Raw genomic sequence first — 57,671 nt, forward strand, 5'->3', positions numbered from 1 at the left:
TCTGTAATTAATATAAATGAAAAATAATATCCTATTTTTTTTAGATTTTTTTCCGCAAAAAACAGAAACTTTTATTCACAATGAGCTAATCGAGTTACGGAAAAATAACATTCAGTTTTGTGTTGTCGCATTAAAGACCATTCGTGGAACCACACGTCCAGAACTGAAAGCAATCTTAGAACAAAGCTATTATTGCACCAAATACAGCATCTGGTTAAAAGGCTTTTTTATTGGATTGCAGCACCCCGTGACATTTTTTAAAAATATAGCCTGGGTCTGGAAACTGAAGCACAAGAATATCTTGTATCGTTTCCGTGTAATTACAGCATTGCTGGTTGCTTACGGTATCAAAAACTATGTTTTAGAAAAAAATATCGACTACCTTCACGCGCATTTTGCCTCTTATCCTACAGAGGTTGTGATGTGTTTATCACGAATAACAGGAATTCCTTTCGGAGCAACCTGGCACGCATATGACATTTATAGAGATGGGAATATCATCCCGGAAAAAATTTTATATGCAGAGCAAATTTTGACGTGCACCCAATTTAATCTGGATCACATTAAAATGCTTTCTAAGGAGCAGCCTCAATATCATAACCGGCTTAAACGGGTTTACCATGGGGTGAATATTGAGAATCTACCACCATCACAGCTCATTCAAGAGGACGCTCCTTTTTTAGCGGTGGGTCGTTTGATTCCCAAAAAAGGGTTTCGCTATTTAATCGATGCAATTGGGCTTTTAAAATCTCAAGGGTTGATTATTCATTTGAATATAGTCGGCTTTACCCCTTTTCTTGATCGAATTTTATGTCTTGAAGATAATGAAACCAAGGTTCTATTAAAGAAAATCAAATTTTATGGGTTGGAGGACCAAGTAAAACTTTTAGGATACTTGCCTCATAGTGAAGTATTCACATTAATGAATAAATCGTACGCATTAATTATGCCCTCCATTCAAGATAAAAAACGTAATATGGATGGCATTCCCAATGTTATTTTAGAAGCTATGGCTACCGGCCGCCCAATTATAGCCAGCCAAATTTCGGGGATTCCCGAGGTTGTCATACCGAAGCAAACGGGTATTCTTGTGGAACCGAAAAATATTACTGAATTGGCGCAAGCGATAGCAACATTAAAAAATGATTTAGTTTTGACGCGAGAGATGGGCGATAAGGCGCAAGATTTTATTATGACTCATTTTAAATTAGAAAAAACAATGCAGGAATGTCTTTCTTGTTTTGCCCCACAAGAAATAGCCTAATAATCTGCTTATTCTCCAGAGCCTACGTACCGACACCTTAAGTACCGCGCTTTATGCGCGGTACGTAGAAAGTTGAATCTGTTCAGTGAATAGGCGTCAACGCTTACCAATTTGTTTTTCACTATAGCTAGAATTTCAGCTCAAGATTAAACGACTGTTTTTAAGTGGCCGCTATGGTTGCTGCATATAAAAATGGATTTAGTGGCGCTGTAGCCGTAGCCAACACCCCCAAGAATTTTTGCAGTTCTGCCATTGGAGCATTTGATACATATAGAATGTCATGATCCTTAATCGCGAAGCTTTGAGCCACAAAAAAACTACGTGGATTTTTTAAATCCAGCCTATAAATAACAGGCACTTTACCCTCTGCGGTGATAAATCTAGGGGGTCGTGGCCAATGAATCGCCGTAGCCTGTTCAAAACGAAAAACAAACACGCCGCTGATGTTCGCGCGGTGATCTTGAAGACCACCTGAGCGTCCCAAAGCTTGCGCTAAATTAATTCCTTGGGCCTCAAAATTAATTTCTTCACTTTTTCCAGTTGCGCCCAATACCGTAAAACTTTTAGATTGAAATAAAGCCGTAATTACATCACCCGCCTGCAATACAATATTTTGTTTGGGATCACGAATGATGATATCCAGAGGTAAAGAATGTACTCTTTCTCCCCGTGTTACTTGAATCATGGTTTTATTCACTGGGGTTTTTACCCCTTTTGCAGCCGCTAATGCATCCAGCAATCGCTCTTTACTGGGCGTTAATGGTAAACGCCTACTCGAAACAACTTCCCCCACAATGGTCACCGCCGAAGTAGTATTTTTAGCAAGACGGACTAACACTTGCGGCTTATTGGCCTTTCCTTTTAATGCGCGTGTTATTTTATTTTGAATTTGTTGTACATTAAGCCCTGCAACATGGATGGTACCGGCAAAAGGAAAACTAATCGTGCCCTCTTGGCTAATCACTTGAGACGGCAATGAGTTCATAGGATTTGAACTCTTCCCAGCAACCCCAACCAGGGTAGGCGTAGTAAACAATGTGGCAGGAGGTATTTCCCAGATTGAAAAATCAAGCACATCTCCAGGCCCCACACTATAACGATTGGAGCGATTCTGTCTTAATGCATCAGAAAATAAATAATTCTTATGGCTTCGAGCTAATTGATGAGCAATGTCTGGGGTGATATCAATCAATTGAACATCGCTATTTACAGGTTCAGCAGCTTGTTTTACTACCCGTGCACTCGGTCCACTCGACATCATGGTACAACCTGAAGAGATGATTGAGAGAATAACCAACGCCAAGTGAGACGGTTTCATCTTAAATTTATTAATACGGCAATGCATAAACTCATAATCCTAACAATTAATTTATTCCAAATGCTCTTTCACATTTGCAATCAGAAGGGATATAACCCCCCAAGAAATAAGACCCAAAATGAATATCGAAAAAATATTCCTACTACGATACGGTTCAAATGAATTATCAGGCTCATTAGGATGAGCGATCATCTCTAAATATAATTGTTTGCGTTGTGCTTCGATTTGCGCTTTTTTTAATGAAGACAACGCAAATACCAGCTGTTTATAGGCAAATTTTTTATCTAAAACCAATCGTTCATAGCGGCGTACTTTATTTGTGAGTGAGGTCAGATTTCCAGTCACCTTACTTTTTTCGGTATTGATTGATAATCGTAGCGTTTCAATATTTTTGCGCAGTGAAGAAAGGTGGGGATTATGCGGAGCCAAACTCTTAATTTGTGCTAACTGACCTTTTGCAGCAACCAATTCAGCCTCCATCTTTGATACATGCTGAAGTCTCATCGCAGATTCACGATTAGGATCAAAAACACCTTGAAAACCTCGATAATCCGACAAGGCAAGACTGGCTTCTTTGGCTTTTTGAATTGCTGAATCCACTTCCGCTTTTGCAAAATCAACATAATCTTTTCGCGATTGAATATTAAAACGATTAATAAATTGTTCGGCCAATTCCAGCAAATGTTGATTCATTTGATATGCATCCTTGGCGGTAAACGCGCGAACTTGTAGTGTTGAAATGGAGGAGGAGGAATCAATGACAATATTGATTCGATTTTTATAATAACGATAAAGTGATTCGAAACTTGAATCCAATCCCAGTAATGCAAAACGGTGAAACAAATCAATCTTGTGGTCACTATAAAGATTTTTCAAATTAAGCCGTTTGTTTAGTGCAGACAATGCATCTCGAGACAAAATATAATCATGAATACTATAATCAGCCTCTTCTGCCTTCGACAGAGGCGAAGAAGACAATAAAGCAGATAAACCGAGATTTACTGGGGGTTGCCCTGCTCTGCGCACAATAAATCGCGACTCGGACACATACACATCAGAAGCAAGAAAGCCAAAATAAAAAATAGCCAATAATGTAGGAATAATAACAGTGAGTACAAATAACTTATTTATTTTATTTAAAAAAAGAGAAGCACTTTGAAAAGATGATTTCCAGGGTAATGCTGTCACTGATAATAATCGACTAAATTGCTTCAAACTAACTCCTTTTAGTTTAGGATCAATTCTAAGGTATTTTCCTCTATTTCCTTCCTGCCTACGTTCTGCGCAGGTCCTGGGGAATAAGCTTACTTAGTGTCATCGAGGTATGCTGCGTTTGCTGATGCGCTTAAATTCAATTATTCAAGTCAACATAAGCATGCAAGACCCGCGCTATTATTTAAATTGTAATTTGGGACATTCTACTGTCCTTAACTAAAAATAACAATGACAGGTAAATGAAGTGCACACCGCACCAATCCTGTTTGTTATTAAACAAGGAATCGCTGAAGAAAAGTTACTCTTATCCTATACCGAAGCAAGCCTCGAAACTGTCTTAATATTTTAACAGTTGCTCTTACCAAAAGAACTTAAAAGAAACAAATAGGGTTCACTCTAAAATCGCCCTAAACGTGCAAATAAAATAAACAGACTATCCTTTTTTTAATAATCTCTTAAGAAATTAAGCGTATTATATGTAGTACTAAAAAGTTAAATCCCACATGTACCATAATGAGGATAATCTGTGTTTAGCAAGCTTCATACCAAAACCGATAAAGTCAATGAAAAAATCGCCCGCATTAAGAGTGCTACAGCAATAAAAGACGTACGATCCCTGGAGCATTTTGATGAGATTTTAAGTAAAAATCCACACCATGCACAAATTCAGGGTTATTATGTTGAAATTCCACTCTCTGAATATAAAACGTTTGTACCTAATGGCCCTCAATTTCCCGACCGATATGGTAAGTCTTATGAAGGGGGGCAGTTTGATGCGCCATTATTCACGTTAAAAGAATGGCGTGATAATTGGCAGAAAGGCCATCCAAATACAGACAAACCGGATTTATTAGTTAATGCAAACTGGTTTAATGTATGGAACACGGGTATTCCAAATGTTGGAGAAAAAATTAATCCTAGAACACAACCACGTACTTATCTTGCTGGATTGTCATTAAGCAAGGGAGAACTGGTGTCTACCCATCATGTGCTTGATCAGAATAATATTGGACTTGATACAATCACCTTTGATAGCGTAGGCAAAAAAGCTACCATCCTTTCCCACAATAATATTGATTCCGAATTGGCAAAAGATCAGCATTTTTATGATAATAAAGATGCCGTTTCTGGGTTTGTTATTTTAAAAGACAAAACCCAATTAAAAACACCTGATTTAAATAACAACCATTCAAATCGCTTGCCCCGCACAGGAGTCGGCTACAAAAATAATGGCCAGACACTTGTTGTTATGGTTATTCATAATACCGATCGTAATTGTGGCGTCACAGCTGAGGAGTTTGCGAGTTTATTTGAAGCGCTCAATTGTAGCGATGCGATTAACTTGGATAATAGCGGCTCAGTAGAACTCTACTACAGCGGATTAAGTGAGTTCGGTGAAAAATCAGTCACCGTTCAAACGAAAACTTGCGATGCAGGAGCTGACTCTGAACGACCTAAGCCAAACTGTTTGGGCTTTAAAAATGTAAGTAGGCATACATTTTTTGCAAGAGATGACTCAGATATACCCCCAAGAAAGACAACACGTTCTGAGAATGAAAAAACATCAGCCAAAACAGATGATGATGTAACATACACCTATTACATTAAACGCTAGGCCGACGAAAATTGGTCATTGCAATCTGTATTTTCTCATCATCAGAAATTGCATCAGACGAAGAAACATTCGATGCAATTTCTGCTGCGAGCTCTAAAGGGAATTGAGTCGTGCTAAAAAAACAATTACCATCCCGATATGCTTGTGCCAGCATATAAGAGGCATATTGTATTTTATAATACTCAGAAAAATAGGGACAAAGTACTGCAAGGTGGAATTTTGAAGCAGTATCATGTATGCGTCGATCAGTGATATACAGGTTACAGTCCGTGGAATCAGATACGATAAGATGTGCTTTATCTAAATTAAGTAACCGAACAAAGTGTTCCTTTGATTTAACTGTGGTAAACCTAACACCGAGTAATTGACCTCCCGACAGAAAAGCGGGGAAATAAACCCTATTCTCATTAACCTCTATTGAATCAGTTTCTTTATTTATACCCGATTGATGCAAAAAGATATCGCGCATTTTCTGATTGGGAAACTCAACTACCAATGATTTTTTGTCATTCGTACTAAACTCCGATAATTTAATTACAGGACCAATCGCGTGTTGTACAAAAAGATTTAAGCGCTCTTTCAACTCATGATCTTCATCACAATAATGATCAACCATTTTTGTGAACCAGGTAGTATAGCGGTTCCTCTCCGTAAGTAAGGTGTAAAGTTGCCCATGAAGATTTTTAAGTAATTTTTTAGAGCACGCCGGATCCAATGCGGAGTTTTCTGACTGCGATGCATGCACGCACACCATTTCCTGCACAATATTAACCATCGCTTTAATACGAGGCTCATCTACAGATCGAGCCAATAAACGATTTGTCAAAATTAAGAAGTCATTTTCATATGTAGTTATTGAGTGTTGCGTATCGTTTTCCATGATACATTCGATCCGATTTAAAGGAATAAAACGCTACCAATAATAATGAGGAGGAGCGTACTTATAAACCCATCGTCATTTTGCTCTCTTCCTGACTGCTGTTTTTAAGCTTCGTAAATAAAAGCTCCGCCTTCTCATAGAGTTGTTTGTCTGCCTGTGAAGGAGCTTGCAAAGAAGACGTTTTCTTTTGAACCGCTGAAAGCACGGAGGTGAGCTTATCAACAACCACCGGATTGTTGCGAACGCCAATAGAAAAATGATCGTGTAAGGGGTGCTCTTCCAAAACATCGATGATTCGACTAATCGACGGGGCATCAAAATGTGGTCGTTCTAATAAGGCCTCAATTGCAAAGCTTAATGCTGTTGTTGAGTAAGAATAGCAATTGGACTGATACATATTACACATTTGCTCTTGATTAATGAGTTTATCTGCAGAATCTAGAAACTTATTAATTTCTGGTTGAGTGAAAGAAACTCCTGTTGGATACCCTATAAAGTTATATCCCTTACTTAAGTATTTTTTTTCATCATCTTTTTGGGTATGGAACGTTACCCCTTTTCGCAACCATTGTGAGAAATCCCACGGGCTTTGACGTCCATATACAGAAAAAGAACCATTCTTACTGTTTTTTAAAGCAATCGCAGAATGACTAATCGGCATGTAAGGAAGAGGAAGTCCGGCTTTGGTCGCAAACATTAATTCAAAAGTGTCTTCTTTAGCTGAATCATCCAAGGAGCGCATTTTCTCGGGATCTATGGGTTCTGGGCTTAATGAAATTGGCTGTTCTGCATGAATTTCTTCGTCCTGAGTCAATAATTTATGGGATTTACTTCTCACCTGAAACAAAGCATACCGGTTCAATGCAGTCGCTTTATTCGAATATGCTATAGGACTTATTATCTTTGTTAACTTTGTAAGCATAATACCAACTCCCTTTAATGCCAATTCAACAGAGTGTTCTTTATTTAGTTATCTTTAACACAGTAACCAGTTATCGTCAACTTCAATATAATGGAAAAATAAAGCGCACCATAGTCTATAATAATACAAAAAACAGGTTAAAAAATATTATTCCGGAGGTAACAATGTTTGCTTTAATCAGTCGACATTCTGGCAAATTAATAGGTACATCAGGGGCTGGCACTCTTCTCCTTGCATACGATGCATACAAATATAAACAACTACAGGATAAAATGGCAGAGCTGCAAATGACGCCTGAAGAAACTCAGACTATCGTAGACGCGGATCAAAAAAATTGGCTCATATTTGGCAGGCAAAGTCCCGGTTACGTACGAGATACTGATAAAACACCCAAACACCATCTTCAAAAGAAAATACATTCGAGCTCTATATATTTCAAGTCATTGGGAACTCAGTTAGATAACGAGAAACACTTTGATTTATTTTCAGGTAGTGATTTTGTGGTAGAGATGTTCTCAAAAAAAGGAAAAGCGCCAAAGGTACGTGTTCAACCAGAAAAGATGCTCAGTGATGACTTAGATACAATCAAAGATGATGACCTATTTGAAGTTGGTTTTGCTCGTAAACAGGGCTTTGCAGACATCACCCAAAAATCTCCTTTTTATCACTCATCCATCGCATTAAGAAGAATTAATAAAGAGGATGTTGCTAATTCAACATTTGTGGTTGTTAGGGGACAAGAAATAAAAGAGGTCATAGATAGAACGAATAAAGCGATTTGTGATGAACAATCGTGTAATCTTGTTCGATCTAATTGTTATTCAGCCTCGACCTATGCCAGTGGAGAGCTCGTCAGAGTAATCGATGGACGAAGTATAAATGCAGAAGAGAAAAAAGAAGACTTGGAAGCAATTGTTTCCGTAATGTCACAACGAGTATTCGATAATCATGCAGTAGGGATTACCAATAATTCACCGGTATTAGAACAGTGGACGACCCAGGTACCCCAAATATTGCAACCGTATGGACTAGTAAAGCCACCCCAATCCAAAACTCCAGATGGACCCACATTATAAAACATAAACAATATACCCATTAAAAATGCCCTTATAGGAGGTAGAAGAATGAAAGCCGCAAAGATGTTTACAGTAGATGAAAATATTTTGAAAAGCCTTGGCGCAAGTACTCTGAAAATAATTAGAACTAAAGGAATCCAAATGGAAGCAGAAATTGCCGCAAAATTGGAGGAATTAGAGTCATTGGTTGTTGAAGGAGTTTCTAGTGATGGACTTGCCAAAGCGAAGGTGGATGGAAAACATCAAATTATAGAGCTTTCCTTGGATCCCACCTATTCAGAATTGGATAATAAAACAAAAACATGTACGCTGATGACAGAAGCAATTAATGATGCAATCTATAAAGTGAATCTAACTATAGAAAATGAAATATCGAACATAAAATATAGATATACTGGGGAAGTTATCAAAAATTTATCTTAAAAATCGTTTACGATGCATTTTGATTGTGTTCCTTTGTTCTCTCCTTGTACTTGCAAATGTGGGTTGAGCCAAGCTTAACCTTCTTGCCAGTTCCTTCGCTTCTTTATGTCATACACGCTACTGCAATATTTAGTGCAATCTGATTTACTTCGGTTCTAAAGTACTCTTATTGTGCTGAACACTTGCTTGATTCTCCTCCCCTTCCTCTTTTTTTGTATTCCAAATAGATAAACCCTGTAAAGATGATGGCTCTTTTTTTTCCCTTGGAGCATCCTGCATGGTTAAACTGGATTTGAGTGCATGTTGATAAAGCTTATAACTTTTGAGTGCGTTATATAAATTAGCAACATGCCGATTAAACCCCGCACCACATTCTCCAGATAACAAATTATTGACATCCTCTACGAAATTACAGCGACGTCCTTTTACGTCTGAATAGCTACTGATGGGACCATCTTTTGAGGTAAGAAAAATAAGCGGATTCTTTTCTACTTTTTTTAATTGATCAAGATGTGTTTTAAATTCAGCGAGTGGCTCATGTAATTCTGCCGTAAGTTTATTCTGATCCGCACTCAGTAAGGCGTTTTCTAAAATTTGTGAGGCAATGACAATCTTACCTATCAGATTTAAAGTAACCTCATTTACACCATCAGCATAATCGTGTAGTCCCGAAAAAATAGGACTATTTTCGAATGCACTACGAACGACTGGATGCGTTAAAAGGTTAGTAATATCTTTTTCGCTGAATAAGTTTAATGCCAACCCCGGCTCCAAGACTTTTGCATTAGGCGTTTTCAGAGGCTCTTTATTTTTATAATCACGAAATATACCCGCTATTTCAGATGGATTTTGGAAGTCCGTAAATGCCCAATCTCCCGAAATAAACTCGACAATTTGATTAATATCGTACGCATAACCACTTTCAGAAACAAACAAGTTTTCTTCAGGGATATCAAGCAAATCCGCTTTATTTTTGACTGCAACCGTCTTTCCCATTTTCTCATCACCTTAGCTCGCAAATGAGACAAATTAAATCTTATTGATTAATAATTATACGCCGACAAAGAGAATATAACAATTTTACATTGAGTATTTTAGCGGGTATGTTCAAATGATTTTGGGCTACTGCAGATTGTTTTCCCTTGGCAATAACATAGATAAATATCAATAAATATCTTCTAAATGTAAACTCTCTTGATCTTGGAGCCTTTAATTTGCTGTCTGGAGGCTATAATTAAATCATATGAACTGCAACAAGGATGTTTTTATGTATGACGACCTCAGCACTCCTTATCAAGCATCTAAAAATATTGCATCCCTACAACTGGGAGGCATTCTTATTCAAGATAAGGTATTAAAAAATGCTCCCGTTAATCTGGTGCTCAAATCGTTTAACCGCCATGGCTTAATTGCCGGAGCTACAGGCAGTGGGAAAACAAAAACCATGCAAGTGCTTTCTGAACAATTGTCTTTGGCTGGAGTTCCTTGTCTGGTCATGGATATTAAAGGGGATATTTCCGGCTTGGCAATGCCTGGTGAGGCCAATTCAGGCATTGAAAAGCGCTGTAAATCCCTCCAATTATCGTTTACTCCTCGGGGATGCCCCGTAGAATTATTTACGCTTAGCAGTGTCCCAGGAATTCCTTTACGAGCAATTGTTTCTGATTTTGGTGCACTCCTTTTTTCAAGGATGTTAGGAATCAATGAAACCCAGGCGGGAGTTGTCACCATTCTTTTTGAATATGCGAAAGACAAGGGCATGCCACTCGTTGACCTGCAAGATTTTAAAGCCTTACTTCAATATGTACAAAGCAAAGAAGGCAATGTAGAAATAGAGTCGCAATATGGCAGTGTCGCTACGGCTTCCATTGGCTCAATCATGCGTAAAATTGTTGAATTGGAATCCCAGGGTGGCGAGGACTTCTTTGGTGAACCGGCGTTTAAAATTGATGATTTATTACAATGTAACCAACAGGGTCAGGGAGTTATCTCCATTGTTCGTTTAATGGACATGCAAGATAGGCCACAACTGTTTTCAACATTTATGCTCAAATTACTTACTGATATTTATCGTCAGCTACCCGAATTAGGTGATCCTGATAAGCCAAAATTAGTTTTATTCATTGACGAGGCACATCTAATTTTCAAAAATGCCAGTAAAGCCTTGTTAAATACCTTAGACACTATTGTTAAACTGATTCGTTCCAAAGGTGTAGGCTTAATTTTTTGCACGCAAACGCCCAACGATATCCCCGAGGCCATTTTGGGGCAGCTCGGTTTAAAAATTCAACATGCACTACGCGCATTTACTGCAAAAGATCGACAAGCAATGAAATTAGTTGCACAAAACTTTCCGCCTTCAACGCATTATGATACCGAGAACATATTAACTTCTCTGAGTATTGGGGAGGCTCTTTTGAGTGCCCTTGATGCAGAGGGTCAGCCAACCCCATTAATTCAATGTTTGATTAGACCCCCAGAATCAAGAATGGGGGTCTTAACTGAGAACGAAGCCCAGCAAATCCTAAGCAAATCTCATTTATATCAACGCTATTCCCGTCCAGAAAATCCGCATTCGGCAGCAGAAATTCTTGCGGAGAAGAAACAAAGTACCGCAATGGATACCTCGTCTCCACCTGCCCAAGAAAAAACAACGACATCAGAATCTTCGTTATTGGTAACAATCAGTAAAAATACTCTAGTTAGACAAGTCATTCGCGATTTTTTTCGTTGGGTATTAAAAAATTTAACTAAGAGTGGACGCTAATATAAGCATTTTTCCTGTAATGAAAAAAGATTCATTTCTACAATGCTATTGAAATGAGAACACCTTATATGTTCATATCAGCGATACACATTACTGAATGAATTAGATATTGCTTTTTTAATTGAGTAGGTTGTAGCGATCATCTTGCTCATAGGATGAAGGGTTCCATGGTAGGAGAATAATATGGCAAGACCCAAAATAGGACTCGTTTTGGGAAGTGGCTCTGCGCGCGGCTGGGCACATATAGGCGTTATCCGCGAACTGGAAAATATCGGTATAAAACCAGATCTTGTTACCGGCTCCTCTGTGGGCGCCTTAGTTGGTGGGGCGTACGCATCCAATAATCTTAACGAATTTGAACTATGGATTAACACTCTTAGCCGTGTAGACATCATAAAATTATTCGACATGCGCATGACCGGTGGGGGCTTTCTCCAGGGCAAATTACTAATGAATGCCATTAAAAAATACATTGGCGACCCTAATATTGAAGAACTTAAGCTTCCATTCGCTTGCGTTGCAACCTCTCTCTTGAATGGTAAAGAGCACTGGATGCGCGAAGGTTCCTTACTCGACGCAGTCCGAGCCTCCATCGCCCTACCCGGAATTTTCTCACCGTTCCCTTTAAAACACGATTTTATGGTAGATGGCGGCTTAGTTAATCCTGTACCCATCTCGCTAGCACGTGCTATGGGCGCTGATTACATTATCGCCGTAAATCTAAATAGTGATCTTGTAGGTCGACATTTCGCGCCACATCATGAGGATACCATAACTGATAATGACAAATGCCCCCAAAAATCGGAGGATGCTGAACGCGATCCGACCATTACTATGTGGGCATCAAAATTGAAAACCGGCTTTGATATTAAACTGGACTCCTTCATTTCCTCTCTGCGTAAAAAGAAACCTATCGAACCTGGTCTCTTCGATGTATTAGCGAGTTCCATTAATATAATGCAAGATCGCATCACTTGTTCACGTATTGCAGAAGACCCGCCGGACGTCCTGATTACACCTAAACTTCATCACATTGGTTTGATGGAATTTGATCGAGCCCATGAATCCATTTATGAAGGACGCAAAGCAACGCATCGTGTTATAGAAGAACTCAAACGGCTGACGTATGACATCTAACCATTTCACAATTGGAATTTAAATATGCGCCATAACTTTTTAACAGAATCCCTAATTTCTTATTATTTAAAGCATATCGGGGGTCTCTTACTTACTTTACTTGGTATCTTCGGACTCATATTAACCTCCCCTCTTTCTCTTTTAGGAGGAACCTTCGGCTGGTTAAGAGGAATGAGGAATAGAACAGATCCATGGGAGTCAGGATTTAAAGGAATAAGAATTGCCTCTTTAGGCTCCATAGATGCAATTATTTTTGGAATAAAATTGGTACATCCAACAACACCTGTTCTGAAATCTAACGAACCCAAAGCACCTTTGATAACAAGCAACCCCATTGAGTTACATGTTGAGGAGCAAGTTCCAATTGTCGCCCCCACAACCGCGAAAGACATCGAAGACACATCGCCAACACTCAAACCAAGCACGGTTTCTGATACATTTTTTTCCAGGACCGAGTTAAAAACAGATATACCCCAAGCTACTTCCCCTCCTGAAGTCAATGACGCCACCGAAACTCAGGTATTTCTAGTTAAAGTAAATCAAGCGATTGCTCAAGATGAAGCGCAAGCTACCATTAAAATAGAAGATGATGTATCGAACGTAGAAGAACTCTATATCGACAAATTAATTACCCTAATCAAAGTACCTACCACCTCAAAAAATGATTTTTGGGATAGATTAGAGCAAATGAGTAACAAGGATATTAAATTATTTGTTAGTAAATTAAGTGTCCATAAAGAAAAAGGCAGATTTAGCGCTACCGAACTGGATTATTTATGGCGTCAATTTATCGGTTTTGAATTTGAAGTCTCAAAAAGGGAATATCAAGCAAGAAAATTGACAGTGATGCTCGAAGCCATTTCTGACGAACAATTGAAAGCCTCGGTTGCTTCGGCCGATTTCTTAAACGTTTTAAATAAGGATGCGTTTGCAGCCAGTGCAGTGAACACATTCACTCGTAAACAATTGGAATTATTTGCCGCCGATAACAAACTCCATGAAACGCTAAACTCCATGATTAAAAAACTCCAACCAGGTCCTTACTTATTAGGTAAACTCGTTTCTATAATGCCTTATGCTAGTTGGAAATTAAGGATAGCGCTTACCGATCAAATAAGCCATATGGCGCATCCAGCTTCGTTCAAAATTGAACTGACCAAATTAGTCGATCATTACATTCATGTTAATTTTCAAAAATATAAAAATCAGCTTGAAGCCTCACAATCAAACAACCCACAACCTCATCCCCCAACATCTCTTCCTACAAAAAAATGGGCCTCCGTGCAGGTTGTTACCCAACCAGTTTATATAGATAACTCGGTGCCCAAAACAGAATGGAGCGATGAGGCTTTTGATGCATTCATTAGCGATTTAAATTCCCCAACATTTATTACAAATGATAGAAAAATAAGTGCTGATTTAGACAGCCTGCCTGATTATCGAATTAAAATGCTCGTAGAGCGAGCAGCATCCGCAGCAGGCCCTAGAAATTTACTAAGCCACATTTGGATACTCGATTCGAAAACAAGAAACCATAAATCGTACATCGATTGTCGAGAAAATAGACTAAAAGTTATTTTGGAACATATGACTCCCGAGCAACTCGAGTGCGCGCTGAAAGACAACAAATTTTGGGAAATTTTTAGAAATACTCAAGAACCGTTTTGCGAAATGGCTGCCCGTGTATTAACCCCCGAACAATGTGCAACGATTATTATCCATGCTCCGCTTGAACGACATGCAGATTTTGCCATAATCATCACTCAGATTAGAAAAGATAGTCCTATCGAAAAAGAAAGACTGCAAAAAATCTTGGAACTAATTACACCCCATGCCACTCCTTGGGTTGCTTTGGCACTGGAGCGACAAATTAAAAATTTATTAACATACGACCAACGTCTATTTGAGCGTTTGCACAATATGTTAAAAGTCTCCCTTACGCAATCTTTAGAGAGACCGGAGGTAAGTTATAAATATAAACGAGATCGAAGTTTAAATAGGCAAGCAATTTCTTATCTAATGGAGTCTCATCCACATATCTCTAGTGCCACAGTGAGGTTTTAAGAAAAACGTTACCTGAGTGAAACGCTGCATACCCCGGGTTACGACGTGCGCTTTCACCCAGGCTACATTGGTTAATCAAATTAATTATTTCCAGGTAACCATCGACGCCCAGATAATCTGATGTCTTCCATAACTTCCGCATGATTTTCCACCCAGCTATCCTGTGCTTCCTGTTTATATTGCTCGATTAGTCGCCCTTCAGAAGCTGTTGCAAAAAACCTGCTTCTATCGTCAGCAAAGAAACCAACGATGCTTAACTTCGTTGAAATTGGGCAACTTATCCGCAAAGCAAGTTGATGCTTTGCGTCATTTTTATCTTTTTCAGTCGTAGGTAAAATGGCTGCCTCTGGTAGATTTTTTTTTATTTTTTCCTTTACCGATGCAATGTGCTTGCGGTGTTCTAAATGAATATCATCGATAAATTTTTTTTTCTCTGGCCGTACCCACTTCTTCATCAAATCACTCCTAATGTTCAAAGAAAAAGCATTTTAGCCATAAAGCAAATGTTCTGTCGATAGATTGGAAACTTAATCTAAACCCAGGTGATAGTTCCGTAAGATAATATTTATCTTTTTATTAATTAAATATAATCTAGATAATACATACCCTTGTATGTACATCTCACTATAGAGCGGTGAATGATAAAAGGAATTAAAAATAATGTACATTAAAGCAATATTGTTAGCCCTAGGATTCCTCCTCTCGTCAATGGGTTATGCCACGATTAATATCGGTACTCTTATATTTAAACCACCTTATATTTTCTCTCCAAAAAATGGATTTGATATTGATTTGGCACAATTACTATGTCAGCGCTTAAAAGAACAATGTAACTTTATTCCAATGGGGATGGATGAACTTTACAAAAAGCTAAAAGAGGGAAAAGTTGACCTGGCAATGGGAGGTATTCCGATTTCTCATGACCTTAAAACCAATTTCATTTACAGCCTACCCTATATGTTAAGTAAGGGACAGTTTCTCGTTTTAAAAAATAGTGAGATTAATTCAATTAATGAATTACAAGGGAAAAAAGTGGGTGTTCTGCGAAACCCGCTCAATGGTGGGCTGTTTTATGAATATTTATCAACCCATTATGCAAAATTATTTGAAGTAAAACTTTATGATGACGTTGAGGATGTTTTAGCAGATTTACATAATAAAAATATATCTGCTATTTTTCTCAACCGCTCATCAGTAAATTATTGGACTCAGGAAGGTGGCGATCAATTTCAGCCTTTAGGTGAGGTACACATCATTGGAGACGGTGTAGTAATCTTGGCGCCCCCCAAAAATCAAGCATTAATCGATCGTATTAACAATATATTAAAAGCAATAGAAAAAGATAATACATACATAAAATTATATAATACTTATTTTGCGGATGAATAAATTTCTCAATTGAAGTAATGGTTTGGAGAAATACCGTCTGTGAGTTTGCTTACAATGTTCTCAAGCTGTGCTTTTTGAGCAGACGTGGAGTGTTCACTTTTTAGTTTGCTTTCTAATTTAGATAAAGGAGTATCGAAATAATGAGTGCTTTTGCTTATCGCGTGACTATTAAACACCGCTGTAAGTTCGTTGCCATTGGACTCAATTACCTCCAGCAGTAAGTTCGTAATCGCAGTGGTATCAATATTTCGTTCCATTGAAATAATTAAGGCGTGCACAAGATGCATGATTCCATTTTCGCCTTCTCGCTCCCCAGTGTGTATTGGTTGAGTTAAAGCAGCAATAACCTTATCATGAGATTTCTTTAAAAGCTCATGAATAAGCACCACAAGTAAATTGACCATTTCTGTATTATTTTCAATATAGGTAGCAGAGACTAATGTTGTTAATAAAATATGGAACGAATTCATTCCTTGGTTGTAACCGCTTTGGGTAATTTTAGTTAGCGATGACATTAACGGATGGGGATGGTTCTGATTGATTAATATAAACATTTTGCAAAGCGTTTTTACGGCATCGATATTGTCTTTAGAACACTGTGCGAGCGCAGCGACTACAAAATCAATAAGACTTGTTCCAGAAAAGATGCCTTTACTCACCTCTTGAGTTATAGCAAACCCTAATTGCTCAGGAGAGCGAGTAATAAATTGAGTCAACAATTCTGCAATTAAATTGGTTGTCGATTGATTGTAGTCATACTCAGATGCGTTTTTTAATGCATAAATAAGATTTAATAAGGCATTTGTTCCGCTTGTAAAACCACTTTCAATGGGTTTCGCCATCATTAAAGAAAGTGCTTTACTATCATATTCAAGTAAGGTGGAAAAAATTAAATTCATCACTACTATAACAGGTGAAAAAATAGTATTAAACGTTGCTCCATAGAATCGATCCGTCCAAACAAATACTCCAGTTTGACCTTTAAACTCACCCGCCTCAATTGTTTTTCCAAACATAGATATTACAGTATGAGGATGTTTTTCACTTATTTTATGAAATAGAGTGGCGATATGGACCGAAGAGGAAAATCGATTATTTTTCATCGCATTAGACAAGCCATATGTTAACCAATATAAAAAATTGCTTTGTTCGAGTTCTGAGGAACTTGCTGTATTTAAGTAAGATTCCATTTTATTGATAAGCGCTGACAATTCCTCATCTGAGAGATTAGGTGCAAGATCCCCCGAGTATTCTTTAATTGGAGTTGTAAGGAAATCTTCTTGAATTTCTTTTCCAGGCATATGCTATTTGGCTGATTAGGTACGTTTCTAATTATAACCAGCCCTACTTCGATATTCAAAAAATTTTTCATTTAGACAGATTTTTTTACAAATACAACTTTAACAAACCTAATCTTCAGAATCTCCGTTCAATATATTGAGAGAAGTTAAAACCTCTAGTTGGCTCATTGATGCTCTATAATAAATCATAGTGATCATTTAACAGTTTGTATGAGCTTGTTATGGACGAGAAAAGAGATGCATCTCCTGTACCATTTTTTATAATGTTAAAGAAAACCCAAAAAACCACACTCTATACTTCGTATAAGGGAGACGAAGAACACTATAAAAACAATGATGGTATCCTCCAACAACTGCAATACTATGTTAAAGCGAGTAATGAAGAAGAATACAATAAGTTGGTAAAGAAGTTTCCAAACCGCATGTTTCGTCGAACAAAAGGCGAAGTGTATGAGATGTTCGATGAAGGTAATGAAATTGACCTACACATTGCGTTACAGGTCAAAGGGCATAGTTTGACATGGTATTTTTGGAAGCCTAATGTAATGGATCAATACCCACAACAATTCAGAGACGTACTTTATAATGCAGCGGCCCAAGCACATAAGCACGTTAGTAATGGTTGTGATTTGTATTATCGTGGCAGTAATTCAGTGCATATAAAATTAATGCATCATTTAGAGAGTGAAGCAGGTCATAATCATAATCATTATCGTTTAAAAGATAATCAACCTTATACACCCGAAGATTTTAAACAACATATGAATGCGTTAAAAGATACTGAAGCTTTTAGCCAATTTTTTGAAGAACATGAAATCGAAGAGATTATAGAGAAATTTGAACAGTTTCATGCACATTGGCATGAAAAACCAAAAGCTGGTGGCTGTTCTCGACACGAAGAATATATGAGACACCCCTCCCAACAACTAAATGCCGGAGATGTAATCGAGATAATGCTCTTTGGCTATCAACAAGAACCCTGTAGGATTAACGTAAGCGAATTAAGAATAGATTATGAGGCCGCAAGAAAAAAAATTGAAAAGGTCCTCGAGAAAGGAGGATCTGAGGAATCACAAAATAAATTAATTAAAAAACTCAAAGTTATAGAACAACAATATACTGAGCTCTTAAGGTATAGGGAAAAAGGTGGCAGCCGGGGGTTACTTTCCGAAATTGGTCCTACTCGCCAAACATATCATTCAGAATCAAAACCAACTCCCTATGTAGGTGGTCAAGACAGCAGTCTTGGTATTCCCCCAGAAATCCCTTCATGGGCCAAAAAACTTAAAGCGCTAGTAGAAGAAGGCAAACAAGCCATGATTAAAACCCGAGCCGAACAAAAGGTTATCGACGAAGCAAAAACAGAATCGGCCATAAATGATTTTGAGCGCGAAATTCCTGAACATGTTCGTAAGGCAAATATGCAAAAGAAACTTGTTTTTTTCCAAGAGAAGGACGGTGGGAAAGATGAGAGTGACCCAGAATCCAGTATTAAAAAAGATTTCCCAACGCTATAAACCCGATAGAAACCATATTATTAAAAGGAAAAAATATGCAAACCAATAAATCATTTAATGATAGAGAGTACCAACAAAAAGCACAATTGATCCTTAAAAATCTTGATAATGTTCAATCAGACATAGAACAATTTAATAAAAAATTGGGGCTTCTTGGTGAAAGATTAGATAATGCCAATTCATTTCCTGAGTTTTTTGAAGTCGTTAATGAAATTATCAAAGCAGAAGCCACGCTTAATACATTTCTTCGCAAAGAAATGAAGGATTTAAATAAAGATGTAAAAGAAATTATCGTAAGAGATTTAAAAGATAAAAGTGAATTTAGATCTTTTACTAACATTTTGAATTTTAATCAAATTATTACTGATAAGATTTTAAAAAATAAAGAACGCCTCAGCATGGCTCAGTTAGAAGAGCAATTGCCAAAAGAGCAATATAATCGCGCAAAAAAATTTATTCACTCCATTACCGATTTAAAATCCATGTCATTGCTTATTGAAAAACAAAAATCTCATTTTAAATCGCTACTCGATTCAGCAGACTCAATGAAAAAAATTCATGACATTGAACATCAAATTGATGCTCAGAACAGTGATTTTCAACAAACCTATCAAAAGTCGATGAACTTTCCAGAAGATGAAGAAACGGCTGGAGCTGTTATTAAATTTTTAGAGACCAATGAGCATCTTAAATCCATAATGGAATCTTTTGATTTTGCCGAATCCTTAGTCGATGATGTATTAAACGCAAAAATAAGAGTTTCTCTTCCTCCAAGTCCTGGGCTGAAGTAACGCTGTTATTAGCTGTTAGGTCTAGCCATCCTCGTCTTTTCCAGCTTTAGGCGCGCTATGCAGAACTTCGTGTGACTCAATAAAAATCCTCTGGATCCCGCGAACAAGTCATGGGGACGGGACGTAGAGCGCTCCTCCTTTAATACGCACTCTTTGTCCTTGAGGGGCACAGAGAATTTAATACCCTACGTACCGCGCTTTATGCGCGGTATCCAGTTTCTTTCGGGGCTCAGAATTTCACCGGTGTTAGGATCTACCCTCAAAACGGGATAAGATATACTGTGCACCACCGGATTAGTGTAATTATTAAACAGCTTTCTAATCCGATAAATAATGGAATTCTGATTAATTAAACAAAGGAGTTTGTTATGAAAAAGAGCTGTTTACTGAGTTTTTTACTTCTATCGCCGCTTCTGGCTTTTGCTAATTCTGATAATAATAGTGCAGAGCATCTTATTTTTTCCCCATTGCCGAACACTAAAAATACGGTAGTCAGGCACTATAGTAATGAACAAGAGCGTCCTGATCTGAAGCAAATGGTTCAACGAACTATTGATTTTCCAACTCAAATCGTTCGCGTTCGCGGTGATGTTACCGGATTGAAACTCAGTTGCGAGGAGGTGGAAAATGAAATAGACCAGGTTTTTTCCAAAAAAATCTCTGCCAATCTTTTTATCTATAACACATACATCAACTGCAGCTATGATCAGGATAGCCCAGAAGAATACGCGTTAAGTTTTTCGATTCAGAGTTATTTTGATCCATTAACAGATAAGGCCATTGATTATTTAAAATCCTATCTGGAACAATATAATGGATACAATTTATTCAATACTACAACATTACAAATTGAAAATGCCAAAGGTGTTATTACATCGATGAATCTTAATGCCGGTTTAAAAAGCAATCCCAATAAAGCTCCCTTTATGCTTTATCATCAAGATCGGAGCAATTTCTATTTTAAAAGTAATTTCGAAATGAGAAAGGAATTAATTGCTGATATTTATCAACGATTTTATTCTAATGATCCCGAAATCATTCTGCCGTTTATAAAACAATGGATTTCCTCCTCGGCAGAAACAATTTATTACTCTATTTTAAAAGCATCCAATTATCTTGAATTACAACCCGAACGAATCTTTGTAATGGAACAAGAAGGAGATATCTTCGTATCCAATTTAAAATATTATTTCGCTAATCTGTGTATGCAAAGGAATCCTAATAAACATTGTCTGTAACTAATTAGGCAAAACCCCAAAAACAAGTCCAGGTGCTGTGATGCGCAAATCAGCTCATAATTGTCTTTGGGGTTTTAAATAAACAGCCGTTTTCACCAACATTTGATTTATTAAGGGGACACGGTTTTCTCAATTGAATTGTCCGTTTTACTATGAGTTTCTTTGGGCTTTCTAAAGAAATTATTGATGCCTCCAACAATTTTATTGCCTGCAGAAACTAATTTATCAATAAAATTAAAATCCATTTCCATTTCAAAAGTTCGCACCGTATTGATGTCATTAAAATCATTTACTACCATTTGTGAAAAACACATCAGCATGTAATTCAGCACAGCCTCGTCCTGTTCTTTCTGATTCATTTTTTTAAAATCAACATCGTTCTCTAATTTTTTCCAGGTGTAAAAATTAATACTCCGTCCATGATTAGGGTCAAAAAAATAAGCCGTTTTTTTCTTCGGATCAAAACGAAAATAAATAGCATGGCCCCAAGATGCTTGATTTGCGTCTATGGTTCCATCTTTTTTCATGGCATGATGTCCAATGGATATTTTTACAATTCCATAATTTTTTAATTTAGACTTCTGTTGTTGATTAACTGCTTGAGAAAGGAGTTGATAGATAGCATCAGAGTCATATGCAGCTTCATCTGCATAATGATAATCTCTACGCAGCACCTGGATTTTCTTAAGATGAAGACGTTTTAACACAGCTTGTGATAAGCCATTGTTTGCTTCCTCACCGACATTTACTTTATATAAGGCTTGATTATAACGATCCTGGGGAGAAATTTTCACTTCCGCTTGCCATTGAGAGTCGGAGAGTACTTGATTTCTACCTAAGCTGGTCATTTCTCGAGTAATAACCCTATAGGTGTTTGCTTGACACGCTCCTTCACCTAATATTTCGCCAGCCCCACCAATAAATCCTTGGATGTTTTCATACTGAATGGGATCTCCCCATTGATTAAAAAATTCAATGTCTTTTTGAACATCATTTAACAGTTGATTTCTCATTTTACTGTGCGATTGACCAGTAAGTGGAGAAAGAATCTCTTTCACTTTATCATATTGGTCGGTTAAACCAGCCAGGCTATCTTTATTTTCTTTTATTTTTTGATCTATAAAGCGATGGAGCGATCGTAGCAATTTATTTTTTGAAGCCTTTAAAGAACTATCAATGTGTTGCGAAATATTAGAGTTATTCAGTTCTTTTTTACATCGTTCATATTCTTGCTCTAACAAATGAGTTGCTGAGGCGATGAGTTCTTGTCTTGCTTTGGTGAGTATGTGAACCAAAGGAGTTAGAGACGGTTCACCACCAGCTGTAATAATTTTTTCCTTCAAAGCTAAAAGCTCTATCTGATCTTGCAGTTCTTTCAATGTAGGAATTTCATTTTCGGCTTGGCCATTAAGTACCAGGTTTTGTAATACATGTTTAATTTTCTGTTGGACAAGCTCTTTATTCACCTTTATTTTGCTAGGGTCTAAAGCAAGCGCTGAAAAAACTGCGGTTTCATGGGGATTTTGGAGAAATTTTTCAGGATGTGTGATTTGTTGATGGACAAATGCTCGCTTCAAGACAAGCGAAAAGTCCGCGAAATACTCTTTAGGTAATCGGGTTAGTGCTTGCTTAAGCTTGGGAAACATTTTAATCACCACCTCTTCTTGAGCGGTGACCTCGCCTCGTTCAAGCTTTACATTGAGTTTAGACATTTCCTCATCGTATTCTTCTTTTGTCTTTTTCCCTTGAGCATAAGCAAGAATCCTAAGTTTATCTGATTCCGTCATCATCCGCTCACTGTCACGAATGTCAGTTCCAATTACATCCCAGTTACCAATCATTTTTTCGGCTATTTTTTTGTTGGTGCTTTGCTCCAAACGATCATAAAGGTCTATCAGCGCCGCACGATTACACGCTGAGCGAACACTAACCACAAACTGGTCCAGTGCTAGCACATTCTTGGGGCAATCAGCTAAGGTGGGGTTATCTGGCATATGTTCGATCACATGCTGAATATCACGAACTACCAGAGGAGCTAAGGTGGCTACATTATCAACACGTTCATCATGCAGCATCTTTGTCACGACCTGAATTGGACTTGTATTAACCAATGAAAGCGACTCGAGAACCTCGTCTTCGACGGCAATTTTTTTCAACTGCTCGGAGAGTATCTGCATAAACTCCTCATCCGTTAGTTCCTTAGAGTCAGCTATAGATTGGGTTCTCTCCAGTGCAATCGCAAAGCCTGCTGGCGAACCGCACCATTCTTTCTTTTTCTCTTCAATCATCCTCTGTCGCTGTTGCTCAACAAAAACTATTTTTTCCATGAATTCATTTATTTCAGATAGTGAACGTAAGGGTGGGGTATTGTCTTCTAGTGATCTGGAGGTAGGCCAGTGCGTTTTATATAATTGTTCAAAGGGTATTTTAGAGCCTAACTCCACACATTTTCTTTTCAACTCATCGAGAATAGAACCATTGATTATAATGATGAGCTCTTGAGTTAATTGTTGGTGTACAAGTTGCCAATATTCCAAATCATTTGCATAAATGTTTCGTTGAGTGGGATCGGGAAGTAACTCTTTATCCTGGATCACTTCTATAATTGCAGAACAATTAAAAACATTGAATTTATTGGGGTTACTACTGGGATTAAAGCTGTCCCAAAGACTATGCAGATAACTATCAAGATCTGATTGAATTAAATTCAGCGCATCCAAAGCCAATAATTCCCGCTTCAATTGTTCCAGATTAATACTCATTTGTACTTTGTATTCTTCTGGAGTTGGAAGTTTATCTGGATTTTGAGCATAAAAATATTCCGCGGTTTTCTGAAAAAGCCATTTTTTTACAACCTCGATGTTAAATGCTCTTAAATGCTCCTCATTTACCTGTTGAGGCCAATCTCCATCCTTTTTCCAATAAGCGCTAGTATTCAAATATTCACATAATTGTCTCAGAGAAACCACATCCTCTAATGAATCCAGTGCATAAGGAACTGCACTCAGCATCCATACTATTTTATCGTCGCATTGAACTTTTATTTTACTTACATACTCTGAGAAACGAGTACTTTCAATGGAATATTCATCATCTTCTGAGGTAATCGTTGGAACTATCTTTTCAGGAGGAAGAGGAATAAAATCTACATCCAAGTGGGTTGGAAAATCATCAAAATAATAAACATATTGTCCACTATATATTGGCTTCGGCATCATACCCTCAACAAAATATAAACACTTTGTGCATTATATACAACATCATCCTTTATACCATGAGTAATGCGCAAATTTTTTGAAAAACGCTAATAAAACGATCCTTGCAGGAGGGAGTAAAAGATTTTTATCGCGCCTATTCTAATAAATTCTGGCTGCTTGCAACCAGGATCTCCCACTCATTTTAACTTCAAGAGCCCAAACTATTCTGCGTTTTACGTTCCTTAATTAACTTTTTGAGAATGGCTTCTTTTTCAGGCCAGTGTTGAATTAATGATTGATTCAATTGCGGACAATTTTCAGCAAACCAAGGACCAAATTGAAGAAGGAGCATAGGTATTCTAGGCTGGAGACATGCTTCGAACTCCTTCTGAGCTTTCTTGGTACATAGATCATTGCTTCCAAGACAGTTTTTTATAATATCATCAGTTACTTGCTGCCAATTTTCTGGTGGCGTCGCTCCTAGAAAGGATGCAGTCATAATTTGAGGCAAGATACTTTGACTTATAACCACCAGCTTTTTGGGATCCACTTGTTCTTCACAAAATTCATTGCGAAAGAACTCATTGATTTGTTTTCCAATACGTTGTACTTCACCCTTATTAAAACAGGGAATTAAATTAGCATCTGATGCCACCAAGGGTGTGGCCAAGAGTAAATGACTGCTAAAAAAAAGAGCTAAGCTCAATAGTATTCTTCCCATGCCTTCATCCTTAACTATTCGTAATGACCTACTTTCATAAATTATAGTGAACATTTATGTCTTGTTAGGTAATTCTTACTCTACGCTCACTGCTAAATGGAATTCGCGTTATTTTTTTGGTTCAAAACTAATCTATAATTGAACAGTGATTTAAAAGGAACATTTAATAATGAAAGTAGTTCTATTAATAGGCTCATCCAGTACAGGAAAATCAACGCTTTGTGATGCTTTAGTTAAGGAGCATGGTTGGTATACACATGGTATCGACCAAGCCAATGAACTACTTCAGAAAGAGCAAACCCCTATATTGGAAGGACAATTGTTAGAAAAACTGCAGGAACGAGGGCTAATTGAACAACTTTCCTCTTATATGACTGAGTCAGCAATCACAACGCTTGGCGCCACTGGGAAATTTGAGCTCGTTCATGGTGATATTTCTATTAATCATAGCTTTAATAGTCCCGAATATGAGGATCTTGAACAGGTATTAAATCGTGCTGGATTTGTAGATGAAGAGTTAGAGGATCTTACACATCTACTTCGTGAAGTGGGCGATATATTCAAAAATTTACCCAAGCCCGATATTCTTGATCGGATGCTCGATGATGTCTTTAAACTCCCAACAGACTCCTCAGTTATTCTTGATCTAGTACCCCCTGATGGTGATGTTAAAACCATGTTAAGCAATTTTAGAGATCAACTGCTTGAGCGTGCACAAGAGGATGGCCATACAATAGAATACGCTACTGTTTTGGCTTTTTGCCCACCCAAAGCTTTAAGTAATCGTATTCATCATCGAAATGAATCCGCCATTCTTTCTGGGGATTTAAGAAACAAAAGAGAGGGGGTCGAGCCATTTCTTCAACTGAGTCAATTAATATCTACCGCAGAAACTGATGGTGCGATTGATGAAGCGAGAACGCTTTCTAAAATGCAACTTCTACTTATTGCGCTAAAACACCTACGCCCAGAAGTTGGAGAAGGGGAAACCCACAGAGCAAAAGCAATCTTTAAGGCAGGTGCGCATGAGTACAGGGAACTAATGAAGCGATTTAAGCTAACAGAAGCAAGTAATATTACTGTCTCACCTAGAGAGGACTTAGACACTCATGCGGTGATAGATTTATCTCAAGATGCCTCACCAAACGACTTGGCAAAAGAACTTATTGCTAAAACCAAGGATTGTCCACCCTTATCGCCTATCTCCTCTGTTAAATCTATGTAGAGAGCAATATGCAATTTTTTTAGAAGGCAAATTACATTTCAGAGGTTTATAAATAAGCTTTTATAGTGTTCTTCGCTAAAACCCACCGCGACTGTTTTGTTATGTTCTTCCAAAATAGGTCTCTTAATAAGCGAAGGATTGGCGATAATAAACTCTACTTTTTCCGCGCTACTCAATGCTTCATAATGGTCTTTATATTTTCGGTACGTCGTTCCTTTTTTGTTGATTGGAAGCTCGCCTAAGTAATCACCCCAAGCTTTTATTTGTGCCGGAGTGGGTGGAACTTTTTTGAAGTCGATAAACTCATAATCAATCTTATTGTTCTCAAAAAAAGTACGTGCTTTTTTTACAGTATCACAATTAGGGATTGCAAACATTGAAATCATTTTTGTCCAGAATTCAGCGATTAACATCACTCCATTTTATAATGTTGCACTCATTTCTTCTAGGAAAATAGTGCAGCCAAACTGTATCCGTTAAATCAGGGAAATACTTAAACTAAATATAATTTTTTTGTTATATATTAAACAATCATGAATTAAATAGAATCGAAATACAAAAAAACAACTTCAAAGCACAAGGACTCTAAGACAGTAATTGGGTAAATAACCTGCTGAGGATATGATTTATGTCGAAATTAAGTATGATTCGTAATTATTATGAGCCCCTTAAATTTATTAAATCCCACACTCAAGAAAGGCCAATTAATGAAAAGGAATTAATTGAATATTTAAACAAAACATATCGTCAGGCCCTAAGAAAAATATTACTCGCCTACCCTGCATCTTTTGCAGACGAATCCCCCATATTCGATCTTTGTATCGATGTCATCTTAAGTAGCGATGATATAACTCAAATAACCGTGAAATGGATTGAAAATCAAATTAATAAAAATAAAGATCTCGCTAAACTAAAAAATATAAAGTCAGGCGACCCCGATATAAAAAAACTCCAATTAATCAAAACAGTCACCAAGGCACATCAAGACAATTTGGCTCTTGATGAGTCCGTTCTTTCTTTTGTAAATAGTGCGCTCCTTTTTGAGGATATCTTAAGTCAAGACTATAAATATGGAGTCTTTGCTTTTTCTGAACAGAGCGATTCAGATAAGAAAGTAGCTGTTTTGGCGCTTAAAGAAGCACTACACCAGCAAGTTAACGCTAATTCGTCGCTCACTGCCAGCATGTGTTAATGAACACACCATGAGTATTAATTAAATGAGATCAAATGGATTAGAACAAACAGGGCTCGCTGCAGGTTTAGAGACATCCAGTTGTGGCCTTTTACTCAGATATTCTTCAGTCTTAAAAAAATCAAAATGAGCAGCATTTGATTTTTCCGATTGGTTTTGCTCATATTGATGCAGTAAATTGCTTATTTCGGTATGCCCCAACGCGACTGCAAGTTCATGCAGTGACAAAGAAACTATTGTGGTTGCATCAATGGGTTGCTCTGAGTTAATTTTTTTATTAACTAGTTTGCTCACCAATCCTTCATCTATTTGTGCAGCACGCCCAAATTGATACAGCGAATTGACTTGAATATTCAAGATCATATCTGTTGTTAACGGGCACGTAAGCAATTCTTTTATAACATCGATGTGGTTACAGCAAATGGCGATTAACATCGGGGTAATTCCTTTTTCATCCGCTACAAGATTAGGATTAACGCCCTCTTTTATAAGAGTTTTAGCCATGAATGGATCATTATCTAAGGCACTAAGAAGCAGTAAATGTGCGCCTGATTGTTTCGCTTTTTTTGCATCAATTTGATGTATCTCTTGAAATTTAGGACACTTTTCCCATAGCTCCATGCGTTTTTTAAACTCTTCCTCATTAGATTTATTACAATAAATATTGGTTACAAAAGCACATTGATTACCAGACGAGAGCTCATTAAAAACGCTTTGCGCGATTTCTTGAACATGCTCCCCCGGGATGTGTGCGGGCTCACAGCTGCCATTAACGAATAGCCATTGATCCAGTGCCGGATCATATCCAACTGTAAGAGCATGATCGCCACTGCCAAGAATTAAGGCTATCGGTTTTTTGATCGCGGTTAATTCATTTTTGAGCGTTAAAAAGTATTGAAATAACTCATCAGAGTTATAACCTCCCATGAAGCAGCTTATCCTGCTAATTCCGCCACTTTGTTCCAGTTTTTTGGAAAGAACACGAGGAGCACTAAGCAGCGTATCTTGTTTGAATGGTGCTCCTTTTTCAAATAAAGGACTGTGTAATCCAGGTCGCTGATATAGTTCTACCCCTTCAAAAAAAGCCATATACTCATTTTCCGGATCAGCAAACTCTGTTTCCAGTGAGCCTAATTTATTTTTGCAATTCTCTAATTGCTGCTCTATAAAAACACGGTATAAAAATTCATTTTCTTTCTTGTTGAGTTCCTTTTTCAACTGGCCAAAATCAATCTTCTCTACATGGAGCAAATGAGCAGACCATATTTTTCTCATCTCGCGAAGTTTATCGTCAAGATTTAACGTACTTATTAACGATTTTTTGGCATCTTCTTGTAATTGCTGGCTAGGATTTACAATCTCTTCTTTCAGCATGTCGATAATTCGGTGAATATCATCACGTTCATTGTACATATTGATAAGCTCAAGAAAGCGCCTCTCAAATGGATTGAATTCCTCAGCGAGAATGGCTTGCATTCCCATATTGGCAACACCAAAACACATTCCTCCAGGATCAGGGTGATATCCTGATTCATTCATTAACTCAATGAGCCAATCTTTATTCTCTTTATCTCTCACTTGCGGCACATTTGCCTACTTTTTTATCACATTAGAAGATATGGAAGCATAAAGCGTAATCTGAGGACTTGCAACTACGATTTTTTGAAGAGAAGCACTGAAATTCTGTTACTTCTTTACAGGAACAGTTTTTAACATCTCGCTCGATTCGTCTAACGCCTCATTAATTTTTGAGACCACATCGTATTTAGAATGAAAAAACCTATCTCGCCCAGTCCTTGCAACTGGTTTAGCTAAAGCAATCGCTTCTTCTTGTGTTATATCTGCTGCTTTAGCATAAGCTTTAATTGATTGCCGCAAAGTTTTATCTAATTTAGATATGATTTCATAATAATTCTTTGATTCATCAACAGGCCTAGCAAAATCTCTAGTGAGTTGTTCAGTAACACTCTGGATCTGGTTTATTTTGTTTTGGATAATCTGGTATTTTTCATTACTTACGCCATATTTTTTTTCTAATTTATTGCGTATATCTACAAGAGCTTTCTCTAAATTTACGGCTGCCCCAACCAGCATTTGCTGTTTTTTCTGAAAAAGATCGTAAACCTCACTAAGATGTTCTTGAGTATTATATTTTCGGATGTAGTCCGTATTATAATTTCTTATCAACCCAAAAGTGTGTTTGGAAGGATTAAAATCCTCTATATGGTTCGTATAGGTATCTGAAGCCTCATCATAGGTCTGATAGTAATTTTTAGTTCGTGAAAGATATTTGGAAGCAGAATATACATCATCGGACCAAGGATCGCAGATATAAGCATCCTTCCCCCAAGTTTCAGGCTTTCGTGGGTCGCTACCTTTTTGTCTTCCAACAACAAGTACCACATGATTTCCGCCTACTACTTGAAAAACTTCTGCATTTACATGTGGCGCATAATGAGCAATATAATCCAAAGCCAATTCGGAAAGCTCATTACAATTTCCTATTGAGTATTTTTTACTGCATTCAATCGATTGGTAAAACTCATAAATATAATAGTCAAACTCCAACCATGAGCTTGCAGTTTTTTGAGATTGCTCTCTTACATCTTTTACCGCTTCACTAAGACTTTTTTTCTTATCAATAGGATAAGAATTATTAATAAGTTGAGTTCCCCCTTCTACTATAAATTCTCTTGCGTATTTATTGGCAAGAAGAGCAGCATCCTTATTGGAGTAAGGAACAATAGCTTTTGGCAATTTCATAACAAACCAAATTGACTCACTTTAAATCAAATTATAGCCCACCTATCTTCTTTTCACTGGGAGATATTAATTAATTCGACGCACAAACGAGTATAAGAAACTTAGCTTTGGTTGCTTGCAAGCAGGGAAAATCAGTGAAAGGAGCGATCAGATTGCTCCCCAGCCACAACATCCAAATAAATTAAGTATGCTTTGTTTTTCCATGAAGGAACGCCGTAATTCTAATACTTAGCACATCCGGAATTACTTTAGCAGAATAAGCAAGAATCTTATTCATGAGCCCGGGAATAATAAATAATTTATTTTTTTCAAAACCTCGATAAGCCACTTTGGCGACTTGCTCAGTAGACTGTACCCCAATAAGACCTCGAGCTAAAAAGCTATTTTCCATTCCAGCTTTTTTAAAAAAATCGGACTGAGTAGGACCTGGACAAAGAATTGAAATCGTAACTCCCGTTCCTTTTAATTCATACGCCAGTGCTCGTGAAAAAGAGACAACATAACTTTTGGAGGCGTAATACACTGCCATAAAAGGGCCGGGTTGAAAAGCCGCAGTAGAGGCGACCTGAAGTATCTGACCTCGACCTTTATGGATAAATTTTTTGACAAAATAATAAGTTAATGCAGTTAATGTCGCCATATTGAGTTGCACCAACTCATTTAAATAGTCCACATCCATAGAGGCGAAATCACCTAAGTAACCAATACCCGCATTATTAACTAAACAATCAATTTCTAGATTAAGAGCCTCAATTTGCTTAACTAAATCAGACGCAGATGTGCATCCGCTTAGATCCAATGGAATGAGATTTACTTCGACTGGATGCTTTTCTTTGATTTGAAAAGCAAGCTCCTCCAGCAAACTCTGATTGCGCGCGGTTAAAATCAAATCATGACCTTGACTTGCAAACTCAAATGCTAAAGCTCGGCCAATTCCTCTTGAGGCACCAGTGATGAGAGTAATCATTTTAAAAGTGGATTAAATCACCTTGTCTATATTATAGATGATTGCTGAGCAACATAAGAAAGCATGTGCGAATCACTTGCTCGTCACCTAAACTTAAAAGACTTGAGATCTTTTTCTTCAACATCGTCCAAAAAGATAGCCGGTTGGATACCAATAGTGTCATCGGGAGTATTAATGATCGTACCTATCTCCGTTTGATTTGCATTTTTCTCAACCTTAATAAAAAGTGTCCCTGGTCGGGCCACTGGATTATGCTTTTCAGCACCATCAGCGATAATCAGTTGAACATCTAAAGGCATATTGGTTTCATTAACAAAATTAGATAAAGCGCTTTGCACGCTGTCATAACAAATTTCAATACCCAACTTCATTCCAGAAAAATCCTTAACCAGAGCGTCTTCCATTCCTGATTTGAAAAAATTTCGCCGCAAGTCCATGTAATTTAAAAACCCTTCATCAACATAATCAAAATCATAATGTGTATGGGGATATCTTTTTTTGTATTTTTCTACATGACCACGATGAAAGAAATAAGCCGTGTTGCGATAATAATTTTTTGAATCATGCTTCGCTTTTTTATACCAACAAAATGTTCCTGGAACAATTAACATGTCGGTATCCATGGACAACTCTTGTAATCTTTTTTTGAATAGATTCTTTTGGGCTTGAGAATAATATTTTTGATAACAGAGTTCAGATTGATCTTTAAATAGATATTCAGGTGCTACAAATATTGCTGGTGGCATCGGTATTTTAGGCGGCTTTGCTTGTTTTTCTTCTTTTTTTAGGGCTTTAAAATTTATAAACCATGGTAACCTTGATTTTTTGCTTTTATCAGGAGGATTATTAATTTCAGTTTCATGGCCAACTTTTTCTTGCATGGCTTTTTTAGCAAGAATGATGCGCTTTTCTAAAATATTTAAACGTTCCTCAAAAGAAGAAGCAAAAAAATGTTCATCAGGTTGGAACACAAAAACTTTAAAATTCGCAAACTCACTCGAGAAAGCGCTGCTTTGCTTCCCTGTATTTTTAAGCGTGCCGGTCAAATGTTGAGGACGCATATATGAACCTTTAACGATAGAATATTGATTGTACTTAAACGCATTTTTAGTTTAAAGTTAATCCAAATCGAGTAAATTATAACAAATCAATCACCTTTTAATCAATTCATCTAAGTAAGCCTGGTTGCAATCAACCGAATTTTTTACATATCACTGAAAAATCTGTCCAGATCTGCCTACACCCTACAGGCGTGTCTGCGGCTTCGCTAAGACACTAAATCCCGGCAATCTTCCTAAACACATTCTTTCAAATTCACCTTAAGATTCGGATAACCACTGAGCCCTACGTGCTGCGACTTGTTCGCAGCATCCAAGAAAGAGTTAGCGCCTCAATCCCTGGCTCCTGCAGACAAGCTGCGGGACGTGGGTTAAGTAAAACTCAAAGTGAATTGGAAGACGCATCCCTTTGATGACAGGTCAATAGTCCTATATAATCCTAGTTACATCATTATGTTGGGTAAAGGATACCAATGTTTCAATCAGCTTTAATATTTGCACTAATGACTTTTAGCCTCATCGTCCAAGCAGCCCTCCCTGCTGATCCTATTCAGCGCTGTTTAGATGTTAGAAGGCTCGTGGACTTTACCACAAGACAGAAAATGGCCGCCAAAGAGCCCGGAGTGTTACGCTTCAAATTTCATAAAATTTCAGCATCCGAGCTACCGTTGGATAACCCCGTGGGCAATATGGATGAAGTGATTAAAGCATTAAATAATCAGATTGAAAACTGTAAGAAACACCGTGGGGAATTTCAGTCAATGACTATCGCCGGTCATACATATAAGCGCCAAGAATGGTGCCATAATATCAACGAAAAATTGCTCGCTCTTGCAAAATCTGCCCGTGGCGATTTTCAAAAATATTTAGCGAGCATCAAAACTGAATTCGACTGGTATAAAAGCGATGGCTGGCCCGAAAATCATTCAGGATTTAAAAAGGGAGAGTTTCAATTTACTGCCTATTATGCACCCGCCCCTGTTGAGGCTCGCACCAAACGTGGCGGCGCATTTTTATATCCGATGTATAGTAATCCAGGTGTGGTCAATGTAGCTTCGGAATGCAAAAAATATAATTTGAAAGCGCCTCTTTGCGGAGTTGACCCCCTCACCAAAACGGTGCGTGGATTTTGTCTGAAAAATGCAAATGGCACATACTCAGTAGTGCCCGACCGAGAAGAGATTGAGCACGGGGCTTTAAATCCAAAATATATAATTGGCTACGTTAAAGACCCCAATGACCCTGCTTTTTTAATGCTCGAAGGCTCTGGTTCATTAATTCTTGATGGCAAATTACTGCACATCAATTACGATGGCGCTAACGGCAGACCACGCACTATGTTAGGTCGCGTAGTCCAATGTGCACAAGACCCAACCTGTGGCGGTAACCTGGATACAATGGAACGGTGTGCTAAAGATCCCAAGTGTCATGATGAAGCCAAATTACGTTGTAATGTATCCAAAGAAATTAGATTAAGCGCTGCATCTGAAAAGTTCATTCGCCAATATTTAGATAACCCGCTAAACCGCGATAAAGCTGCCGACTTGCGCAATCGCGATCAAAGCTATGTATTCTTTACTAAAGAAGTTGGCGGACCTTATGGTTCAGAAAATATTTCTCTAACGCCCCATGCTTCATGTGCAACAGATCACAAGGTAATCCCGGTCGGAATGAGTTTTATCTACAATTGCAAAAAATCGACTTCTTGGTGCATAGCCCAAGATACCGGTGGCGCTATTATGGGAGCTCATGTGGACGTCTATAAGGGAGAAGGAGACCAAGCTGGCGTAGAAGCAAATGAGCTAAATCACCCTGGCTCATTATATATAGCCCTACCTAAACGTGGATAAATCTCAAACAACTGCTCTAAACACATAGCCTGGTTGCCCGCAACCAGGTTTCAAGCTATGCTGCATAATAATTTAAGCCTTGAATGTATCTTGGAAATAACCATTTCTTAAATCCTCTTCAAAATCAGCTGGCCATATGGATGCGTACCCCGTATTGTACGTTTTTGTTATATCAGTGGCTTTGCATCTAATGCTAACTTTGCCAATTATAAGATAAGGATTTTGTGTGTAATCCGTTTCATCTTGCTCAACCAAGTCGAAATCATTCTCATCATACCCATGCCGGGAAAGAATATCTTTATAATCATCAAATAAATCAGCTTCCATAATCTTAACTCCTCAAATTAAAATTATAGTACGTAACATCTGATTGCCTGCAACAAGGTAATCCTTGGGTTAAACCATTAAGAACTAATATTAACAATAGTGTACGATGAACGAATAATTCAATCCCTGAATTAATCATGCTCCAAGCATTAGATAAATATTATGCGGCTAAGTAGTGGAAAATACTATAATTTATTTATGCACTAGCCTGGTTGCTTGAACCCCGGTCATCTCCTCCAACGTTACCAAAGAAACGGTATAAGCCGAGTTGTGACTTTTTTTTGATATTCCGTATACCCGGGTAAATCATGGGCGAGTATTTTTTCCTCATTTAGAATACGAGCAACTAAAATGGATAAGAAGACAGGCGCCAAAAGCAGTGTCCACCATGAACCGAGTGCAAGCGGTGTACCGATAAAAAGAAAGATGGCGCCCAAATACATCGGGTGACGAACAAATCCGTATAGACCTGTGGTAATTACTTTTTGACCCTCCTCAACACGAATATTGGCGGCAGCATAGGTGTTCACTTTTGAAACAAGATAGAACACGTAGAATGAAAACACTATAAACAGATCACCAAGGATCGAAACGTACCACGGCACGAATGACCAACCATAACGGACATCGAGGGGCGGCAGAATGATAAGCACAAGGCACATGATATAGAGAAAAAAGATAATGATTTTCTGAGTAGGTTCCTTTTCATACGATATCCCGACTTCAGTACGCCGCTTGAGAAGCGCAGGATCATGTATTGCAAGATATATGCTGTAGGTAGCGGATGCACTAATAATTACCACTAGATAAACCCAGCCTTGCCAATAGTTCAGAGTACCTGCGGGAATAAAAAGAAGCGCCAGTATCACAAGCGTCCCTAAAGTTGAAGATCGAATCATCTGTCTATGGAGAGCGTTCATATCTACTTCTTTTTTGCAGAAGTTATCTTTAAATTATAGAACTTTAGCTTATCTTACACTCAAAAACACCTAATGTAGCTACTTGTGAATCCGTTTTTTCTTTAGCATCCACTGATTTTTTTTGTTCCAATAGAGACGAATCTTTAAACAATACTTCCAGTACTGAAATCGATGTAAATTCAGCCGAAACTTCAGCATGCCCCTTTTTCATTCCGCGTACTGAACTGTCTAGATTCTGAGGATTAGGTATTCGATTTTTTTGAAGAATACTCATAAACAAACGTTCTCCCTCCAAACGATCAGAAGCATTTAATATAACTTTGCAATAAACTCGATTTTCATCACTAGCCCATTCAAATCCAGTTTTTTTCTTTAGTACATCGATTATCGCTGCTCTATCTTTTCCACTAATAGCCATATTATCACCAATAAAATCATATATTAATCAGGTGATTCGATTGTAATTCAATCGTTACAACCTCTAAATAGAGTTTAAGTCGAGTTGATTCATTAACAATGTTACCAGGCCCGTAGTCTGTTTGCTTGCAACCTGGATTTCAAAATCCCAATTAATAAATTCCTTTACCAATTCGCGTTTTACTGGATTAATGAATAATAAGGAACTGATTTTGATATGTCCGGTTGCAAGCAACTAGGTACGACCGATTCTCTCTTGAAATTTTTTGGAGATTTTATGTTCATTCGACTGTTAGTCATAGCAATTTTAGAGTTCTTGTCTTGCACATTAGCATTTGCTGTTGTAGAAACGCTTTCTATTCCAGGGAAAATAAATCAGGTCATTTACATCACTTTGGACGGAGTTCGTTGGCAAGATATTTATCAAAATCACCAACATTTACCAAAATTTTGGCAAAAACATGCGAGCAAGATTATTTTTTATGGAGACCCTTCAAGCAACACGCCGATGTATACTGCTTCCGTACCAATCAGTCTTCCTTCGTATCAAAGTCAAATGGCAGGAGCAGTACAACCCTGTGCAGATAATAAATGTGGGAGGATTAAAGTTGAAACATTGCCCGAAGCCATTATTCGGCAATTGCATCTATCTAAAAAGGATGTGGCAATTTTTTCCTCTTGGCCTGAGATTGGCTATGCTGTGGAGCACGTTGCAGGGACAACATTCAGTAATAATGGAAATGAATTAGTTACGGATCCTGAAAGTTTAAAGCCGGATCAGGTAATGAACGAGTTGAATCAAAAACAAGTCCATGACCACCCTAAAGGCAAAGATCGTTATGATCGATACACCTTTGCACAAGCATGGCATTATTTTGTTACCTATAAACCTCGCTTCTTATGGATCTCATTAAATGACGCCGATGAAGCAGCCCATGCAGATAATCTAAAGTCCTATCATCAGGCATTGTCCTATTATGATGACGTACTCGATGAAGTTTTGAGCTATTTACACATTAAGGGAATAGACAAACACACCCTGGTCATTGTCACAACGGATCACGGTCGTGGGGATGGGAACAATTGGATAAATCATGGACCAGAGTATCCAGAATCTAAGAAAATATGGGCCTTTGTGATGAACGGACGATTGGTTCCCATTACCCCGAATGAAGAGAGTAAACCATATAGTTTATTGTCTATTCGCCCAACTATTGAAAAGGCTTTAGGCTTGGATAATCAATAGGTAAAAAAGAAAAAAGTAACTCATAATGTATTTATATTCATTTGAATAATAAGCTATATTTATATTACATATATCAAAAGGAACTGATATGGAACCAACAAATATTGATACGCTTCATCCTGATACCAAAATTATGCAACGCCATAGAGGATGGTTTTTAGGTTTTGGAGTTTTACTCTTAATCTTTGGTATTATTGGTTTAGGAATGGACATCTTCTTAACCATAGTCAGCATGTATTTTTTCGCCGCCTTACTCCTGATTTCAGGATTATCGCACTTTGCTGATGCGTTTAAACATAAAGAATGGAAAGGTACAGTTTGGCAAATTCTCGTTGCCATACTTTACATCATTGGCGCCCTTATCGTGTTATATGATCCCTTATTAGCATCAACCATCATTACTGCGTTACTGGCGTGGACGCTTATTGTTATTGGTATTGTTCGCATTAGCATGTCCATATCCTTACGAAATACAATGGGTTGGGGATGGATCTTACTTGCGGGAATATGCTCCTTAATACTAGGGATTATGATTCTTGCGCACTGGCCAATGAGTGGATTATGGGTCATCGGATTGTTTATTGCGATTGATATGATCATCAGTGGTTGGACTTACATCTTAATCGCAATTTCTTTACGCAACAAGGCTTAGCCTGATTGCCATTATAGGTAGGTTGGGTTGGACCCAACCTACCTAAAGATACAACATCCAAGCTACAGAAATAGAAATACACGTTCTTTTATTTCTGCTATTTTTTTTAAGTTATAATAAATTTTCAAGGAACGAATAATTATGAAACTACTACCCATCGTCGCTGCTCTTTTGACAACTTCCTCACTGAGCTTTGCTGCATCTATTTCTTCCATGAGTAAAACGGAGGTAACTGAAGCCATAACGGATAAAACGATCACCACAATATCAGCCGCTACACTCAACGATAAAGTACTCGCCAATAGTTTTACCGGCTACTATGGTAAAGACGGTAAGATGATGGGCGGATTTGCGAAGCAAACTGAGGGTGCTCCACAAAACGATAAAGGAACTTGGCTCGTAAAGGATGATGGCAGCGTTTGTATGACTTGGGAGCACTGGTTTAATGGAAAGGAAGAGTGTGTTTATTTTTATAAGCTTAATAACGGATTACTCGTTGTAGGAGCAAACCAAGATTTTGAAAGTGTTATCTTATCCTCTGATATCAAATCAGGTAATCAAACTACAACCTCTCCTCAAAACAAATAAATAATTTTATTCTCTGATTGCAGCTTTAATAGCAATCAGAGAATAAATTAACCATTCCCATATGTTTTCTGCCAAAATTTTGTGGGTAGATTTTATGAATTTGGCTCAATTATCTATCCGGACACATATTGATTCTGTCACCACAATTTCTTGATAAGATCTAAGAAATAATGTAAAACGGCGCACCAGATGAAATAAGAAGGAAAAAAATGTCCTATAAAAAATTTTCTATTGGGTATCTGACCGGTTCACAAAAAGCGACCCAGAATCATCTATTATCAGATACGCTTGTTCCACAGACTCCATATACCTGGGGACAAATGTTTTTTAAACCATATGAGTCGACTACAGAATATCTTTACTGTGCTCGTCATACATTCATGCCTGCTGCCTTCCTCGGTTGGATTATTTTTGATCCGATGCGAGCAGTCGAAATACCTTTGATTGTGTTAGGTATGGTTGCAATATTATATGGAGTAGAGACAGCAGGTAAAGGAATAGGGTCGAACGCCATATCCTCATGGGCCTTTGAGGCAACAAACACTATAGTTGAATATTTTTGCCAGGCATTAATCGATCTCCTCTTACTCCCTGTATCTGCTACAGCGATGTTAACACGGGTTGCATCGACCGCTTTAAAAGAAAGAGGTCTTTATGATTTTGATGCTCCCACAGTTGAACCCGTAGCGAATACGATGTAACCAGTTAGTACTATTAATTCTGGGTTATACCGCAAAAGAGCAACTATAAAATTTAAGAACGTTGCTCCTTTACTTTTTCGTAGGGGGCTGTCCTAGCTCACATCTGCACTGACACCCCGGTTTCTTTAGGATAGCTCTTCTAACCGATGAAATGGTTTTGTCATATCCTCATTATAAAAATAGACTATATACAATTAAAAATAAGACTTGCGCCGCAGTGACGGTTAGTCCGTTTTGTATCATTGCTTTGACATTTTCGCTGCCAGCAAATCCCATTGCAGCAAACATATTGGCACCAGGATAAGCATAATTAGTAACCCGGGTTGCGAAAATCATACATAAAGCGAATGCGATCATGGGCAATTGCATCTGAAGCACACTTGGATAAAAAAGCTGATGCAACATTTTAATAGTTGCTTCCGCCGCACCAGGCATGCCAAATGCACCGGTGAAACCAATTAGCATGGATAATATGGGTTTGCCGCCTAAATTTATTAAGGGGGTTAATAGTTCTGTTAAGGCACTAAATCCACCTGCTTGATGAATTAAAACCATAAAAGGATCAAATAAAATAAACAAAAAGAAGAGATGCAGACTTTTTTGCATTCCCTTAACTAACAATTTAAAAATTTGCTTTAAACTTAATTTACTCGCCAATCCCGTACTAAGCGCCAGAAATAACATGACAAAAATAACATAGGTGGTTTTTGCCTGAGCAAATAATCCATAGATTACACACGCGATAAAGGACATCAAAAAGAACAATGTAGTGCGCTTTTGTTGTTTACTTGGCACAAATGGCTCTGAGGTGTCCTCATCATCGCATGACTCATGCGCATACTTTCGTTGTAAGCGGTTCGCCATAACCCACGTAGTGATTAAAGTAACAAGGGCCACTGGAAGCGATGCATAGAGTAGCACCGTCACATAATTTAGTCCTGTAACGCCCAGTAACGCTACGACTGGAGGTGCAAAAGGCCCAAGAATTAAAGCTTCTTCAGCTGAAGCCTGCATTAACACAGCCAAACTGGGGCGCGATAATCCCACAGAACCTGCAATAGGGCGTAAACTGGGTGCTAAAATTGCCAATCCTCCAGCCAAGGTGCCTAGCAAACCTACAATAATAAAAGAGGAAAGTACAATGCCAATTTTAGCGCGGCGTTGTGTATTAATCCCAATCCCATAAACAATTTGGTGCACCAACGTATGACTGACCTGAGTATGGGTTAAGACCTCGCCTAAACCATGGCCTAACATGATAATAAAACCCACTAAAGCCATGAAGGAGCCTAGAGCACTCGCCATAGAATTTCCAATGTCAATTGGACTGCTTAGATTCCACAAATAGCCTAATCCCACACAAATTGCAGTCGCTATTAAGGCATCAACATTGCGAAATAACATTACCGCATAAAGAACAATAATGCCTAAACTAGCCAGCTGAATGTAAAATGACATTAATGGATCACTCCAATCTGATTTAATCCTTGGATAATACCTTCAATCCCCAAACCAGGTTTGTCTGACAAAATAATCTTATTACCAAGACGCTGCGCCCCGCCAAGAACATAATTGTCACGAATCAAAAAAATAGGATCAAGGTCTGCATAGACGATATCCGGCTTACTTAAAGCAAAACTGGCTATCGCAGCAATTCCAATGGGTGACTCCAGCATACAGCCGACCATGATTTTCATTTGTGCTGTTTTAGCAATATTATAAATCGCTTGCGCATTCTCAAGGCCGGCTGATTTCATTAACTTAATATTGACCCCATCACAAGCATCAATTTTTGCAATATTCAGAGTATCTTCAGGAGAAAAACACGCCTCATCAGCAATGATAAGACACTCAACCTGTTCACTAATCGCCTTTAAGTGCAGGAGATCTTGAGCACGAATAGGTTGTTCGACCAAAGGAATATTCAAATGTTGTTGTTTCAATGAATCAATAACCGTTAAAGCCTCTTCATAAGACCATCCCTGATTGGCATCGACAAGTAAGGTAATAGAACTACCTACCGCTTGACGAATCGCCTGGACGCGTTTGATGTCATCAATTGGATTTAATCCTAATTTAATTTTTATCGTTTGATGCCCTTGATTGACGAGCTCAAGGGCATCCTGAACCATAGCATCAATCTCTTTAACGCTTATAGTAATGCACGAGCTAATGTTGTTCGTATTACCACCTAGCAATTTATAAAGAGGTAAACCACAGCGTTGGGCAAATAAATCATGCAATGCGATATCTATGGCTGCTTTTGCAGAAGTATTCCCTGCTAGGGATTGATTATTCATTTGGAGTAATAAATTCAATTCAGCAATACTTCGTCCAATTAACTGGGGGCCAAGAATAGTTTTAATTGCAGTGATAATCGACTCTGTACTGTCCCCAGTAATTGCTGGAGTTGACGCGGCGGAACCATACCCCCAATTGCCACTATCCGTTTTTATCATGACCACTACATCCTCAACGGATTCGGTACGTCGTACGGCAGTTATAAATGGGCGAATTAATGGAATGGTTAATTGCGCAATATGAATCTCCGTAATCTTCATCTAACCACCTTTTTTAAAGTTTATTGCATCTAAAAAACATTCTCTTTTCACGTTAGAAGAATATTTTTTAATGAGATGAGCGCATTATTGTGGACTACACAAACTTCGTTGCTTCATTAATTGAAAAGAATCTTACATGTCAACATCCGTTAACTCCCCTTTAATCAATCTAACTTGCCCGTGTATTTTTAGCAATTGTTGTTCTTTAAATTGAAAATAGGCAATTACTTCAGCTTCAATAGCCAAATCATTCAGATTGATTCCTTTAGGATAATACAAAGCAAAGACTTCATTGCCTACTTCAACAATGTGCTTATATTCAATGTGGGTTATTTGCATGTTCTGCTTTTGTTCTATGACATGGACAATATAATCATCATGGTTCATTATTACCCCATTTATACATTGCTCATATTTTGGATGAAAATAGTGTTTTACTGTGGAAGCCACATCCAAATTTGGATCATAAACAGCCTCCCAAATACGTTTTAATAGAGCAGTATAAGACATAAGGAATACTTTGATTTAATAACTTAACAGTGAGTAATAATTTTATTATTGTGACATCATAACTTAATTATGTGTTTTGAGGACAACATAATTTTTAAGGTAAATAGCTATTGCTTTTCATACATCTGCTGGTTACTTTACTGATCTATTTTTTCTATTTTTCATCTTTAATTCAGGAGACAACATGCAACAACCCACTGTATTTAAGATGGGCTTTCTTTTTTTAATGACCGGTTTCTGCTTTCTTAAAGCACACGCTGTTCCTGTCGTGCAAGTTCCTGACAGAATGCGTATTCCTGAGTGCAAAGATATTCGTATTCCTAGCGTTGAAAACATACAAATTAGTAATGAAGGAACTCTTTATCGTTTCAAATTTGCGCTCCCAACCTGTGGGCATGCGTCGTATCAAAATCACTATCCTACAGCCTATATCGTTCAAGAACTTGTCGAAGATTTTTATAAAAGCGGCACGGTGAAACTCACCGTAACTCAAGACCCTCCCTCTCAGCCTCTAGCCAAAGACACGTTTCTTCTTGAAGTAGAACAATCACTTTTTGGCAACCGCTTTGCTTTTAGAGAAGAAGTACAGCTCGTTTATGAACGTAACTACATTCATATGGTCAACCAATCGCACATCATACCCGGCAGTGTGAGCAAAGCGCTAGAACCCTACCAATTCTTACGCGATATCCAATGGAAGAATGATTGCGAACAAGAATCAGCAGGCTGGTGCTACACCTGGGATGGATATTTTTCAATGACTTGGGAGTGGGATGGCCACCAAAATGTAGAGAAGATGAAGAACTATGTAATCCAAAACATTTTGCCCCAAGCTTTTGCAGAAAGTTACATTCGATACGAAAAATACATCTATAAAATAGCCAATCCTACCCAATAATTTGAAATAAATTACGCCACATATAAATAACGAAACCAATGCACGAATACTGTCCTGGTTGCAAGCAACCAGGGTAGAAAAAAAAGAAATACGTCAATCCCGAATGCAGAGCCGCCAATTTACCTTTAAGTTGTACGTGACTTATAACAATACCCACGTCCCGCGGTTTGTCCGCGGGATCCAGGGAGTGAGGCACTAAGCCTTGTTTTCCTGGATACTGCGAACAAGTCGCAGCAGTAGGGCTCAGTGGCGTCAAGGAAAACTTAAGGTGAATTGGAAGATGCCGTGAGGAATCTCCAGAAGATGACTTGGTCCCGAATACCTCGTAAAGCCTATCTTTAATAGCAAGCAATCAGACTTCCAATTAGAAAATCACAATAATTTGAACTAAAATTAATCAGATATGCTAAATGATAATAGTGACCATCTCTGGAAACGTGCCAGGATGATTTTTATACTTTGTTCACGTTCATTAAGACACGGAAGGAGGAGCGAAAATGAAAATATTGATGGTATTAACCTCCCATGATCAACTGGGCAATACGGGACATAAAACAGGTTTTTGGCTTGAAGAATGGGCGGCGCCCTATTATGTATTTCTCGATGCAGGGATCGAAGTGACATTAGCCTCACCTAAGGGTGGACAGCCTCCAATCGATCCGAAAAGTGATTTGCCAGAAAATCAAACTCCTGCAATGGAGCGATTCAAAAAGGATGACAGGGCGAAAAAGGCACTTTCCCAAACAGTCAAACTTGGGGACATAAAAGCGGAGGATTTTGACACCATATTTTATGCAGGTGGTCATGGTCCATTGTGGGATCTTGCCGAAAGCTCCGTTTCAATCAAGTTGCTGGAATCCTTTTACAATTCCGGAAAACCAATTGCTTTGGTATGCCATGCACCAGGCGTGTTACGTCACGTGACCTACAAAGGCGCACCTATTGTGAAGGGCAAACGTGTGACTGGTTTTTCTAATAGTGAAGAGGATGCCGTGAAACTTACCGAAGTGGTACCATTTCTCGTTGAGGATGAGTTGAAACGATTGGGAGGACGTTATGAAAAAGTTCCCAATTGGCAGAGTTTTGCCATCACCGATGGCCGCCTCATCACAGGACAAAATCCAGCCTCGTCCACTGCTGCAGCTCAAGCACTTCTGAAGCTCATCTCGCATAACAAGAAAGCAGCATAGATCTAAACCTCTATTTTTCCAAAACTCTATGGGGACTGCCTGGCTCTCATGCCAGGCTTGTACCTTTAATTTTAGAGAACATTTACACCTCCACGCTTGCATATATATTTAACATTTTAATTGAAAAATATTCGTCATAAAAATAAAATAAGCATCCGACAGATATGGGTAGTTACCTGTATTTTCTACAGTTTTAAAATACAAGAGGCTCTATGCAAAGTCATATTGAAATTACAAAATTAAATCGTGGTGAGTTATTAAACCTGGCACTTAGTAAGCTCATCGCGTATAAAAATGAAAACCCTGACGCAGTGAATGAACAATATAACTTTAGCCATCTACCTTATGAGTTAGAAGATTTAGCTGATCTTGTCTTTTTAAGAAAATATAGACCTCTGAACGGCTTGTTTCCATCTTCCCATTATATTTGTCACGTAAATAAGATGATAACCTGTGTAGAACAAAGACTCGCTCAATTTAAAATGGGTAAAGCCATGGTTGATCCAGTTATTGATCGCTTGGGAGAAGAGTTAAAATTATCGAAGAACGATGTAACTACATTGAAAAAACTAGCGTATGTACCCCTCGATGACATGCCTTATGCTGAAGGTTTATCCTATACAGCCTTGGACATCCTTAAAGAAAAAAAATTGCTTGAATGTGATTTGGCTCAATCTAATATAGCAATAAAATTAATCGAAAATGCATTGAAACTTTCCATAAATGATGAGTCAGCCGGCCTGCCTAAACGTCCTGCATTTCTGTTGGCAGAAATGTATGCAAATGCAAGAAAAGAGGTCATAGGTATCGTTAAATTTAATCCAGAAAAAGCGTTGTTTTATTTAAAAGAGGCATGTGAGCATGGCTCAGCAACTGCAAAAAAATTACTGTCAGAAAAAAACCCAGTGATGGCTTTATTAAAAGAAAATGGCATGGATATTAATGAATTAAGCGCGTTATGCCAATTAAGTATGTTTGCCCAACAAGAAACTCAACCAAAAATTATACCTTTAGAAACAACCAACACCATTAGCCTTCAATAAAGACTGTGCCAACTTAACCTGGTTGCTTGCAACCAGGCTACAATCCCAAACTATACATTAGATAGATGCTGCCAAAATCCTTCGTGCACCTTAACAGCCTCTTCTTCAAAATAAGGACCATTCGATCTTATTGTCCTTTTTCCTTGTTTAAAAATTACATCACTAGGAATCGCAAAGCCCCCATCTGCAAGCTTTTCTAATGTTTGTGCAGAACACCCGAAAACAACATGAGATATTCCTGCCCAATAAATCGCTCCAGAACACATGGCACAAGGCTCAGTGCTAGTATAAAGGATGGTCTGTTTTAAAATATCCTCAGAAAATTGTTTAGAGGCTTGTCTGATTAATTCCATTTCGGCATGCGCCGTCACATCGTGCGATGTTTTAACTAAATTTTCTGCTGTTAAAATAACCTTTCCTCGATACACGAGTAACGCACCGAAGGGATGATTACCTTTTTGACGAGCCGAATAAGCCAGTTGAAATGTTTTATCCAAGAATGGCTTATGTTCTGCAGAGAGCTCTGTCGCAAATCCTTGCAAAGACAATGCAGATAAAAATATAACCTTAAGGCATAAGTTTAATAAAAAAAAATCGTGTTTGAATGTATACATAATGATTGCTCCGTATTGAATAAACAATTAAGAAGCCATCACCAAAAACCTAAAGACATGTTCGATCAGGATGACTTAGAGAGTACCGAACATTAACGATTTTCTTAATCCAAATTAAATCAAAATACTTGGCTGATGACAACGTAGTGGGGACCTGATTACTCACTACCAGTATTAATGATGTCCAATCCGTAACAACCGAAGCAACTGATTTGCTAACCGAAACTATTTAATCTAGATTATAAATAAGGGAAATAATAACTAATACCAGGGGAACAACTTATTGTATGTATTCCCAATTCAAGGACAAGACCTATGTCGCTATTAATCAATTACATGAAGACTTTACGTTTTCTTTTAAGACGGAATGACTTGAACGCTTTTGTCAAAGAGCACGATCAGCTGTTCTCTCTTGCGAAACAGACTCATAATCATGCAGTCGTTGCCTCCCATTACTATGACCTCATGGCGGAAGTAATTGAGATTGCTTACGGCACCAGTTGGGTTTTTTATCCGCCCGAGCATGAGGGGCAATCGCGCGAAGAGACCATTTCGAACTTACATAAACAAATCAATTCAGTCCTCGGCCTGTTACCCGGGAATACCGCGCTTGACATGGGCTGTGGTCTTGGTGGCGCAGCACGTGATATTGCCCGTCTTTCTCAGGGGAAAGTATTCGGTGTCACCTTGTCACAAGCAGAAGTAGAGCGGGCGAATGCCTTAAACCGTGAACAAAAGCTGGATCACCTGTGCGAAGTCACGCAGGGGGACTATACACAAAATTTGCCGTTCCCTAATGAATTCCTGGACTCAGCTTACAGTATTTACTCACTTAAATACATTTCAAAAAACCTGCTTCCACAAGTATTTGGAAACGTCCATCGTGTACTGAAAGCTAATGCACGATATGTAGTCTATGACGCGATTTTGACCTCTAAATATGATGCGAACAATCCGCAGCATCGCGCACTTGTTGAGCGAATTGAGTTTGTGACGGGCATGCCACCGCTGCACACGAGCGAAGATCTGATCGATGCAGCTCGCAGCGTGGGTCTAAGCTTAGTGTCTGAAACAGAAATTTCAAAAGATCTTGGGTGGAGCTATTTTTTTACCGAAAACAAGCTTCTAGCTGGCGCACTTCGTTCTCGGACCGTGGGGAGCGCAATTTTAGGTCTTGAAATGATTCGCCTCTTTCCTAAAGGATTCTCGGCATTTTACAGCACGTTTATTGCAGGAACCGTTAATGCCCTGGTCGATGCGGACCGCCTAGGGATTGTGTCGTTCTCGCGATTATTTGTCTTTACTAAGGCCGACTCCTGATGTTTTTTAAAAAAGGAGTCACCTCGCAAGATCGTTACACTATTATGAATGACACTTAAAAATACTGGATAGGAACCACTAAACTATGAAAGTATTAGTCACCGGAGCGAGTGGACACATTGGAAATAACCTCATAACCGAGCTTATTAAAAAACAATATGATGTCCGAATACTTGTACGAAATGAACTCCCCAAATACCTCACCCATTCCAGTCTTGAGGTATGCAGAGGAGATATTTTAGATCGTGAGGTTTTGTATACTGCGACTCAAGATGTTGATACAGTGTTTCATTTAGCGGCGAAAATTGCCATTACAAATCGCGAAGCCGAGGAGGTTCATAAAACAAACGTCCAAGGAACCCAAAATGTGGTGAATGCCTGCCTTAGAAATCAAGTAAAAAAGCTCGTTCATTTTAGTTCCATTCATGCACTCCAATGTTCTAAAAACCCTGATACTCCTCCAATTTTAAATGAAAATTCCCCGCTTGCTTTAGAGTCCGTGAACAGTTACGACCAATCTAAAGCTCAGGCTGAAAAAATCGTGTTTGCTAGTTGTGAACAAGGATTAAATGCAGTGGTGGTTAATCCCACCGGGGTAATTGGTCCCAATGACCATAAATTATCACTCATGGGAACTGCAATAATTAAAATATACAAAGGATACACACCCTTTTTGGTGCGTGGAGGATTTAATTTTGTTGATGTTCGTGATGTGGTTCAAGGTGCAATAATTGCTGCTGAAAAAGGTAAATCTGGAGAGCGCTACATCTTAGGTGGCCATGACATTAACATGCATCATTTGGTCCAATTGATATCCCTTGTCAAACAAAAAAAAATGACTCGTTTGTTTCTTCCCTCAAACATACTTTATTATTTGGTACCGCTTATGGAAGCTTTTTCTAAAATTACCAATACAGAACCGCTTTTTACCAAGTACGCCATTGAAACTTTGATGTATCCACCCACGGTGGATTGTACGAAGGCGGAAAAAGAATTAGGGTACAAAAGAACCGAAATCCAAACAACAGTCCATGATACTCTTCATTGGTTTTCACAGAATGGCAAAATAAAATTATGACTCAAAACAATCTCACTTTATTTCTTTATTTCTGGAGTGCTTTAGCTGTTATCGTATTTTTCTCGCTTTTTTTTAAACGAGCACCTTATGGACGTTATGACCAAGAGAGTAGCTCTCTTAAAATTCCTGCACGTGTTTCTTGGTGTTTGATGGAATTGCCATCGGTGATCGCATTTTTAGTTATTTTCTTAATGGCAAAACCCTCTATTTATACCTGGGTATTTTTTTGCATGTGGCAATTACATTATGTCTATCGTTCCTTGATCTATCCGTTTCGCTTGAACAATGCAAAACGGGTGCCCATTGTTATCACGATATCCGCCACGTTTTTTACGACGGTCAATGGTTTTGTAAATGCCTATTGGCTCACTCATTTTCAAGAAATTACTTCTGCAACCTTGCAATCCCCCCATTTTATTATTGGCTTAATACTGTTTGTTTCAGGATTTGTAATCAATCAAAATTCAGACAACATTTTGTTTGCAATGAATAAAAATAAAAGAACCGGCTCCTACCAGATACCCTACGGTGGAATGTATCGTTTTTTGAGCAGCCCAAATTACTTTGGTGAAATTCTTGAATGGATTGGTTGGGGAGTAGCGACTTGGTCACTTGCTGGCTTTTCTTTTACCCTGTGGACCATAGCCAATTTAGCCCCGCGGGCAATCGCACATCATCGGTGGTATCAGTCCCATTTTTCTAATTATCCTAAGGATAGAAAAGCACTCATTCCGTTTCTTTTTTGAAAAACAACGCCCTGATTGCTCGCAACTGAATCATTTATACATCGCCGCCCCCAGCCCTGCTTCGATGTCCCGGCTTGTCCGCGGGCTCCAGAAAAGCTGATCTGAAAAACTGGAGCCCGCGGACAAAGGGTAAGCAAACAAGCTTCTCAAGAGAACTTATATTACACTTTCGTTATAAGGTCTTGAGTCCTTCCTCCATGATAGAGAGTCCAATTTCCAAATCTTTTACATCAGTAGAAAGTGGCATGAGAAGACGAATTACATTTCCGTATCCTCCGCAGCTAAGAATGACCAACCCATGTTCTAAACAAAATCGTGTTAATCTGTCGGCCGCCTCTTTATTTGGCACCTTTGTGCTTTTATCTTTCACTAGTTCAATCGCCTGCATAGCACCCAAACCACGAACATCACCGACTATTGTATATTTTTCTTTAAACCCAGAAAGCCTAGAATGAAGTACTTTTGAAAGATTAGCGACATTTTGCAAAAGCCTCCCCTCCTCAAAGATTTTGAATACTTCAAGAGCCGCCGCACAACTTAGTGGATTTCCTCCAAAGGTTCCGCCTAACCCACCGACCATTGCAGCATCCATCATTTCAGCTTTTCCGGTTACGGCAGCGATCACTGTTCCACCACCAAGTCCTTTTGCTGATACAGTAATGTCAGGATCCACCCCCATTGTCTTCATCGCAAATAGATTTCCAGTACGGCCAAAACCGGATTGAATTTCATCTGCAATAAAAACAATGTTGTTCGCCGTACAAAACTCACGAAGTTTTTGCAAAAATGGAGCTGGAAATTGTATGAATCCCCCCTCACCTAATATGGGTTCTAAAATCACCGCAGCAGTATTCTCAACACCCACACGAAAATTAACAAGTTCTGAAAAATCATTGAAACATTCTTCGACACAATTTTTTCCCTGCCAACGATACTCATACGGAATGGAAGCACGATGAATTTCTGAAAGAAATGGGCCAAATCCATGCTTGTAGGGTTTGTTCTTTGCAGTAAGTGCCATAGCCATGTAAGTACGACCGTGGTAGGCATGATCAAAACAAATCACTGCTTGCTTTCCGGTATAGGCACGAGCAACTTTAATTGCATTTTCTACCGCCTCGGCTCCTGAGTTCAACAGGATTGATTTTTTTTCAAAGTGCCCAGGAGTGTGATGATTCAATTTTTCACATACGTTAATATAGCCTTCATAAGGAAGGATATTAAAACTTGTATGCATGAATTTTTCAGCTTGAGCCTTGATTGCATTGACCACCGCATCGGGACAATGTCCTGTATTCACTACGCCAATTCCGGATGAAAAATCCAAAAATACATTTCCATCTACATCTTCTACAAACGAACCTTTTGCTTTTTTCACAAAGATGGGAGTAGCGTGAAATGGACCTTGCGCAACATGCTTATGACGTTGCTCCATCAATATTTTTGACTTTGGTCCTGGTATTTGTGTTTTAATATTAATTTGATTCATTAGTACCACCCGATTGGTGCATCATCTAGGTTAATATTCACTTGCTTAATTTCAAGATAGCTTTCGATTCCATACAAACCCAACTCGCGGCCCGATCCACTTTGTTTGTATCCCCCCCAAGGCATTTCATTATGAGTTGGATGGTAATGGTTTACCCAAAGAATTCCGGCACGAATTTGAGGGGTCACTCGATGTGCACGAGTAAGGTCCTTAGTCCACACCGCGGCTGCTAAACCATAGTCGGTATCGTTTGCAATTTGAATGGCTTCTTCTTCAGTATCAAAAGGGATAACTGCGAGTACGGGACCAAAAATTTCTTCTCGAGCAATGCGCATGCTAGGTTTTACTTCATCAAAAATGGTTGGCTCAATAAAATTTCCTTTTTCAAATGCTTCACCTGCAGGGCGCTTCCCACCACAAATCAATCTCGCACCTTCATCAATCCCTATCTTGATGTATTGCTCTACTTTTTCACGGTGCGCACTTGAAACCAGTGGCCCCATTTTTACGCCAGCATCTAAACCATGACCAAGCTTGATATTGGGAATTTTTTTCAACATCCCTTCCACAATTTTTTTGTGAATAGAACGCTCCACGATTAAGCGAGAACCAGAAGAACATACCTCACCTTGATTTGCAAATGCACCAAAAAGAGCCCCATCAATCGCCATCTCCAGATCGCAGTCTGCAAATACAATATTTGGATTTTTCCCACCAAGCTCTAATGATATTCGCTTCAAATTCCCAGTAGCCGCTTGCATTATTTTTTTGCCGGTAACTGTTCCACCAGTGAATGCCACTTTATCTACCATTGAATTAGTTGATAATTCTTCACCTACTCCCACACCCGGGCCAGTAATCACATTCACTACACCAGCTGGAAATCCACATTGATCAATCAGTTTGCATAACTCAAGCGCTGTTAATGGTGTCAGCTCCGAAGGTTTTAAGATTACGGTATTTCCTGCTGCAAGTGCTGGAGCAAGTTTCCAAGCGGCCATAAGTAGTGGGAAATTCCAGGGAATAATTTGACCGCATACCCCTATAGGCTCACGTACCACATAACTAAAGGAGTTCGCTGGAACCGCCATCGTTTCCCCATGAATTTTAGTAGTGAGCCCAGCATAAAATTCAAAACAATTGGCTGCATCAGTCACATCATATTCTGCTTCTGCCAATGGTTTTCCACAATTTCGTGTTTCCAGCTCGGCTAACATTTTTGCATTAGCACGAATTAAATCTGCAACTTTGAATAAAAGTTTACTTCGATCAAGTGCTGATGTTTTTCTCCAATCACCTTTATCGAACGCTTTCCTTGCAGCCTTGATCGCAATCAGAACATCTTCCTTGGTACTTTCTGGAACTTTTGCAATCAACTCACCATTGCCGGGATCAATAATATCGCGAGTGGCTCCGCTCTGGGCTGAAGTAAATTTTCCATCAATATACATTTCGTAACTTTTCATTTATGGGAGTCCCTTTTGATTGAATGTAATAAGTTCATTATATCTTCGACTTCACACTCTGATTATTTTCAACCAACGATCGAATTTAGTTAAAATTTGAAATCAGATTATTTTTGTGAGCTATACTAAAAATATACTGGGGTAGTTAAATTTATACCTCTATTTCAAATAATTACAAATAGGTCATTCTATTTGAGGGAAGCTTTATGGATCAATCAACGGCTCAAATAGTGTTTAAAAATAAAATTCTAATTCTTGGATTCGGCAGTATTGGCCAAGCAATATTACCTCTTTTATTCAAATGTCTTAAATTAGATCCGTCGCAAATTTACATCTTATCAAAACATAATCTTGGTGCGAATGTGGCAAACAACTATGGTGTCTCATTCAATGAAATTGCAGTTGAAGAACGTAATTACCAAGAGCTTTTGTCCTCTATTCTTACACCTGGTGATTTTTTGTTAAATTTATCCGTGGGAGTATCCACTATTGATTTAATAAAATATTGCCAATTAAATAAAATATTATATTTAGATGCCGCCGCTGAGTCTTGGGAAAAAAGGAATAGCGATACGAATCAACTACTTTCTAATTATGCTTTACGTGATGCTACGTTACAACATAAAAAGCAGGGTCCCACCGCAGTTTTAACCCATGGAGCGAATCCAGGGTTGGTATCCCACTTTCTTAAACAAGCATTATGGAATGTGGCAAAAGATAATAAGTGGGATGGCGATCTACCAAAAAAACCTGTGGAATGGGCTCAATTGGCTCATGAGCTTGATATAAAAACGATACATATTTCTGAACATGATTCTCAAATTTCCTCTCAAACTAAAAAACCAGATGAATTTATAAATACCTGGTCAGTCGATGCTTTGATTTCTGAAGCCCTTCGACCTGCTGAACTGGGATGGGGAAGTCATGAACGTCATTGGCCTCATGATGCAAATCATCACGACTTTGGCTCGAATTGTGGGATATATCTCAGTCAACCCGGAGCTGAGACTCAAGTCCGAACTTGGACCCCTAACTCTGGTCCTATTAATGGCTTTTTAATTACTCACGCTGAATCATTATCTATTGCAGAATATTTAACTTTAAAAAAAGATAATAAGGTGTATTACAGACCAACAGTTCATTACGCGTATCATCCCTGCCCAGATGCTATTTTATCTTTAAAAGAACTTGTGCAAAGAAAATACATCCCTCAAAAAGAAAAACGGATTATTTTAAACGAAATTGTTGATGGCACTGATGAACTCGGGGTGTTATTAATGGGAAATAAAAAGGGAGCTTATTGGTATGGCTCTCATCTATCCATACATGAGGCTAGAAAATTAGTTAACCATAATAATGCCACAAGCTTACAAGTTGCAGCTGGAGTTTTATCGGGTTTGATTTGGGCCATTCAAAATCCAGAACGTGGAATTATAGAACCTGAAGATATGGACCATGAGTATATTTTGAGTTTAGCCCTCCCTTATCTGGGGAAAGTCGGTGGTTATTATACAGATTGGACTCCGCTACAAGACAGGGACAATTCAAATAATCAAGATACGGATCAAAGTGATCCTTGGCAGTTTATTAATATTCGAATTAACAATTAATTCCTTACCTTCTTTGATGGATGAATTCTCGCGCGGGATACCCCATCCATCGTGATGTTTGTTTTATAATCTACATGATACAATTGGGCGCATTTTATCAAAACACGGAGCACAGGATGCCTAAAGTTGTATTATATGATGTTGACGGTACATTAATTAGCCAAGCTTCATTAGGGGAGAACAACAGAAAATTGTTTTTTCCAAGCCAAACCGCGCATGTATTTAAAGAACACTTAAGAAAAAATGATCATATTATCGTGTGCTCAGCACAAAGTTCCGCGGACGAAATAAGATCTGCCTTGCAGGGAGCTAATATTGATATTACAAAAATAGAAATATTAGGTAAAGCAGAGACCAGTATTTTAGTTGGTGATTCAAGTAGTGAAAAAAAAGTGAACAAAGCCAAAGCAGCAATGAACCGTAAATTAAATACTGCTGTTATAGTCGAAGATAGCCTAAATATTAATGCTGATGATGAGGATATTATTCACATTTTGGTTCCTACAAATGCTCCTGAAAATATACCGGCCTCAGATAGTTATTTGAAAGCAGCTTTACTTCCTGCGAGCACTTTGAGAGAACGGGTTCATTTTCAGGTAGAAGCAATTAAGTATAATGCCTTGTATAGAACGAAAGGGGTCATTGATGTAACATTTGTAAGCAACCTCTATCAGCGTGTTCTCAATCTCTTTACTGTCCCAAACAGTTATCATAATTTGTGCTTGTCACAAACTAATACTCCTATGACAAACTATGAAATAGGAATTTCTTTTTTAGCAGATTATTGTAAAAATCAACCTTCTCATCATTGGCTCATTGGCAGTGTCCATCGCTTTTTTACCGGGCACTGGGATCGCCACCATACTGAAGTTGTGGAAAAATTACTAAAAGATCATGCTGGTAATTTGGACGGAAAAAATAAGAAAACTATCGAATCACTCCTAAGTGATTTAGAAACTAAATTACTCGAAGCAGGAAATCATATTAAACCCGAAGGTTCTTTGGGAAGACGTATTGAGTTTATTCAATCGAAAGCAGGAGTTAGCATCATTGATATCGATGATTTAAATCATGCAATAGATTTGAAGCAATCTGAACTTAGGCTTCAAAACTCTAATTGAAACCAACACACTCCCCTTATCTCTAAATCCAGGCCCGATCTTTAATTGCAAAGTCAGTGATCGGGCACATTGTGATAAATCCAACATGTTCCCCAACAATTTCCTTTCTGATAAGAAATTATTAGCTAAAAATTTAATTAATTTTACGTACATTGACTTTGCGTCCTTTCAATTTTCCACTTTGCAAATATTGGTGTGCTTTATCGGCTTGGCTGTGATGGATTGCCACATAGGAGTGCAGTGCCGTGATATTAATTTTCCCAATAGTGTTTCCTGCTAATCCCGCATCTTTGGTCAATGCCCCAAGGATGTCTCCGGGACGAATTTTATCTTTTTTGCCGGAAGAAAGGCAGAGTGTAACCATTTCTGGTACTAATCGTGTCGTGTGGTGATTTTCTAATTTATCAATAGTCCCCCAGTTAATGGGGTGCGGTAGGTGATCCTCAATGGCACAAATTCGTTGTGCGTCCGCAGGGGTTGTAATACTTAAGGCAATGCCTTTACTCCCTGCTCTTCCCGTTCGACCAATACGATGAGTATGCACATCATGATCAAAAGCGAGATCAAAATTAATTACTGCAGGAAGTTCTTTTATATCAAGTCCTCGTGCTGCAACATCAGTGGCGACAAGAATCGTACAACTTTGATTGGCGAAGCGCAAAACAGCAAGATCACGATCGACTTGTTCCATATCTCCATGTAAAGCAAGGGCGCTGAAGCCTTCATGGATGAGCTCGTCTGTCACATCCACTGTTTGTTGCTTGGTATTACAGAAGATTAACGTAGAAATGGGACGATAATGTAACAATAATGATTTTAATAAGGGAAATTTCTGAGCTTGCTTCGTTACTTCAAAAAAACGTTGTTCAATATCAATTTCCTCAGAAGGAGTTTCAACACGAACTTCTTTCGGATTGTTCATGAATTGTTTTGAAAGCTGTTTGATTTCTTCAGGATAGGTCGCAGAAAAAAGCAAGGTTTGACGTTGTTTAGGACAAACAGAAATTATGCTTTTCATGTCATCAAAAAAGCCCATATCCAGCATTCTGTCTGCCTCATCTAAAACTAAAGCTTTTACCTGAGTTAAGTCTAATGAGTTGTTTTTTAAATGCTTAAGAACTCGCCCCGGTGTTCCTACAATAATATGAGCGCCATGCCTTAATGAATCAAGCTGAGGCTTCATAGGTATTCCACCGGATAAATTAATGATTTTGACATTAGGCATCAAACAGGCTAATCGACGGATGGCTTGGCTTACTTGTTCTGCCAATTCACGGGTAGGACAAAGTACTAAACCTTGCACTGCAAAAAAAGAAAGTTTTAAATTATTTAATAGAGACAACGCAAAAGCAGCGGTCTTTCCACTACCTGTTTTGGCTTGAGCAATAACATCCTCATTTCTAAGAATTATGGGCAAGCTTTCCATTTGGATAGGCGTCATGTTTTCATAATTTGCAGCAACAAGACTCTTTATTAATTCTTGGCGAAGGGGAAGCTGAGCGAATGAAAGGTGCTGATCGGCGTGTTCTGATTGAATCATTGGGAGCGCTTATTTTTAAAATAGATTGGTAGATTAACATTTTTTAGTGCAATTTTAAATCAGTTATTTTACACATAGGGCAAAAATACAACGCTGCCTCAATTAATCTCATTAAACGGTACTATACAGTGCACATATAAACACATTAAATGTGAACCTTAATTTACAGAGTTAACTATTTTTTCTAGTCACCAAGGTTACTGCTCATATATATAGTCAAGTAACCTCCTAATTAATCTTATCCAGGATATCAAACCAAAAAAACTTGAGGTTCGAGTTTAAAATAATTTACTATCATCCAGTTACTCAACAATGTCCTGTTGTAGAGCTACTAAGTCAAGGAGCGATATGATTGTTATTTTTGTCCATGGTTGGAGTGCCACGCATACCAATTCTTATGGGGAGCTTCCTCAATGGCTTGAAAGTCAGAGCAAACAACAAACGCTGGATATTCGGGTAGGCAATATTTATCTCGGGCGCTACATCAGCTTTGACGACACAGTAACGGTTGACGATATAGCACGAGCATTCGATCAGGCCTTACGTGATGAAATTGCGGATAAGCTACACGATGGAGAACGTTTTGCATGCATCACTCATTCAACCGGTGGGCCCATTGTTCGAAAGTGGATGGATTTGTACTTTAAGAATAACCTTGCAAAATGCCCATTGAGCCATCTTATCATGCTGGCCCCCTCTAACCACGGCTCTGCTCTTGCACAACTTGGTAAATCTCGGTTAAGCCGTATCAAGAGTTTTTTTGAAGGTGTTGAACCGGGACAACAGGTTCTGGATTGGCTTGAGCTCGGAAGCGATATGAGTTGGCAACTGAATGAAAGTTGGCTTGATTACGATTGTACTGCGAATGGCATCTATTCCTTTGTACTTACCGGCCAGACAATTGATCGCCAACTTTATGATGCGCTGAACTCCTACACGGGAGAAGCTGGGTCTGATGGAATAGTTCGCGTAGCGGCTACAAATATGAATTATAGTCTGTTGAAATTACATCAGGAGGGAAATAACGGTGAAAATCTCGTTGTCTCCAAGATGATACGGTCAAAACCAATGGCATTTGGCGTGCTGCCTGGGCTTGCGCATTCCGGTAAAAAAATTGGAATCATTCAAAGTGTGACTATGGCCAATGCAGCGACTCATCCTACGGCAATATGGGTCCTGCGCTGTCTGCGAGTAAACAATAGTACCTCCTATAATGCAGTAGCGATCGAGCTCGATAAACTTACTACAGAAACTCAGAACAGTGAGCATATAGAATTTGTGAACACGCTTATCTTTAAGCGCGAGTACATCACTAATCGCTACTCTATGATTGTTTTCCGGCTCATTGATGACCGGGGCAATCATCTTGTCGATTATGATCTTTATTTAACTGCTGGTCCCAAATATAGCGAATTGGCGCTTCCTCAAGGTTTCTTCGTCGATCGCCAGCGAAACCTAAATAATCGAGGGAAATTGACTTATTTTCTTGACTATAACGTTATGGAAACCGGGATTAATACACCCCAAATGCAAGGCAATCTGGGATTTCGGATTAAGGCATACCCCGAATCAAGCGCTCAAGCCCTTGCCTATTATAGATTACTTGATTTTCATTCCTCACTTGCTGACATGAACAAAATTATACATCCGAATGAAACAGTAATGGTTGAAATCATGCTTCAGCGGCGCGTGGATAAGACGGTCTTTCGTATCACTAATAACCTGACTCCGGCAAAAATCAGTG

At 38.4% G+C, this 57,671-nt stretch carries 51 protein-coding genes (1 of these 51 only partly in view); 27 read left to right on the top strand and 24 right to left on the bottom strand.

Going from position 1 to position 57,671, the window contains the following annotated elements:
- Window positions 1-16 precede the first annotated feature (16 nt).
- Window positions 17-1,264, top strand: coding sequence for a glycosyltransferase family 4 protein (locus tag ACWTEW_RS33260; protein WP_454782258.1), 1,248 nt, complete (start codon window positions 17-19; stop codon window positions 1,262-1,264).
- Between the two features lie 160 nt (window positions 1,265-1,424).
- Here ACWTEW_RS33260 and ACWTEW_RS33265 read toward each other — a convergent pair whose 3' ends face one another.
- Together ACWTEW_RS33265 and ACWTEW_RS33270 are read right to left on the bottom strand one after the other, a co-directional pair.
- A complete protein-coding gene (locus tag ACWTEW_RS33265; protein WP_454782259.1) occupies window positions 1,425-2,609 on the bottom strand; it encodes a polysaccharide biosynthesis/export family protein in 1,185 nt (394 codons plus the stop codon).
- Window positions 2,610-2,633: 24 nt separating this feature from the next.
- Window positions 2,634-3,797 (bottom strand): KpsE/RkpR family capsule polysaccharide export protein, encoded by a 1,164-nt coding sequence (locus ACWTEW_RS33270; protein ID WP_454782260.1) that lies wholly within the window; start codon window positions 3,795-3,797, stop codon window positions 2,634-2,636.
- A 526-nt stretch (window positions 3,798-4,323) separates the two neighbouring features.
- Between ACWTEW_RS33270 and ACWTEW_RS33275 the strand changes: the two genes are divergently transcribed.
- Window positions 4,324-5,412, top strand: a complete 1,089-nt coding sequence (locus ACWTEW_RS33275; protein ID WP_454782261.1) for a phosphodiester glycosidase family protein — start codon at window positions 4,324-4,326, stop codon at window positions 5,410-5,412.
- Here ACWTEW_RS33275 and ACWTEW_RS33280 read toward each other — a convergent pair.
- Both ACWTEW_RS33280 and ACWTEW_RS33285 read right to left on the bottom strand, forming a co-directional pair.
- Window positions 5,402-6,292: a hypothetical protein gene (locus ACWTEW_RS33280; RefSeq protein WP_454782262.1), complete on the bottom strand. Its 891-nt coding sequence runs from the start codon at window positions 6,290-6,292 to the stop codon at window positions 5,402-5,404. The two genes, ACWTEW_RS33275 and ACWTEW_RS33280, sit on opposite strands and share 11 nt — an antisense overlap.
- A gap of 61 nt (window positions 6,293-6,353) precedes the next feature.
- Window positions 6,354-7,214 (bottom strand): hypothetical protein, encoded by an 861-nt coding sequence (locus tag ACWTEW_RS33285; protein ID WP_454782263.1) that lies wholly within the window; start codon window positions 7,212-7,214, stop codon window positions 6,354-6,356.
- Between the two features lie 164 nt (window positions 7,215-7,378).
- On the opposite strand from ACWTEW_RS33285, the gene ACWTEW_RS33290 reads away from it, so the two are divergent.
- Both ACWTEW_RS33290 and ACWTEW_RS33295 read left to right on the top strand, forming a co-directional pair.
- A complete protein-coding gene (locus tag ACWTEW_RS33290) occupies window positions 7,379-8,290 on the top strand; it encodes a hypothetical protein (protein ID WP_454782264.1) in 912 nt (303 codons plus the stop codon).
- A gap of 48 nt (window positions 8,291-8,338) precedes the next feature.
- Complete coding sequence (locus tag ACWTEW_RS33295; protein WP_454782265.1) at window positions 8,339-8,713, top strand: YbaB/EbfC family nucleoid-associated protein; 375 nt, start codon at window positions 8,339-8,341, stop codon at window positions 8,711-8,713.
- A 144-nt stretch (window positions 8,714-8,857) separates the two neighbouring features.
- Here ACWTEW_RS33295 and ACWTEW_RS33300 read toward each other — a convergent pair whose 3' ends face one another.
- On the bottom strand, window positions 8,858-9,709 hold the full coding sequence (locus ACWTEW_RS33300; protein ID WP_454782266.1) for a hypothetical protein: 852 nt from the start codon (window positions 9,707-9,709) through the stop codon (window positions 8,858-8,860).
- A 271-nt stretch (window positions 9,710-9,980) separates the two neighbouring features.
- Here ACWTEW_RS33300 and ACWTEW_RS33305 point away from each other — a divergent pair, with 271 nt between their 5' ends.
- From ACWTEW_RS33305 to ACWTEW_RS33315, 3 genes are all read left to right on the top strand, one after another.
- A complete protein-coding gene (locus ACWTEW_RS33305) occupies window positions 9,981-11,480 on the top strand; it encodes a helicase HerA-like domain-containing protein (RefSeq protein ID WP_454782267.1) in 1,500 nt (499 codons plus the stop codon).
- A gap of 183 nt (window positions 11,481-11,663) precedes the next feature.
- On the top strand, window positions 11,664-12,617 hold the full coding sequence (locus ACWTEW_RS33310) for a patatin-like phospholipase family protein (RefSeq protein ID WP_454782268.1): 954 nt from the start codon (window positions 11,664-11,666) through the stop codon (window positions 12,615-12,617).
- Between the two features lie 24 nt (window positions 12,618-12,641).
- Complete coding sequence (locus ACWTEW_RS33315) at window positions 12,642-14,681, top strand: hypothetical protein (protein ID WP_454782269.1); 2,040 nt, start codon at window positions 12,642-12,644, stop codon at window positions 14,679-14,681.
- 80 nt (window positions 14,682-14,761) lie between these two features.
- Here ACWTEW_RS33315 and ACWTEW_RS33320 read toward each other — a convergent pair whose 3' ends face one another.
- Window positions 14,762-15,136 carry a hypothetical protein gene (locus tag ACWTEW_RS33320; RefSeq protein WP_454782270.1) on the bottom strand — a complete coding sequence of 125 codons (375 nt, stop codon included), beginning with the start codon at window positions 15,134-15,136 and terminating at the stop codon, window positions 14,762-14,764.
- 205 nt (window positions 15,137-15,341) lie between these two features.
- Between ACWTEW_RS33320 and ACWTEW_RS33325 the strand changes: the two genes are divergently transcribed.
- Window positions 15,342-16,070, top strand: a complete 729-nt coding sequence (locus tag ACWTEW_RS33325) for a transporter substrate-binding domain-containing protein (protein WP_454782271.1) — start codon at window positions 15,342-15,344, stop codon at window positions 16,068-16,070.
- A 5-nt stretch (window positions 16,071-16,075) separates the two neighbouring features.
- On the opposite strand, the gene ACWTEW_RS33330 is transcribed toward ACWTEW_RS33325, so the two are convergent.
- The gene (locus ACWTEW_RS33330) at window positions 16,076-17,371 is read right to left on the bottom strand and encodes a hypothetical protein (protein WP_454782272.1); all 1,296 of its coding nucleotides are present in this window, start codon (window positions 17,369-17,371) and stop codon (window positions 16,076-16,078) included.
- 221 nt (window positions 17,372-17,592) lie between these two features.
- Here ACWTEW_RS33330 and ACWTEW_RS33335 point away from each other — a divergent pair, with 221 nt between their 5' ends.
- The 3 genes from ACWTEW_RS33335 to ACWTEW_RS33345 all read left to right on the top strand — a co-directional run bounded on the left by ACWTEW_RS33335 (window position 17,593) and on the right by ACWTEW_RS33345 (window position 20,917).
- Window positions 17,593-18,888 (top strand): hypothetical protein, encoded by a 1,296-nt coding sequence (locus ACWTEW_RS33335; protein WP_454782273.1) that lies wholly within the window; start codon window positions 17,593-17,595, stop codon window positions 18,886-18,888.
- Between the two features lie 35 nt (window positions 18,889-18,923).
- Entirely contained in the window at window positions 18,924-19,679 is a 756-nt protein-coding gene (locus ACWTEW_RS33340; protein WP_454782274.1) for a hypothetical protein, read from the top strand.
- Window positions 19,680-20,047: 368 nt separating this feature from the next.
- Window positions 20,048-20,917, top strand: coding sequence for an Lpg0189 family type II secretion system effector (locus ACWTEW_RS33345; protein ID WP_454782275.1), 870 nt, complete (start codon window positions 20,048-20,050; stop codon window positions 20,915-20,917).
- A 110-nt stretch (window positions 20,918-21,027) separates the two neighbouring features.
- Here ACWTEW_RS33345 and ACWTEW_RS33350 read toward each other — a convergent pair whose 3' ends face one another.
- Window positions 21,028-24,135, bottom strand: a complete 3,108-nt coding sequence (locus ACWTEW_RS33350; RefSeq protein WP_454782276.1) for a hypothetical protein — start codon at window positions 24,133-24,135, stop codon at window positions 21,028-21,030.
- Between the two features lie 187 nt (window positions 24,136-24,322).
- The gene (locus tag ACWTEW_RS33355; protein ID WP_454782277.1) at window positions 24,323-24,835 is read right to left on the bottom strand and encodes a hypothetical protein; all 513 of its coding nucleotides are present in this window, start codon (window positions 24,833-24,835) and stop codon (window positions 24,323-24,325) included.
- 169 nt (window positions 24,836-25,004) lie between these two features.
- Between ACWTEW_RS33355 and ACWTEW_RS33360 the strand changes: the two genes are divergently transcribed.
- Window positions 25,005-26,060 (top strand): hypothetical protein, encoded by a 1,056-nt coding sequence (locus tag ACWTEW_RS33360; protein ID WP_454782278.1) that lies wholly within the window; start codon window positions 25,005-25,007, stop codon window positions 26,058-26,060.
- A 38-nt stretch (window positions 26,061-26,098) separates the two neighbouring features.
- Here the strand turns inward: ACWTEW_RS33360 and ACWTEW_RS33365 are convergent, their stop codons facing one another.
- The gene (locus tag ACWTEW_RS33365) at window positions 26,099-26,446 is read right to left on the bottom strand and encodes an arsenate reductase family protein (RefSeq protein ID WP_454782279.1); all 348 of its coding nucleotides are present in this window, start codon (window positions 26,444-26,446) and stop codon (window positions 26,099-26,101) included.
- A 242-nt stretch (window positions 26,447-26,688) separates the two neighbouring features.
- On the opposite strand from ACWTEW_RS33365, the gene ACWTEW_RS33370 reads away from it, so the two are divergent.
- Complete coding sequence (locus ACWTEW_RS33370) at window positions 26,689-27,252, top strand: hypothetical protein (protein ID WP_454782280.1); 564 nt, start codon at window positions 26,689-26,691, stop codon at window positions 27,250-27,252.
- A gap of 21 nt (window positions 27,253-27,273) precedes the next feature.
- Here the strand turns inward: ACWTEW_RS33370 and ACWTEW_RS33375 are convergent, their stop codons facing one another.
- From ACWTEW_RS33375 to ACWTEW_RS33390, 4 genes are all read right to left on the bottom strand, one after another.
- Window positions 27,274-28,839, bottom strand: coding sequence for an ankyrin repeat domain-containing protein (locus tag ACWTEW_RS33375; RefSeq protein WP_454782281.1), 1,566 nt, complete (start codon window positions 28,837-28,839; stop codon window positions 27,274-27,276).
- 99 nt (window positions 28,840-28,938) lie between these two features.
- A complete protein-coding gene (locus ACWTEW_RS33380; RefSeq protein ID WP_454782282.1) occupies window positions 28,939-30,015 on the bottom strand; it encodes a hypothetical protein in 1,077 nt (358 codons plus the stop codon).
- Window positions 30,016-30,196: 181 nt separating this feature from the next.
- Window positions 30,197-30,982, bottom strand: a complete 786-nt coding sequence (locus ACWTEW_RS33385) for an SDR family NAD(P)-dependent oxidoreductase (protein WP_454782283.1) — start codon at window positions 30,980-30,982, stop codon at window positions 30,197-30,199.
- 83 nt (window positions 30,983-31,065) lie between these two features.
- Window positions 31,066-32,043, bottom strand: coding sequence for a hypothetical protein (locus tag ACWTEW_RS33390; RefSeq protein ID WP_454782284.1), 978 nt, complete (start codon window positions 32,041-32,043; stop codon window positions 31,066-31,068).
- Window positions 32,044-32,513: 470 nt separating this feature from the next.
- Here ACWTEW_RS33390 and ACWTEW_RS33395 point away from each other — a divergent pair, with 470 nt between their 5' ends.
- Window positions 32,514-33,890 carry an MltA domain-containing protein gene (locus ACWTEW_RS33395; RefSeq protein WP_454782285.1) on the top strand — a complete coding sequence of 459 codons (1,377 nt, stop codon included), beginning with the start codon at window positions 32,514-32,516 and terminating at the stop codon, window positions 33,888-33,890.
- Between the two features lie 72 nt (window positions 33,891-33,962).
- Here ACWTEW_RS33395 and ACWTEW_RS33400 read toward each other — a convergent pair whose 3' ends face one another.
- The 3 genes from ACWTEW_RS33400 to ACWTEW_RS33410 form a co-directional block, all read right to left on the bottom strand.
- Complete coding sequence (locus ACWTEW_RS33400; protein WP_454782286.1) at window positions 33,963-34,217, bottom strand: hypothetical protein; 255 nt, start codon at window positions 34,215-34,217, stop codon at window positions 33,963-33,965.
- A gap of 242 nt (window positions 34,218-34,459) precedes the next feature.
- A complete protein-coding gene (locus ACWTEW_RS33405; RefSeq protein WP_454782287.1) occupies window positions 34,460-35,137 on the bottom strand; it encodes a methyltransferase family protein in 678 nt (225 codons plus the stop codon).
- A 43-nt stretch (window positions 35,138-35,180) separates the two neighbouring features.
- Window positions 35,181-35,555 (bottom strand): hypothetical protein, encoded by a 375-nt coding sequence (locus ACWTEW_RS33410; RefSeq protein ID WP_454782288.1) that lies wholly within the window; start codon window positions 35,553-35,555, stop codon window positions 35,181-35,183.
- Window positions 35,556-35,831: 276 nt separating this feature from the next.
- Between ACWTEW_RS33410 and ACWTEW_RS33415 the strand changes: the two genes are divergently transcribed.
- The 4 genes from ACWTEW_RS33415 (at window position 35,832) to ACWTEW_RS33430 (ending at window position 38,741) form a co-directional block, all read left to right on the top strand.
- Window positions 35,832-36,800: an alkaline phosphatase family protein gene (locus ACWTEW_RS33415; RefSeq protein ID WP_454782289.1), complete on the top strand. Its 969-nt coding sequence runs from the start codon at window positions 35,832-35,834 to the stop codon at window positions 36,798-36,800.
- Between the two features lie 88 nt (window positions 36,801-36,888).
- A complete protein-coding gene (locus ACWTEW_RS33420) occupies window positions 36,889-37,452 on the top strand; it encodes an HdeD family acid-resistance protein (RefSeq protein ID WP_454782290.1) in 564 nt (187 codons plus the stop codon).
- A gap of 141 nt (window positions 37,453-37,593) precedes the next feature.
- A complete protein-coding gene (locus ACWTEW_RS33425; RefSeq protein WP_454782291.1) occupies window positions 37,594-38,040 on the top strand; it encodes a hypothetical protein in 447 nt (148 codons plus the stop codon).
- Between the two features lie 209 nt (window positions 38,041-38,249).
- Complete coding sequence (locus ACWTEW_RS33430; RefSeq protein WP_454782292.1) at window positions 38,250-38,741, top strand: hypothetical protein; 492 nt, start codon at window positions 38,250-38,252, stop codon at window positions 38,739-38,741.
- 171 nt (window positions 38,742-38,912) lie between these two features.
- Here ACWTEW_RS33430 and ACWTEW_RS33435 read toward each other — a convergent pair whose 3' ends face one another.
- From ACWTEW_RS33435 to ACWTEW_RS33445, 3 genes are all read right to left on the bottom strand, one after another.
- Window positions 38,913-40,199, bottom strand: a complete 1,287-nt coding sequence (locus ACWTEW_RS33435; protein WP_454782293.1) for a TRAP transporter large permease subunit — start codon at window positions 40,197-40,199, stop codon at window positions 38,913-38,915.
- Window positions 40,199-41,302: a dipeptide epimerase gene (locus tag ACWTEW_RS33440; protein ID WP_454782294.1), complete on the bottom strand. Its 1,104-nt coding sequence runs from the start codon at window positions 41,300-41,302 to the stop codon at window positions 40,199-40,201. Before ACWTEW_RS33440 ends, ACWTEW_RS33435 begins: the two co-directional genes overlap by 1 nt.
- 132 nt (window positions 41,303-41,434) lie before the next feature.
- Complete coding sequence (locus ACWTEW_RS33445; protein ID WP_454782295.1) at window positions 41,435-41,812, bottom strand: hypothetical protein; 378 nt, start codon at window positions 41,810-41,812, stop codon at window positions 41,435-41,437.
- Between the two features lie 184 nt (window positions 41,813-41,996).
- Between ACWTEW_RS33445 and ACWTEW_RS33450 the strand changes: the two genes are divergently transcribed.
- The 3 genes from ACWTEW_RS33450 (at window position 41,997) to ACWTEW_RS33460 (ending at window position 44,943) form a co-directional block, all read left to right on the top strand.
- On the top strand, window positions 41,997-42,710 hold the full coding sequence (locus tag ACWTEW_RS33450; RefSeq protein ID WP_454782296.1) for a hypothetical protein: 714 nt from the start codon (window positions 41,997-41,999) through the stop codon (window positions 42,708-42,710).
- A gap of 497 nt (window positions 42,711-43,207) precedes the next feature.
- Window positions 43,208-43,900: a type 1 glutamine amidotransferase domain-containing protein gene (locus tag ACWTEW_RS33455; protein WP_454782297.1), complete on the top strand. Its 693-nt coding sequence runs from the start codon at window positions 43,208-43,210 to the stop codon at window positions 43,898-43,900.
- Window positions 43,901-44,112: 212 nt separating this feature from the next.
- Entirely contained in the window at window positions 44,113-44,943 is an 831-nt protein-coding gene (locus tag ACWTEW_RS33460; RefSeq protein ID WP_454782298.1) for an SEL1-like repeat protein, read from the top strand.
- A gap of 50 nt (window positions 44,944-44,993) precedes the next feature.
- Here ACWTEW_RS33460 and ACWTEW_RS33465 read toward each other — a convergent pair whose 3' ends face one another.
- Complete coding sequence (locus ACWTEW_RS33465) at window positions 44,994-45,557, bottom strand: nucleoside deaminase (protein WP_454782299.1); 564 nt, start codon at window positions 45,555-45,557, stop codon at window positions 44,994-44,996.
- Window positions 45,558-45,872: 315 nt separating this feature from the next.
- On the opposite strand from ACWTEW_RS33465, the gene ACWTEW_RS33470 reads away from it, so the two are divergent.
- From ACWTEW_RS33470 to ACWTEW_RS33480, 3 genes are all read left to right on the top strand, one after another.
- Window positions 45,873-46,877, top strand: a complete 1,005-nt coding sequence (locus tag ACWTEW_RS33470) for an SAM-dependent methyltransferase (protein ID WP_454782300.1) — start codon at window positions 45,873-45,875, stop codon at window positions 46,875-46,877.
- A gap of 85 nt (window positions 46,878-46,962) precedes the next feature.
- Window positions 46,963-47,955, top strand: coding sequence for an NAD-dependent epimerase/dehydratase family protein (locus ACWTEW_RS33475; RefSeq protein ID WP_454782301.1), 993 nt, complete (start codon window positions 46,963-46,965; stop codon window positions 47,953-47,955).
- Window positions 47,952-48,701 carry a DUF1295 domain-containing protein gene (locus ACWTEW_RS33480; RefSeq protein WP_454782302.1) on the top strand — a complete coding sequence of 250 codons (750 nt, stop codon included), beginning with the start codon at window positions 47,952-47,954 and terminating at the stop codon, window positions 48,699-48,701. The genes ACWTEW_RS33475 and ACWTEW_RS33480 overlap by 4 nt, the downstream gene beginning before the upstream one ends.
- 172 nt (window positions 48,702-48,873) lie before the next feature.
- Here ACWTEW_RS33480 and ACWTEW_RS33485 read toward each other — a convergent pair whose 3' ends face one another.
- Window positions 48,874-50,190: an aspartate aminotransferase family protein gene (locus ACWTEW_RS33485; protein WP_454782303.1), complete on the bottom strand. Its 1,317-nt coding sequence runs from the start codon at window positions 50,188-50,190 to the stop codon at window positions 48,874-48,876.
- A complete protein-coding gene (locus ACWTEW_RS33490) occupies window positions 50,190-51,656 on the bottom strand; it encodes an aldehyde dehydrogenase family protein (protein ID WP_454782304.1) in 1,467 nt (488 codons plus the stop codon). Before ACWTEW_RS33490 ends, ACWTEW_RS33485 begins: the two co-directional genes overlap by 1 nt.
- A 206-nt stretch (window positions 51,657-51,862) precedes the next feature.
- Here ACWTEW_RS33490 and ACWTEW_RS33495 point away from each other — a divergent pair, with 206 nt between their 5' ends.
- Together ACWTEW_RS33495 and ACWTEW_RS33500 are read left to right on the top strand one after the other, a co-directional pair.
- Window positions 51,863-53,266, top strand: coding sequence for a saccharopine dehydrogenase C-terminal domain-containing protein (locus ACWTEW_RS33495; RefSeq protein ID WP_454782305.1), 1,404 nt, complete (start codon window positions 51,863-51,865; stop codon window positions 53,264-53,266).
- Between the two features lie 116 nt (window positions 53,267-53,382).
- Complete coding sequence (locus ACWTEW_RS33500) at window positions 53,383-54,387, top strand: DUF5617 domain-containing protein (RefSeq protein WP_454782306.1); 1,005 nt, start codon at window positions 53,383-53,385, stop codon at window positions 54,385-54,387.
- 133 nt (window positions 54,388-54,520) lie between these two features.
- Here ACWTEW_RS33500 and dbpA read toward each other — a convergent pair whose 3' ends face one another.
- On the bottom strand, window positions 54,521-55,927 hold the full coding sequence (dbpA, locus tag ACWTEW_RS33505; protein WP_454782307.1) for an ATP-dependent RNA helicase DbpA: 1,407 nt from the start codon (window positions 55,925-55,927) through the stop codon (window positions 54,521-54,523).
- A gap of 348 nt (window positions 55,928-56,275) precedes the next feature.
- Between dbpA and plaB the strand changes: the two genes are divergently transcribed.
- Window positions 56,276-57,671, top strand: the 5' portion of a protein-coding gene (gene plaB, locus ACWTEW_RS33510) for a phospholipase PlaB (protein ID WP_454782308.1). Its footprint extends 29 nt past the window's final position; the window shows 1,396 of its 1,425 coding nt (coding positions 1-1,396); the start codon lies at window positions 56,276-56,278; the stop codon falls past the right edge of the window.

This window comes from Legionella stuttgartensis (assembly GCF_977063405.2).

What these genes read in the sequence shown, in the direction of transcription:
- ACWTEW_RS33350 (WP_454782276.1), bottom strand. Translation starts at nt 24,135, where the DNA reads ATGATGCCGAAGCCAATATATAGTGGACAATATGTTTATTATTTTGAT.
- ACWTEW_RS33300 (WP_454782266.1), bottom strand. Translation starts at nt 9,709, where the DNA reads ATGGGAAAGACGGTTGCAGTCAAAAATAAAGCGGATTTGCTTGATATC.
- ACWTEW_RS33290 (WP_454782264.1), top strand. Translation starts at nt 7,379, where the DNA reads ATGTTTGCTTTAATCAGTCGACATTCTGGCAAATTAATAGGTACATCA.
- ACWTEW_RS33495 (WP_454782305.1), top strand. Translation starts at nt 51,863, where the DNA reads ATGGATCAATCAACGGCTCAAATAGTGTTTAAAAATAAAATTCTAATT.
- ACWTEW_RS33400 (WP_454782286.1), bottom strand. Translation starts at nt 34,217, where the DNA reads ATGGAAGCTGATTTATTTGATGATTATAAAGATATTCTTTCCCGGCAT.
- ACWTEW_RS33435 (WP_454782293.1), bottom strand. Translation starts at nt 40,199, where the DNA reads ATGTCATTTTACATTCAGCTGGCTAGTTTAGGCATTATTGTTCTTTAT.
- ACWTEW_RS33305 (WP_454782267.1), top strand. Translation starts at nt 9,981, where the DNA reads ATGTATGACGACCTCAGCACTCCTTATCAAGCATCTAAAAATATTGCA.
- ACWTEW_RS33285 (WP_454782263.1), bottom strand. Translation starts at nt 7,214, where the DNA reads ATGCTTACAAAGTTAACAAAGATAATAAGTCCTATAGCATATTCGAAT.
- ACWTEW_RS33395 (WP_454782285.1), top strand. Translation starts at nt 32,514, where the DNA reads ATGTTTCAATCAGCTTTAATATTTGCACTAATGACTTTTAGCCTCATC.
- ACWTEW_RS33480 (WP_454782302.1), top strand. Translation starts at nt 47,952, where the DNA reads ATGACTCAAAACAATCTCACTTTATTTCTTTATTTCTGGAGTGCTTTA.
- ACWTEW_RS33365 (WP_454782279.1), bottom strand. Translation starts at nt 26,446, where the DNA reads ATGATTTCAATGTTTGCAATCCCTAATTGTGATACTGTAAAAAAAGCA.
- ACWTEW_RS33475 (WP_454782301.1), top strand. Translation starts at nt 46,963, where the DNA reads ATGAAAGTATTAGTCACCGGAGCGAGTGGACACATTGGAAATAACCTC.
- ACWTEW_RS33380 (WP_454782282.1), bottom strand. Translation starts at nt 30,015, where the DNA reads ATGAAATTGCCAAAAGCTATTGTTCCTTACTCCAATAAGGATGCTGCT.
- ACWTEW_RS33465 (WP_454782299.1), bottom strand. Translation starts at nt 45,557, where the DNA reads ATGTATACATTCAAACACGATTTTTTTTTATTAAACTTATGCCTTAAG.
- ACWTEW_RS33335 (WP_454782273.1), top strand. Translation starts at nt 17,593, where the DNA reads ATGGACGAGAAAAGAGATGCATCTCCTGTACCATTTTTTATAATGTTA.
- ACWTEW_RS33325 (WP_454782271.1), top strand. Translation starts at nt 15,342, where the DNA reads ATGTACATTAAAGCAATATTGTTAGCCCTAGGATTCCTCCTCTCGTCA.
- ACWTEW_RS33425 (WP_454782291.1), top strand. Translation starts at nt 37,594, where the DNA reads ATGAAACTACTACCCATCGTCGCTGCTCTTTTGACAACTTCCTCACTG.
- ACWTEW_RS33490 (WP_454782304.1), bottom strand. Translation starts at nt 51,656, where the DNA reads ATGAAAAGTTACGAAATGTATATTGATGGAAAATTTACTTCAGCCCAG.
- ACWTEW_RS33355 (WP_454782277.1), bottom strand. Translation starts at nt 24,835, where the DNA reads ATGGGAAGAATACTATTGAGCTTAGCTCTTTTTTTTAGCAGTCATTTA.
- ACWTEW_RS33385 (WP_454782283.1), bottom strand. Translation starts at nt 30,982, where the DNA reads ATGATTACTCTCATCACTGGTGCCTCAAGAGGAATTGGCCGAGCTTTA.
- ACWTEW_RS33390 (WP_454782284.1), bottom strand. Translation starts at nt 32,043, where the DNA reads ATGCGTCCTCAACATTTGACCGGCACGCTTAAAAATACAGGGAAGCAA.
- ACWTEW_RS33410 (WP_454782288.1), bottom strand. Translation starts at nt 35,555, where the DNA reads ATGGCTATTAGTGGAAAAGATAGAGCAGCGATAATCGATGTACTAAAG.
- ACWTEW_RS33315 (WP_454782269.1), top strand. Translation starts at nt 12,642, where the DNA reads ATGCGCCATAACTTTTTAACAGAATCCCTAATTTCTTATTATTTAAAG.
- ACWTEW_RS33460 (WP_454782298.1), top strand. Translation starts at nt 44,113, where the DNA reads ATGCAAAGTCATATTGAAATTACAAAATTAAATCGTGGTGAGTTATTA.
- ACWTEW_RS33330 (WP_454782272.1), bottom strand. Translation starts at nt 17,371, where the DNA reads ATGCCTGGAAAAGAAATTCAAGAAGATTTCCTTACAACTCCAATTAAA.
- ACWTEW_RS33420 (WP_454782290.1), top strand. Translation starts at nt 36,889, where the DNA reads ATGGAACCAACAAATATTGATACGCTTCATCCTGATACCAAAATTATG.
- ACWTEW_RS33430 (WP_454782292.1), top strand. Translation starts at nt 38,250, where the DNA reads ATGTCCTATAAAAAATTTTCTATTGGGTATCTGACCGGTTCACAAAAA.
- ACWTEW_RS33370 (WP_454782280.1), top strand. Translation starts at nt 26,689, where the DNA reads ATGTCGAAATTAAGTATGATTCGTAATTATTATGAGCCCCTTAAATTT.
- ACWTEW_RS33340 (WP_454782274.1), top strand. Translation starts at nt 18,924, where the DNA reads ATGCAAACCAATAAATCATTTAATGATAGAGAGTACCAACAAAAAGCA.
- ACWTEW_RS33280 (WP_454782262.1), bottom strand. Translation starts at nt 6,292, where the DNA reads ATGGAAAACGATACGCAACACTCAATAACTACATATGAAAATGACTTC.
- ACWTEW_RS33345 (WP_454782275.1), top strand. Translation starts at nt 20,048, where the DNA reads ATGAAAAAGAGCTGTTTACTGAGTTTTTTACTTCTATCGCCGCTTCTG.
- ACWTEW_RS33455 (WP_454782297.1), top strand. Translation starts at nt 43,208, where the DNA reads ATGAAAATATTGATGGTATTAACCTCCCATGATCAACTGGGCAATACG.
- ACWTEW_RS33445 (WP_454782295.1), bottom strand. Translation starts at nt 41,812, where the DNA reads ATGTCTTATACTGCTCTATTAAAACGTATTTGGGAGGCTGTTTATGAT.
- ACWTEW_RS33360 (WP_454782278.1), top strand. Translation starts at nt 25,005, where the DNA reads ATGAAAGTAGTTCTATTAATAGGCTCATCCAGTACAGGAAAATCAACG.
- ACWTEW_RS33260 (WP_454782258.1), top strand. Translation starts at nt 17, where the DNA reads ATGAAAAATAATATCCTATTTTTTTTAGATTTTTTTCCGCAAAAAACA.
- ACWTEW_RS33470 (WP_454782300.1), top strand. Translation starts at nt 45,873, where the DNA reads ATGTCGCTATTAATCAATTACATGAAGACTTTACGTTTTCTTTTAAGA.
- ACWTEW_RS33310 (WP_454782268.1), top strand. Translation starts at nt 11,664, where the DNA reads ATGGCAAGACCCAAAATAGGACTCGTTTTGGGAAGTGGCTCTGCGCGC.
- ACWTEW_RS33440 (WP_454782294.1), bottom strand. Translation starts at nt 41,302, where the DNA reads ATGAAGATTACGGAGATTCATATTGCGCAATTAACCATTCCATTAATT.
- ACWTEW_RS33450 (WP_454782296.1), top strand. Translation starts at nt 41,997, where the DNA reads ATGCAACAACCCACTGTATTTAAGATGGGCTTTCTTTTTTTAATGACC.
- ACWTEW_RS33500 (WP_454782306.1), top strand. Translation starts at nt 53,383, where the DNA reads ATGCCTAAAGTTGTATTATATGATGTTGACGGTACATTAATTAGCCAA.
- ACWTEW_RS33405 (WP_454782287.1), bottom strand. Translation starts at nt 35,137, where the DNA reads ATGAACGCTCTCCATAGACAGATGATTCGATCTTCAACTTTAGGGACG.
- ACWTEW_RS33415 (WP_454782289.1), top strand. Translation starts at nt 35,832, where the DNA reads ATGTTCATTCGACTGTTAGTCATAGCAATTTTAGAGTTCTTGTCTTGC.
- ACWTEW_RS33485 (WP_454782303.1), bottom strand. Translation starts at nt 50,190, where the DNA reads ATGAATCAAATTAATATTAAAACACAAATACCAGGACCAAAGTCAAAA.
- dbpA (WP_454782307.1), bottom strand. Translation starts at nt 55,927, where the DNA reads ATGATTCAATCAGAACACGCCGATCAGCACCTTTCATTCGCTCAGCTT.
- ACWTEW_RS33295 (WP_454782265.1), top strand. Translation starts at nt 8,339, where the DNA reads ATGAAAGCCGCAAAGATGTTTACAGTAGATGAAAATATTTTGAAAAGC.
- ACWTEW_RS33320 (WP_454782270.1), bottom strand. Translation starts at nt 15,136, where the DNA reads ATGAAGAAGTGGGTACGGCCAGAGAAAAAAAAATTTATCGATGATATT.
- ACWTEW_RS33265 (WP_454782259.1), bottom strand. Translation starts at nt 2,609, where the DNA reads ATGCATTGCCGTATTAATAAATTTAAGATGAAACCGTCTCACTTGGCG.